This window comes from Peribacillus sp. NPDC056705 (genome assembly GCF_043656335.1).
The window spans coordinates 254,401-312,071 of the sequence record NZ_JBHTYI010000001.1 but is presented as its reverse complement, the minus strand read 5'-3'; the positions used below and the strand labels follow the sequence as shown (position 1 = coordinate 312,071).

Here is a 57,671-nt window from a genome sequence, read left to right as displayed (position 1 = left end):
CGTCGTTAAAACGGAATTACGATTATATATTCTTGAAAATCAAGCCTTTGGCTGCAATTTTTCTTGAAGCTCCTCAACAAAATGCTGAGCGGATTGAGCCGCAATGCTTCCATCGCCTGTAGCTGTGACGATTTGGCGCAATGTTTTTTCACGAACGTCACCAGCAGCAAAAATACCAGGGACGCGTGTTTCCATCCGATCATTCGTTTCAATATAGCCTGTGGAGTTCAAGATGCCCAAGTCCTCAAATGGTTTAGTTAGCGGAAGCATTCCGATATAAATGAATACACCGTCTGCGTCCATCACTGTCTCTTCTCCGTTTTCAGTGGAAACTAGAGTGACACCGCCGACTTTGCCGCCTTTTTCATTGATTTCCTTCAAAGTATGATTCCAGATGAAGTCAATTTTTTCATTGGCAAATGCACGATCTTGAAGAATCTTTTGAGCACGAAGTTCGTCACGTCTGTGTACGATCGTCACTTTTGAGGCGAAACGGGTTAAGTACACACCCTCTTCAACAGCAGAGTCTCCACCGCCGATAACGAACAGTTCTTTTTGCTTGAAGAAAGCACCATCACAAACTGCACAATACGATACACCGCGGCCGCCCAATTCTTTTTCGCCTGGAACGCCGATTTTCTTGTATTCGGCACCAGATGAAATGATGATTGAACGTGCTTTGAATTCCTTGGAACCGGATTTGATCGTTTTATACTCTTCACCGTCAATGATTTCCTTAACATCCCCATAGGCATACTCCGCACCGAATTTCTTTGCATGGTCAAACATTTTCGTTGAAAGTTCAGGTCCGAGTATCGTGTCGAATCCAGGATAATTTTCCACTTCTTCAGTATTTGCCATTTGCCCGCCAGGTACTCCGCGTTCCAACATCAATGTTGAGAGGTTCGCACGTGATGTATAGACAGCAGCCGTCATCCCTGCAGGACCAGCTCCAATAATAACAACGTCATAAATTTTTTCAGACATGTCTTCACTCCTCCATATTCCATTACAAATGGAACCTTCACTACGAGTTAGTGTTCCCTACCTATTATCCTATATAACAAATAATTTTTCGTCCAAATATTTGCTCATCCCAGTAAGTTTTCCACCAACTTCACGTACTTCGATAAGGTGGACACCGATATGAAATGTTTGTCTGCTATTGCCTGTTTGCTCACCTTCTCATTTTTAAGCTGATTCCACACGTACTCCACAGCAGATGCCCAGCCTGCGGGATTATTTAACTTCTGCTCGGATTTCACCGCTTCGATGAAGACGGAAAACCACATTAAATAGAGCCCGGCTTCATTTAATTGTATCGGTTGGAAATGCCGATATAATAACTCGGCTGTACGATCGGCAAAATCAATCGGTGTTAATTGGCGATCTTTAGCAGGAACTTGAACAAGTTCGGCATAATCACGTTCCAAATCAGTGAAATTCTGATTTAGGTTAAGGACCTGGTTTTTCAATAGCTTCTGTTTATGAACCGAATGTTTCAGAAGGAAAATGGCAAACAGCCTTTCCTCGATGAATTCACTTTCCAGCCTTTTTGTAATAGAAGGAAAGTGATGTTCAAAACCATCTGAAGTTGCATTCATATCTCCCCAAGGCTCCATGCCTTCCTTTTCCGGGTTCATTTCCACGACCTTTTTCCATGCCTTTTTGGCAGACTGTTCATGACCTAAGTGGTAAGCGGAAATGGTAAGCCAATAGTAAAAGGTTCCATCTCCCTCAAATCCTTGCTTTTGGAGTCCTTTCAGCCATTTATATGCAGAAGCATAGTTTCCGATCAAAGCGAAGGTCGCTCCAAGCTTGAAACGATGTTCGGATAGCATCGGCCGAATCTTATCCAGCATCTGTATGAGCTCTTCAACCTTTGCTTCATCCTGTTGATAATGATGAAAAACGACAAGGTTACAAAGCGCATGCAGGTTTCCCGGACTTTTTTCCAATACCTCATCAAGTGTTTCAAACGCTTCATTTACTTGACCAAGATAGAAATAGGCAAGTGCCAGGTTATTATAAGCGGACCAGTAATCCTTGTACTCTGCAATCGTTTCTTTCAGGACTTCGATTGCCTTCGGGAAATTGCCTGATTCCAGGTACTCACGGGCTTGTTCCTGTTTGGTAATGAGCCCATCATGCTTAAAGGGGTTTTCTTCTGATTCATCCGACTCAAAAGTTATCAGTTCAAGCAGATCCTCTGCGTCATCGCTGAACTCCCCGTCTTCTTCTTTATCAAGATAAGCACTGGCGTGACGATAAGCCTCCTTGAACATGCCTAAGTGGGCATAATTATTCGCCAGGAAGTAATGACATTCCGACATATAGGGATCCATCACATCCAAGATGTTCTCCAATAGGTTGTTTGAATAATTATATTCACCGATTTCCGAGCAGGTGATTGCCAATTGACAGGCTATCATCGGTTCAGCAGGTTCAAGTTCCAGCGCACGTTCCAGGTATTTTTTTGATTTAGGTAATTCTCGTCTATGATAAGCTTTTAAACCCTTGGTGAAATAATACTCACCTGTTGGGTGAAAAGTTAGAATTTGTGCCTGTTGGCCAAATTTAGAGTCTTTACTCATGTAATCCTCCATCTACAAGTTGATTAACCATAGTATTATAACATATTGGAGAAAATTTGCCGAACAATTCAAGAAAATGGAAAAAGTTAATTACCATGCTTTCTTTAAGAAAAAATCGGAATTATATCCCCAGCCAAATGGGGATTCTCTTTCATCATAATAATCCCGAACAAAGCAACACCTTCCAATCTCAGGTATGGTTTTCACTAAATTTTGTAGCAGAAGTTGATTGGAGAGGAAGGTGCGAGACTCCTGCGGGAAAGACGCGTCTAGGTGAGACCCCGCAGGCACAGGCCGAGGAGGCTTCCGGACCGCCCGCGGAAAGCGAGTTTCTTGAGTGGAAATCAACGTCCAAATGTACAAGCCATAAAAAAACTGAAGACAAACTTGATTTTCATCGAGTTTGTCTTCAGTCTGAGCCCTTCAATTGACGGAGGGCGATCACCATTCATTCGGTTTCTTTCGGTTCGTCCTTATCGGCATGTCTAGCCTTCAATACATCAAGCACTGCTTGGAAAGGCAACTCCTGCTCCCGAAGAAGAACGAATAAGTGATAGAGGAGATCCGCACTTTCCATCGAAAGTTCCTCTGCATCCCGGTTCTTAGCTGCAATGATCACTTCTGCCGCTTCTTCACCGACTTTTTTCAGGATCTTATCAACGCCCTTATCGAATAAGTAGGTAGTATATGAACCTTCAGGCATTTCCGATTTTCTTTTTTCAATCAATCTTTCCAATTCCGTCAAGAAAGTCACATTCGCCTTCACGTCTTGTCCAGCTTCACTGTTTTGGTAAACCGTTTCACTAAAACAGCTTGTTGCCCCTGTATGGCATGCAGGACCTGCAGGAACGACCCGAACGACCAATGCATCTTGATCGCAGTCATACTTCATCTCGATGATTTTCTGGGTATTGCCGCTGGTCGCCCCTTTATGCCATAATTCATTGCGCGAACGGCTGAAGAAGACCGTTTCACCATTTTCAATCGACAATTGCAGCGATTCTTGGTTCATGTAAGCAAGTGTCAGCACTTCGCCGGTTCCTGCATCTTGAATAATTGCCGGGACCAGGCCTTTTTCGTCGTATTTAATAGTTTCAAGATTCATCGTACAACCACTCCTTGTTGTTTGAGAAACGCTTTGACTTCTTTGACGGATGTTTCTTTATAATGAAAAATCGATGCGGCTAATGCTGCGTCGGCTTTACCTTCTTGGAAGGCTTCCTGGAAGTGCTCGGCGTTACCAGCCCCGCCTGAGGAGATGACCGGCACTGAAACGGCTTCAGATACCGCCTTTGTCAAAGCGATATTAAACCCTTTTTTCTCGCCGTCACAATCCATGCTTGTCAATAAAATTTCACCTGCACCGCGGATTACGGCCTCTTTTGCCCACTTGACCACTTCCCATTCAGTCGGTTTCCGACCGCCGTGGGTATATACGCGCCATGACCCAAGCTCTTCATCATATCGGGCGTCTATGGCGATAACGATACATTGGGAACCAAAATAATCAGCACCTTCATTTATTAAATCAGGGCGCAGGATGGCTGCTGTATTTAAGGATACCTTATCGGCACCTGCTCGTAAGATTTTCTTCATATCCGCCAATGAATTAATGCCGCCGCCCACCGTGAACGGGATTGCCAAGCTGCCCGCTACCGCTTGAACGACGTCGACGATCGTTTCCCTGCCTTCATGTGATGCGGAAATATCCAGGAAGACAAGCTCATCGGCACCTTCCTGGTCGTAAAAGGATGCAAGTTCGACCGGATCTCCAGCATCCCTAAGGGACACAAATTGTATACCTTTGACTACGCGCCCATCCTTTACATCGAGACATGGAATAATTCGTTTAGTGAGCATTTAACCACGCACCTTTTCTAGTGCTTCTTCTACAGTAAAGCGATTGGTATAAAGTGCCTTGCCAATGATTGCCCCTGCAATGCCTTGGGCTTCATACTCTCTGAGGGTGACAAGGTCTTCGAGTGAACTAATGCCTCCCGAAGCGATCACGTTTTTACCAGTTGCCTCCGCCATGGCCAATATGCCTTTCACATTCGGACCTGAAAGCATGCCGTCCGTCGCAATATCGGTCACGATAAAGGTCTCTGCACCAGCATCGGCCAGTAATTTGCCAAGATCTATCGCAAGGGTTCCAGAAGTTTGAAGCCAACCATGAGTGGCAACCTTGCCATCTTTCGCATCGATCCCGATTGCGATGTGGCCACCATATTTCCTAATCATATCTTTAGTGAAATCAGGGTCTGAAACGGCCGTGCTGCCTAAAATGACCCGTTCCACTCCATTATCCAGATAATGGGCTATATCCCGTTCCGTACGGATACCGCCGCCGATTTGAATGCGGGCCCCTAACTCACTTGCAGCCTTTATTACGTATGAATCATTGATGCGCACTCCCTCTTTGGCTCCGTCAAGGTCGACCATATGTATCCAATCGGCTCCTTGATCCGCAAAGCTTTTAGCCATATCGAAGGGGGAATCGCCATAAACGGTTTCCTGATTGTAATCTCCCTGGATTAAGCGGACGCACTTGCCTCCGCGCATATCAATCGCCGGGTAAATAGTAAAGTTGCTCATGCTTCTTCCTTCCCTTCTACTAGTGACAGATAGTTTTTCAAGAGTGACATGCCCATCTTCCCGCTTTTTTCCGGATGGAACTGCATGCCGAAAACATTCCCTTTACCGACGATTGCCGGCACTTCCACATCATACATCGCCGAAGCGGTAACGAATGATTCATCCGTATCGACGTAGTAAGAATGGACGAAATAAACATGTTCCTCTTCCAGTCCCTCATTCACTGGTGACGCCTGTTTAAATTCAAGACGATTCCAGCCCATGTGCGGCACTTTATAAACCTGGTCATCCGCATCCACACCTTTGAAACGAACGACTTTACCTGGGATGAGGGATAATCCTTTTGCAGGTCCATTTTCCTCACTTTCATCAAAGAGAAGCTGCATACCAAGGCAGATGCCTAAAAGATAACCTCCATCAGCTACATATTCCTTCAGGAATTCATCAAGCTTTTGTTTTTCCAAGAGACTCATGGCATCCCTGAAAGAGCCCACGCCGGGAAGAATGATCCCATTCGACTTTGAAAGTTCTTTTGGGTCATCGGAAATGAAAGAATCGGCACCAAGGCGCTCCAACCCTTTACTTACGGAAAATAAATTCCCCATGCCATAATCGACGATCCCGATCATTTACAACATTCCTTTCGTCGAAGGGATGCCCTTGACACGCGGATCGATGGTCGTAGCTTCATCCAACGCTCGTCCAAGCGCTTTGAATATCGCTTCGATCATATGGTGTGTGTTGTGTCCGTAATGAACGACTACATGCAGGTTCATCCTTGCTTCAAGAGCGAATTTCCAAAGAAACTCGTGCACAAGTTCAGTATCGAAAGTACCGACCTTTTGCGAAGGAAACTCAGCCCGGAACTCCAGATGCGGACGATTGCTTAAGTCGATGACAACCTGGGCGAGAGCTTCATCCATAGGTACGAAGGCATTTCCGTAACGCTTTATCCCGCGCTTGTCTCCAAGGGCCTCCAATAACGTCTGCCCTAAGCAAATGCCAATATCCTCAGTTGTATGATGATCATCCACGTCTGTATCTCCGTTTGCATCTACAGTCAAATCAAACTTCCCGTGTTTGGTGAACAAATCCAGCATATGCGTCATGAACGGAACGCCCGTCTTAATGGAGGAATTACCTTCCCCATCCACACCAAACTTCAAGCTTATTTCCGTTTCATTCGTCTTTCGCTCCACACTAGCAAAACGTTCCATTACAACTCCTCCTCAATTCCCAAGATGTAAAAGCAAGTCAATTGTCTTTATATCAGTAATTTCACTTATTTTAATAATTCAGGACTTTTTCCCGGATTCATTCACACCACGTGATTCAATGGCACGGGCGTGAGCCTCGAGTCCTTCCATCCGGGCAAATGCAGCGATTTTTTCTGCATTTTTGCGGAAGGCCGTTTCACTATACATGATGATGCTCGATTTCTTTTGAAAATCATCCACATTCAGCGGGCTGGAAAAACGGGCGGTTCCATTGGTAGGCAACACATGATTGGGGCCTGCAAAGTAATCCCCGACGGGCTCCGAACTAAAGCGGCCAATGAAGATTGCACCGGCATGGCGGATTTTAGCCATGATTTCAAGTGCATCTTTGGCCACAATTTCCAAATGTTCCGGTGCAAGTTCATTAATCGCTTCAACCGCTTCTGCCATATTCCCGCATACGACGATCCGTCCGTAATCCCTTATGGATGCTGCAGCAATATCATGGCGTGGAAGTAACACCACCTGCTTGGTCACTTCAGCTGCCACTTCTTCAGCAAGAGACGTTGACGTCGTCACCAAAACACTGCATGCTCGGGCATCATGCTCCGCCTGTGATAGCAAATCTGCCGCAACTTCTGCAGCAATGGCCGATTCGTCCGCCAATATCGCTATTTCACTTGGACCTGCTATCATATCAATGGCAACATCCCCGAATACTTCGCGCTTCGCTAACGCCACATAAATATTTCCCGGACCCACTATTTTATCCACTTTCTTAATTGTTTCCGTCCCATAAGCGAGAGCAGCTATGGCCTGGGCCCCGCCAACTTTATAGATTTCCTTGACCCCGGCAATTTTGGCAGCTGCCAAAACCGCTGGCGATAATTTCCCGTCTTTTCCTGGAGGGGAAACCATGACGATCCGTTCCACCCCCGCAGCCTTCGCAGGCAACACATTCATCAATACCGACGAAGGATATGCCGCTGTGCCTCCAGGTACATAAACACCTACAGCATCAAGCGGTGTCAATTTTTGTCCTAGCATCGTTCCTGTATCATCAGTCGTAAACCATGAATTCCGAATTTGTTTCTCGTGAAACATTCGAATGTTATTTGCAGCTTCTTGAATAATATCAAGCTGCTCAGCAGTCAAGGTCGCCGTCGCTTCTTCCAATTCCTGTTGCGATACAAGTAATTCCCCTGGACTGACACCATCGAAACGTTCGGTATAGGTATGTAAAGCGTCGTTTCCGCTTTTCCTGACATCATAAATAATATCCTGAACCGCTTTTCTTTGATCGGCAGTACCTGCCTCAACCGAGCGTTTCAGTGAAATCCCTTCAGCAAACCGTTCTATTTTCATACCTTCACCTCATTAGCGATTCTTTACTATTCAATAATTTCTGCTAGCCGTTCCACGATTTCGGTAATCCTTGCTTCTTTAATTCGATAGCTGACAGGGTTTGCTACCAGCCTCGAAGTCACATTGGCAATTTTCGCATATTCCACAAGACCGTTTTCCTTCAATGTCCGTCCCGTTGAAACGATATCCACGATTCGTTCAGCTAAACCGATTAACGGTGCTAACTCAATAGACCCATTCAACTTTATAATCTCGACTTGCTCCCCCTGCTCGCGAAAATAACTGGAAGCAACGTTCGGGTATTTACTCGCTATTTTGGGGGCGATGTCACTTATTTTCGTACCAGGCAATCCAGCTACTGCCAAGTAGCAGGCACTGATTTTCAAATCAAGTAACTCATAGACATCACGTTCTTCTTCCAACATGACATCCTTCCCTGCAATTCCAATGTCAGCGACGCCGTGTTCCACATATGTTACGACGTCCATCGGTTTTGCTAAAATGAACCGCAGATTCTCCTCTTCCACTTCAAGGATCAATTTCCGGGAATCATCAAACTCGGGAGGGAGACGAAAACCGGCTCTTCTTAACAGCTCTGCCGCTTCTTCAAATATTCTCCCTTTCGGCATGGCAATCGTTAAAAAGCTATTATTCATCTTTTCCATTCCCCCCATTCCCTACGAATAAATGAACTTCAGAAAATGTCCGTGTAAAAGCATCGACATTTTGGACGACCGTAATATCTTGAATCGTTACCAATTTCCCTTCGAAGCGTTTTTTTCTTGCAAATTGTATTGCTTCCAATCTCCGTTCGGGACTGAATAAAATGCATTCTGGCGCGACAGGCTGGATCGGCTCCCCAAGAGCTTCTGCAAGGCGATCCACCCGGATTGCAAAACCTGTGGCCGAAGCATTCCAACCGAATTTCGCAAGCAGATTATCATACCGGCCGCCATTGCCGATCGGCGAACCCACTTGTCCGGCATACACTTCAAATAAAGTTCCCGTGTAATAACTCATATGACTGACCAATGTTAAGTCGAAGCTAACATATTGTTCAACTTCAAATTCTTTCAGCTGCGCAGACAATTCCTTCAGTTCAGCCAAGGAATCTTGCCCTTTATTATTTTCAACCAACCCTAGCGCCTTGATCAGGGTTCCTTCACTGCCCCTTAATGAGGTAAATTCGATAAGCCGTTGTTTATCAATGGATGAAAGCGGCAGTGATTTAACATGCTCGCGATAACCGACATAATTTTTTTCATACAAAAACTTCCTTAAGATAGAGGCTCTTTCCTCCGTACCTAGAATGCTTAAGAAAAACTCTTGCAAAAATCCGATATGTCCAATGGAAATCTTAAATTCCTGAAGCCCTGCAGCCTTTAAAGCATCCGCAAGCAGGGCAATCATTTCAGCATCGGCACTTATAGACTTATTTCCGATACATTCAATGCCAATCTGTTCGAATTCTGCCGGCCTGCCTCCTTCACGCTGCTGTGCGCGATATACATTCGCGGAATAGGCCAGCCGAAGCGGGATTTGCTGTTTTAACAGTTTGGATGCTGCCACCCGTGCAATGGGAGCTGTCATCTCGGGACGGAGTACGAGTGTATGCCCCTGGGAATCAAGAAGTTTAAACAACTGTTGATCCAAGATTGCCGAAGCATCGCCAATTGTTTCATAATATTCCAAAGCAGGCGTTTCAATAAATTGATAGCCCCACTTCTTGATTTCATCACTCATTTTATTTCTTGCCGACACTTTCGTTTCATACAGTACCGGCAATGTATCTCTCATTCCTAACGGTTTTTCAAACATAAATGGCTTTGTCACGACTGCACATCCTTTTGAAATTTTGATTACTATCTATATCAAATCGGTCCGCCTATAGGCAAAAACCGATGTGCCCATTCCTAATTTTGCTTATCCCTTTATCTTTCCAAGGTTTCACACTTAAATCCAAATTTCGAATAACATATAAAAATAGTATCAAATTAACTGACGTAATAATATAAATAATCACAATAATCTATTAATACACTTTAGTTCGCTAATATGGTAGCAGGTTGAAGTTATTAATAGTTTACCCCTGCCCCCACCTTACGTCAAGGAAAATATGCCTAATCTCATTACTTCAAATACCTTTGCAGTCTTGGTTATTCTTCATGATCGGTTTAGGTCCAAACGGAAGGAGTTGTACCTTTTCGCCCAAATATTTCTTCCTATTTTTAACCTTTCTCTGTTATTAATGTATACCTTTTGGTTTAGCTGTTTTATAATGTTTAGGAGTTTGGTAATATTAGAAATTTTTAGGGGGATTTGGTAATGAAGAAATATTTTTCGTTTATTGTGGCAGTTATCGTTCTTTTTTCACTGGGTTTAAGCGGAACGAAGAGTTTTGCGGCAACTAAGATCAACCAGGATGAACTTAATGCATACCTTACCGAAGTTAGAATGACGCAAGAAGAATTGGAAGAGTATTTATCCTATTACGACTTATCATTGAATGAACTGAAATCAGTAGAAGAGTTGCGTGATACATTAGGACCGACCGTCACTCCTAAGACCATACAGAATCTACTTAAAAAATATGAAATGACAGAAGCAGAACTTACGGAATTATTAATAGAATACGGCGAACTGGAAGAGGGGGATTCGATCATCGATACCTTCCATTTCATTTACGACATTGAGGATATCATCGATTTAGAAATGGATTACGATGAGGAAGAGATGGAATATGATGATGAAGAGATCATCGATTTAATGGATGGTCTCTTTACTGAGATCGGCCTTACAGACGAAGAGCTCGACAGATTCATGAACCACCTTTTGCCTATCGTCGAAGACCCTTCTTTTGAAGCTCGTTTAATGGCGATCTCCGATAGGATGGATCAACTCGAGTATTTTGAAACAATTGATGAATTATCTGCTGAACAAGTGGCAGAATTGCTTTCCATATATAATGATCTTCAAAGCTTGCTGCAAATTCAATCCAAATTCGCCTTAATTCAGGATGGTGTCACGAAAAACCTATCCCTTGAGGCTTTATTCCAACTTAGGGAATTGACGAATGCTAGTTTACTAGTTTCCATTTATGATTTAAACGGCAATTTTTTGTTCGATTTTACATTGACAGGTGAAATGATCGGTTCCGATTTAGTGAAAGAAACCGGTAATGACATTAAACAATCCACTGAGGTCATTTCTAAAGTGGTTGAGGTAAAAAAGGAAAAGAAAAAATCCACAAAACCCAATCATAAAACGGAAAAAGGCGGAGTGCTTCCTAAAACGGCTGGTAATTACTTATTCGGCGCTTTAATCGGTTTAGCGTTGATGGGTATAGCTTTCGGATTAATCAGAAAAGCGAGACTCACTAATTAAGATGAGCAACAATAGGCAATCCAGGCATAAGAAAAAAACGTTACTTATCACTGGTGTTTGCATTTTAACCTTAGGTTTTTATTTTACAACGACAAATGCCTATACGCTGATAAAAGGCTATGCCCTATATAAATGGAATAAATCTGATACAACGGAAGCGACGGCTAAGCTACCCGAACCGAAGTCGAAATCTGATATTCCCGATGGGCTTGAACTATATGAGCAACGACCGGAGACAGGTGATTTGATGGGTGAGCTTTATATTCCAAAAATCAAGGCAACACTTCCAATTTATCACGGAACGGACGAAGATGAACTCGAAAAGGGCGTCGGCCATTATGCGGCGTCCGTCCTCCCCGGCGAAAAGGATAATTCCGTTTTATCCGGACACCGGGATACAATTTTCAGGGATCTAGGTGATGTCGGCGAGGGTGACTTGCTGATTGCCAAGACAGAAGCCGGTACGTTTACATATAAAGTGAGGAAGGTTCGTATCGTCGATGCAGATGACCGTACCGTGATCGTTCCCAAGCCCAAGGCCACACTTACAGTAACAACCTGCTATCCTTTTTCATATATTGGTAGTGCACCGGAACGATACGTATTGGTTGCCGATTTATTGAAATCGGAGATAGGTAAATGAGATTCGGGGCTGAAGTTGTTCTGCCCCCTCTTCATAAATCTTTAATAGATGATAGGAGGACAGGCTCAACATGGATGAACAGGCACGGCAAAGGTTTTTTCAAATTTTAAAAGAAACGTATGAAGCAACGGTGAACCAGGAAAATGTATCAATCAACGAAGTGATAGAGCATCTAAAGAGTGAACTGACTCCGTTATACCCATAATGCCATTAAAAAGGACTTGCCACATATATGGGCAAGTCCTTTTTCTCATAAGGAAGTTTGCTGCTCTCTCTCAAGCATTTCCTCTTTGGTATATATGATTTTCATTGGATTTCCCCCGACGAAAGCTCCCTCCGGAACATCCTTATGTACAAGCGTCCCCGCAGAGACAATCGCCCCATTACCAATTGAAAGTCCTGGAAGAATGGTCGAATTGGCTCCAATCAATACTTCATCACCAATGACAACATCTCCTAAACGATATTCATGAATCAAATATTCATGAGCAAGAATCGTCGTATTATAGCCAATGACAGTATTCATCCCAACCGATATTTTTTCCGGAAACATCACATCCGGCATGACCATCAAGGCAAACGAAGTATGCTTTCCTACTTTCATATGTAAAAAAGTCCTGTATAGCCAATTCTTCATGCCCAGAAAAGGCGTATAACGCGCTAGCTGTATCACCACAAAATTCTTTACGACTTTCCAGAATGGAACGGTCTTATATACATGCCATAGTGAATTTGCCCCTTCAACTGGATAGCGGGACGTGCGTCTCATTTTCTAGCCTCCGTGAGTTTTTCAACCTCAACGATATTCAATAAATCCGCCATCTGCTCAAGCATATAATCTGGGTGATAACTTTCCAAGAATTCACGGCCTTTAATGGACCATGAGACCCCCGCCGTTTTTGTACCTGCATTTTTACCGCCCATAATGTCATGATAATTGTCGCCAATCATGATCGCTTCTTCAGGAACCGAACCTAGTTGATTTAAAGCTTTTACCAAAGGCTCTGGGTCGGGCTTTGCCTTTTCCACTTCATCCAGTGTGACCACCACTTCAAAGAATTGATCCAGTTTGCTTAAACGCAGGCCCTTTTCGACGACATCACGCTTCTTTGTCGTAACAACTGCCAATTTATAACCGCTCTGCTTCAACGTTTGAACGGTTTCGAACACCCCGTCAAATTGTGTGACAAGCAAATCATGGTCCCTCCAATTATGCTCCCGATAGTAAGCGATCATTTCATCCACTCGTTTTGGATCAATGGAAGAGAAAGTATCGACCAAAGTCGGCCCGATAAATGGAATGATATCTTCCCGATTGAACTTACCAGGACAAAAGTGGTTTAAAGTTTCCGTAAAAGAGGCGATGATCAATTCATTTGTATTGATCAACGTCCCATCAAGATCGAATAATAATGTAGTTATCTTACTGTTCATATTACAGCTTCCTTTCTCTGTACCCTGTCAGTCCGATTCCATATAAACGCAACGGCCATCGTTAAAACAATGGCCGTGAGCAGCCGAATAAGCAACAACGGCAAGACCGGAATCCCCAGCGGAATAAAAATCAGTGTGTCTTCTACAACAGCATGGCAGGCAACTAAAAAGATGAACGCAATCGTCATATCCTTCTTCGAAACATTATCTTCTTTAGCAGCTTGAATCATTACGCCCGCCCCATATGCCAAGCCGAGAGTCAGGCCTGTAACGAAAGGCATGGAAGCATTCGGCTTCATCCCCAGGACCTTCATGAAGGGAGCAAGGGCTTTCGAGAAGGCTTCCAGCCATTTTAAATCTTTCATGATTTGAACCGCCACCATGAGCGGAATAACGATGACCGCCAGCTGACCGATGCCTGAAAGGGCCTGGAAAACCCCATGTAAGAGGATTGCACCTGCTCCGTTAATCTCTGCAGCCTCCCCGATAGCCACTCCTTGGGCCATTTCAGATCCGCCCTGCCAGACAAGATTGATGACGATCGCTGATAATAGGGCAAGCCCGATCCGTACTGTTAAGATGATCCACAGCTTGACACCGGTTTTCATCGCCACACCTGACTCGATCAATAAATTATGTGAAAAAGATAGCATCATAGCAATAATAAAAACTTCTTTCACAGTCAGATCAAGTGTTAATATGCCAGCGATCGCCGCGTATAAATTCAGGAAATTCCCTAACACAAGCGGAATTGCCGCGTCCCCTGGAAGACCGATGAGATTCATCAAAGGCGCTATCAAGTTAATGATGAATGGCAATACAGGCGTATATTGAAGCACAGTGACGATCAAAGTGACTGGAAATATCACTTTCCCCAAAGACCAAGTTGTATTCAAGCCTGAAAGAAGTCCCTTTTTAACCGAATTTACTATCACTATGCCCTCTCCCTTTACACATATTCCCTATGCATCTAAATATCTTTTGTTTGCATGCCCGCTGACCCTTCTATAGACCACTAAAGCAATGGCTACAACCACCAACACAATCGAGATCACTTGTGCGATACGCAGTGACTCCGTCAGCATCAAACTATCCGTCCGCAATCCTTCAATGTAAAAACGGCCGATGGAATACCATAATACATATGTTAAAAAGAGTTCTCCCCTGCGCAAGTTCACTTTCCGTAAACTTAAGAGGATAATGACACCGGCGATATTCCAAATCGATTCATACAAAAAGGTCGGATGATAGTACGTCCCGTTTATGTACATTTGATTTATGATGAATTCAGGCAAATGCATATTTTCCAGGAATGACCTGGTTATTTCTCCCCCATGCGCTTCCTGATTCATGAAATTTCCCCAACGGCCAATCGCCTGCCCCAACAATAAGCTCGGTGCAGCAATATCCGCCAGCTTCCAAAATGACACTTTCCTGACCTTGGCAAAAACGATGGCAGTCAGCACCGATCCAATCAACGCACCATGTATGGCAATTCCGCCATTCCATATTTTTATGATATCCCCCGGGTTTTGTGAATAGTACTCCCATTGAAATATCACATAATAAATACGGGCACAAATGATCGCGATCGGGACAGCAAACAAAATCATATCCGTAAATATTTCCTTATCAAGACCTCTCCGCTCAGATTCCCTCAAAGCGATAATAAGACCCAATAACACACCGAAACCGATGATCAGTCCATACCAATGTACCTGGATGGGGCCTAGATCTATCGCGATTGGATTCAGCGGCTGTATTCCTTGTTCCATTTTGTCCCCTCTTTTCCTATAACCTATTAAAATTCATCATGTTCCGGATCTGCAATGGCATGGTTCAAGCGATCTGAAAACTGTTCCGCAGCATTTACTCCCATTCGTTTCAGGCGGTAATTCATGGCTGCCACTTCAATGATAACAGCTAAATTTCGCCCTGGACGGACAGGTACGGTTATTTTCGTCACTTCCGTATCGATGATTTTCATTTTTTCTTCATCAAGACCAACCCGGTCATACTGCTTGTTTTTTTCCCATAGTTCCAGATTGATGACGATTGAGATCTTTTTGTTGCTCCGGACTGCACCAGCTCCAAAAAGTGTCATTACATTAATGATTCCCAACCCTCTTATTTCAAGAAGATGTTCGATTAAATCCGGGGCATTCCCCACTAGCGTATCTTGGTCTTCCTGCCTGATTTCGACGCAGTCATCGGCTACGAGACGATGACCCCGTTTCACCAATTCCAGGGCTGTCTCACTTTTACCGACTCCGCTTTTCCCGGTGATCAACACCCCTAACCCATAGATATCCACCAATACACCATGAACAGCAGTAGTTGGTGCCAACCTGCTTTCAAGGAAATTGGTCAGACGGCTGTATAACCTTGTTGTCTTCATATTAGATCTCATCACAGGAACGGATTCCCGCTCTGAAGCTTCGATCAATTCTATCGGCACTTCCTGACCACGCGTAATGATGATGCCTGGAGTAAAGTCCCTGCACAACTCTTCCATCCGCTGTATTCGCTCCGGTTCATTCAACCGATTAAAAAAGGACATTTCCGTCATACCTAAAAGCTGTACTCGATCCGCGGGATAATAATCAAAAAAACCGGCTATTTCAAGTCCGGGACGAGATAAATCACTCGTGACTATTGGTCGGTTAATTCCTTCTTCCCCACTGATAAGTTCTAGACCGAACGCTTCTACTATATCCTTTGTACGGACTTTTGCCATATATCTTTCCTCCTTTTGGAGCGTTGCTATTTTTCGAGATACTTTTTCTATTTTAGCATTTTTCTGTTAATAACCAAACAAAGCATTATCGATTTATTGTTTTTTTATTCACAGACCCGGATGATGACAGCGGTATGGTCCCCGTAAACTGGAAAGAGATGAGATGAAACTGCAGAATACTAAGAAAGCCCGCCTGTTTAAATTGGCGGGCTCACTTTGCAGACAAAAGGGTTTTAGAAAACGTATCTTTCATCAAATAATGTTCCCGAACCTCCTCCAAGCAACACCCCTTAGATATGATTTCTATCAAAATTTAATAATAAAGTTGATTGAAGCAGGTGTGCGAGACTCCTGCGGGAAAAGCGTATCCAGAAGAGCTCCCCGCAGGCGGAAAGCGAGTGCCGGGAGAAGAAATCAACATCCAAATTGTACAAGCCATAAAAAAATGTAGCCAAGCCCGCTTTTCACCGAGTTTGGCTACATTCTGGGCCCGCCAGTTATATCTGCGGGCTTTCTTTTTCTTCAAGAGACCGTTATCGCTGCTGTCTTGGTTTCTGCAAAAACATGAAGCACAGGAACTTCTTCCTTAACGGTTTTAAACTTAAGGACCTTCTGAACCACATCACTTTTCTCTTCGATGATGGTCATCCCTTCCAAAGTTACATTAAAGCTTCCTAAATTTGATTTCAACTCTCCTTCGATCGCCTTCCCTTGCGGCAGGGTCAACTGGACTTTTCCAGTGATTGACTTAGCATGGATCGAATCGCAATCCATCCCTGAATTCGTACAGATGATTTCCCCATTGAAAGTTTGAACATCCAATTTCTTGAAGTATCCATCGGCATTAATCGCTCCATTCAAGGTCTCGGCTTCCAGGTCATTAAAGTTGGTATCCGAAATGGTGATCATCCCGTTAGCTGTTTCAAGCTCACACGAATCACCGGTACCCTGCATGATATGAATGGCACCATTCGCCGTCTTCGCTTTAAGGTTCTCTGATTTCAATGATTCAGTCGTGATTGCGCCATTGAACATCCTTACATGGATATCCTCATATTCCTTCCTTGGGATGTACATGATCGTATCAACCTTTATGGACTTTTCACGAACCTTGAACCTCAATTTTCCATTTTCAATCGTGAAATCGACTTCTTCCAAAAAGTTCTTCCTGGCTTCTTCTATATCTTCCACACGGTATACTTTAGCTTCGCATTCAACCCGGACATCATCATGGTCCCATGCGGCGATTTTTATTTTCCCATTTGCTATATCCACATCAACTTCATTCAGGAAATCATGATCATGCTGGAAAATATGATTGACCTCCACAGATTTCCCAAAGTTGAAATCAAGGTCCGTTTCTTTGATTTTCTTAAAAGCACTTTCAACGAAATCAATGATCTTTTCTTTCGATGACTGGATATTCTTCTTAAACGTGTCCTGAGTGCTTCCCTCGCTTTTCTTATCCACGACTACCGTCGATAATTCATTTTGCAATTTCTGCTCTTTAGCTTCACTTTCCTGACTGGCTTTATCTAATTCTTCCAATAAGCCCATGGCTTCTTCCGCCGATAACTTTCCATCCTGAATCATTTCCAATATTTTTTTTCTTTCCTCCTGCATGAACATTCCTCGCTTTCTTCTTTCATTTTATTCATACATACGCCCAGATATCTAAAAAGTTTCATAAATACCATTTTTCCCATCATTCGACAAAGGGAAATGACAATTTCCGAAAAGGATGATGTATGATTTCCCCGGAAATATCTTGTTTTCCTATTCTTTAATCAAATGATTGATTAAATGCACACCGTCATTTTTCTACAAAAAAACAAGCCGGATGGCTTGTTCTTTTATGCATGTTCATGCTGAGTTTCTTTTTCTTCAATCCAATTTTCCATGCGAATTTGATCACGGGTAAGTACAGGTTTTAAGTATTTACCCGTATATGATTCGGAAACCTCACATATTTTTTCAGGAGTTCCATAAGTGACGATCGTACCGCCCTTATCTCCGCCTTCCGGACCCAGGTCAATAATATGGTCCGCCGTCTTGATGACATCCAGATTATGCTCGATCACCAAAACTGTATCCCCATTGTCAACCAGCCGCTGCAGAACCTTTAGCAGCCTTGCTATATCGTGGACATGAAGTCCGGTAGTTGGTTCATCCAAGATATAAAAGGAGCGCCCAGTGGAACGGCGATGCAATTCAGAAGCAAGTTTCACCCTTTGCGCTTCACCGCCTGATAAAGTGGTAGCAGGCTGCCCAAGCTTGATATAACCCAAACCGACATCATAAATCGTTTGTAGCTTCCGTTTGATTTTCGGGATATTTTCAAAGAAACTAACGCCTTCCTCAACTGTCATATCGAGAATGTCGGAAATGTTTTTCCCTTTATATTTCACTTCAAGAGTTTCCCGGTTATAACGTTTCCCATGACAGATTTCACATGGGACATAGACATCCGGAAGGAAATGCATTTCTATCTTGATAATGCCATCGCCTCGGCACGCTTCACAGCGGCCGCCCTTCACATTGAAACTGAACCTTCCTTTTTTATAACCGCGGATCTTCGCTTCATTAGTTGAGGCAAATACGTCACGAACATCATCGAATACACCCGTATAGGTAGCCGGATTCGATCGTGGGGTTCTGCCGATCGGTGATTGATCGATATCAATGACTTTATCCAAATGCTCAATTCCCTTGATCTCACGGAAATCGCCTGGTCTGGCTTTTGCCCGATTCAGCTTTTGAGCCAACGATTTATGGAGGATCTCATTCACTAATGTACTTTTCCCTGATCCAGAGACTCCTGTAACGGCTGTAAAGACCCCTAGCGGGAATTTCACATTAACGTTTTTCAAATTATTTTCCTTGGCACCTTTTATCTCAATGACACGGCCATCATTTTTCCGGCGTTCCAATGGCAATGGAATGAATTTCTTCCCTGCTAAATATTGGCCCGTTAAGGATTTAGGGTTATTCATGACCTCTTCCGGAGTACCAGCGGCCACTATTTCCCCTCCATGCGCTCCTGCTCCAGGACCAACATCGATCAAATAGTCCGCAGCAATCATCGTATCTTCATCATGCTCGACAACAATCAGGGTGTTCCCGATTTCGCGCATATTCTTCAATGTTTCGATCAATCGATCGTTATCCCTCTGATGCAGCCCTATTGAAGGTTCATCCAAAATATAGAGTACCCCCGTCAATCGTGAACCGATCTGCGTAGCCAATCGTATACGCTGCGCTTCGCCGCCTGATAATGTCCCCGCTGCCCTGCTCAACGTCAAATATTCCAAACCTACATTAGCCAGGAAACCGAGCCGCTCGCGAATTTCACGTAAAATCAATCTCGCAATTGCCGCTTCCTTTTCAGTCAAATCAAGTTTATCGAAAAATACTAACGCATCTTCCACTGATAAAGCTGTCGTTTCACTTATATGTACCCCTTGAATGAGCACGGAAAGACTCTCTTTTTTTAAACGATGTCCCTTACAGGTCGGGCAGTGATGTTCCGACATATATTTTTGCATTTGCTCACGAATATAGTCTGAACTCGTCTCCTTGAAGCGCCTTTCGATGTTTCTTAAAACTCCTTCAAAAGAAATATATCCTTCTTGCACTCTTCCAAAATCATTTTTATAACGGAAATATATCTTATCTTTACCTGAACCAAGCAAGACCTTATCCATCTTCTCTTCCGGTAAATCTTTAACGGGCACATCCATATCTATCCCATAATGGTTGGCTACCGCTTCAAGGAGCTGCGGATAATATTGAGAGCTCGTCGGCTCCCATGGCGCAATCGCATGTTGACGGAGGCTTAATTCGTTATTCGGGATGACCAGATCACGGTCCACCTCAAGCCTCGCCCCCAAGCCATCACAATCCGGGCATGCCCCAAACGGGCTATTGAAGGAGAACATTCTCGGTTCTAACTCTTCAATCGAAAATCCGCAGTATGGACAAGCATGATGTTCACTGAACAGCAGCTCTTCCTCACCCATGACGTCAATGATGACTTTGCCCTCGCCAAGCTGCAAAGCACTTTCCAATGAATCCGCGAGCCGCGCCATGATACCCTCTTTAATGACGATCCGGTCTATGATGACCTCAATTGAATGCTTTTTATTTTTTTCGAGAGTTATCTCCTCACTGAGATCATGCATTTCCCCGTTCACCCGAATGCGGACATATCCTTGTTTCTTGACTTCCTCCAAAACTTTTGCATGTGTCCCTTTTCTGCCTGAGACAAGCGGTGCCAACACTTGAAGCTTGGTCCGCTCAGGGTAATCAAGAATGCGGTCCACCATTTGCTCAATCGTTTGTGAGGTGATTTCAATATTATGGATCGGACAGGTCGGCCTGCCGACCCGTGCAAATAACAGCCTTAAATAATCATAGATCTCCGTAACAGTCCCTACGGTTGAACGAGGATTTCGACTGGTCGTTTTCTGGTCTATGGAAATGGCTGGTGACAAGCCTTCGATCGCATCGACATCCGGTTTATCCACTTGGCCTAAGAATTGACGGGCATAAGCGGACAGTGATTCTACATAACGTCTTTGCCCTTCTGCATAAATCGTATCAAAAGCCAAGGAAGACTTTCCAGATCCGGATAATCCGGTCAGCACAACAAGTTTGTCTCTCGGTATCGTGATATCAATATTCTTTAAATTGTTGGCCCTGGCGCCTTTTATCACAATTTTATCCATTGCCATGTTTCGTCACCCTTCCGCTTTCAACTCTAGTAATAAATCACGCAGCTCGGCAGCTCGCTCGAAATCCAGTGCCTTTGCCGCTTCCTTCATTTCCTTTTCCATGCTCTCCATCACTTTTAAACGCTCTTTTTTAGGGAGCTTCGCGAGGCTTGGTGCAAGGTCTTCTTTATATTCTTCGCCTTCTTCGGCTACATGGGTCGCCCTTATGGAGTCACGGATATCCTTTTGAATGGTTTGAGGCATTATTCCATGCTCTTTATTATAGCTTTCCTGGATTTCACGGCGCCGCCTCGTTTCATTGATGGCAAGTTCCATCGAATTCGTGATGCGATCTGCATACATGATGACATGGCCGTTGGCATTACGGGCTGCACGGCCCATCGTTTGAATAAGCGAACGTTCCGAGCGAAGGAACCCTTCCTTATCGGCATCCAGTATGGTCACCAATGACACTTCCGGTATATCCAGGCCTTCCCTTAAAAGGTTGATTCCAACGAGTACATCATATTTGCCCATTCGAAGTTCCCGGATGATTTCTATCCTTTCCAAGGTCTTCACTTCCGAATGAAGATATTGGACCTTGATGCCGATTTCCTTTAAATAATCAGTTAAATCCTCAGACATCTTTTTCGTCAAGGTCGTAATGAGCACACGCTCGTTCTTTTTGACGCGCTCCTGTATTTCACCGATCAAGTCATCTATCTGCCCTTCAATCGGCCGCACTTCCACCGTCGGATCCAGCAATCCGGTAGGACGGATGATCTGCTGAACCATTTCTGGCGTATGTTCGAGTTCATATGGTCCCGGAGTTGCCGAAACGAATATGGATTGATGTACCTTTTTTTCAAATTCCTCAAATCTTAGCGGGCGGTTATCTTTTGCCGACGGCAGACGGAAGCCATGATCGACGAGCACTTGCTTCCGAGCCTGATCTCCATTGAACATTCCGCGGATTTGCGAAAGGGTTACGTGTGATTCATCCACGACCAATAGGAAGTCCTCTGGAAAGTAATCCATTAAAGTGTATGGTGTCGCACCTGGGGGACGAAGGGTTAAATGGCGGGAATAGTTCTCGATCCCTGAACAAAAGCCCATTTCCCGCATCATTTCCAAATCATAACGGGTCCGCTGCTCCAAGCGCTGTGCTTCAAGGAGTTTTTCATCTTCCCTTAATTCCTTCAATCGCTCTTCCAGTTCCGTTTCGATATTTTGAATGGCTATCCGCATTTTCTCTTCGCGGGTTACGAAGTGGGAAGCCGGGAAAATCGCGATATGTTCCCGTTCACCAGTGATTTCACCAGTCAGGGCATCGACTTCACGGATACGGTCAATCTCATCCCCGAAAAACTCGACCCGTACGCAATGCTCATCACGTGAAGCTGGGAAAATTTCGACTACGTCACCGCGAACGCGGAAGGTCCCCCGTTGGAAAGCAATATCATTCCTCTCATATTGAATATCCACGAGTCTGTGCAGCAAGGCATTCCGGTCTATTTCCATGCCTGTCCGGAGGGAAACGACCATCTCCCGGTACTCTTCAGGGGAACCGAGCCCATATATGCACGAAACACTGGCAATGATGATGACATCTTTCCTTTCGAACAAAGAAGAGGTTGCCGAGTGTCGCAGTTTATCGATTTCATCATTGATGCTTGCATCTTTTTCGATGAATGTATCCGTGGATGGAACATAAGCCTCTGGCTGGTAGTAATCATAATAGCTAACGAAGTATTCTACGGCATTATTAGGGAAGAACTCTTTGAACTCACTGTAAAGCTGCCCCGCCAACGTTTTATTGTGGGCAATGACAAGAGTCGGTTTGTTGATTCTTTGAATCACATTGGAAACGGTGAACGTTTTCCCTGTCCCCGTCGCCCCCAATAACGTCTGCATTTCCTTGCCTTCCTTAATCCCTTCGACTAGCATGTCAATCGCTGCCGGTTGATCTCCTTGAGGAGAGTATTTTGAGACTAACTCAAACTTATCCTTCACCAAGCATAGCCTCCTATTGAAATATTTTTATATGAAAACGGGACATGCCTGTATCCCTTCTATTTATTCCGATTTAATAAAGCATATATACACATTCTACCACAATAGCCTTAAAACAAACCAGAAATAAGCGAACATCTATTCTATTTTTTTGTTCTAAGGACTTCATGATGTGTTGAAGCGAATGGCATCTTTGAGTACAAAAAAAGCACCTTTGGTGTCAGGCGCTCTTGGATGTACGTTTCATCATTCTTTTTGATAACCAAAATCCCACTGTCAGGGATAAGGCATCCACGATGATCAATAAGTTTGTATGCGTATAACCTTTATATGCGGAAGCTGTAATCAAGGCAACAGTTAAAACAAGACCCACGACATTGTTATAGGTGACTCTTGAAAATAGCATGACAAGTAGACAAGGAAGGAAAAGGGCAGAAAGAAGTTTAATCATTTTTTCATCTCCTTTATAAGAGAAAAATAGAGTAGTTTCAGTTTAAATGATTATTAAGTTTTTTGCCAATCAATTTCCTTCTTGATTTTCAAGCATCATCAGAAGAGCATTCCATACATCCTCCAATTATGCCCATAAAAAAAAGAGGCAAACCCCTTTAAAGGGAAGTTTGCTTCTTTTCAGCCCAATCAATATGGATCCGCTTCATGTCCTTTTTTAACGGCGTCCTCAGGGTTATCTGTCCCGCCCAGAGGTTTTGAAGAGTTTGTATGTTCAGAAGCCGCGGCCAGTCCCTCTTTCAATCTGCGGCCATACTCTTCATCGGCCTCTTCGGCAAGAGCTATCATTTTTTCCTGAATGCGCTTGTCGGCAGGAGCCAATGCCGCCACTAAATTAGAAATTAAATCGTCTTTTTCCCAATCCTCGAATTCACGGAATGTTTCACCAGCCTGTTTCGTATTGTTTTGGCGATCGATTGTCTCACGAACAAGTTTCCCTTCCACCATCGGTGTATACTCCTTGCCCGTCTGCTTAGCTTCCTTCAAGCCGCCGACAGTTGATGGTTCGTAGTTGATATGGGGGCTTTGGCTGCCTCTGCCAACTTCATATTGCATCTGTCCGCCAGTCTGATTCGTGGCTGTCGGTTTCTTCGGAGCATTAATCGGCAATTGCAGATAATTCGCACCAACACGGTGACGCTGTGTATCGGAATAAGAGAATGTACGTCCCTGTAACATCTTGTCATCAGAAAAGTCCAGTCCATCCACCAGGACACCGGTGCCGAATGCAGCTTGTTCGACTTCAGTGAAATAGTCTTCAGGGTTTTTATTCAATACCATCGTACCGACATGCAGCCATGGGAACTCATCTTTCGGCCAGATTTTCGTATCATCCAGCGGATCAAAATCCAATTCAGGATGATCATCATCACTCATGATCTGTACGTTGAGATCCCATTCCGGATAGTCTCCGCGTTCAATCGCTTCATATAGATCCTGTGTGGCATGATTGAAATTCGTAGCTTGAATTTCATTTGCCTCTTGCTGTGTCAGGTTCTTGATCCCTTGTTTCGGTTCCCAGTGATACTTGACAAGCACCGCTTTCCCTTCCTCATTCACCCATTTATAAGTATTGACCCCTGACCCTTGCATCATGCGGTAGTTAGCCGGAATGCCCCATGGGGAAAATACAAAGGTGATCATATGGAATGTTTCAGGTGAGCTCGAGCAAAAATCGAAGATCCTCCTGCCGTCCTGAATGTTCGTGACCGGATCGGGTTTGAAGGCATGAATCAAATCCGGGAATTTCATGGCATCACGGATAAAGAAAATTTTCAGGTTATTTCCTACAAGATCCCAGTTTCCATCCTCCGTATAAAATTTAACCGCAAATCCCCTGGGATCACGTAACGTTTCCGGGGACGTCCCTCCATGAATAACAGATGAAAATCTCACGAATACCGGGGTTTTTTTACCCTCTTCCTGAAAAACCTTCGCTCTCGTATATTTTGAAATCGGCTCGTCCCCCGCTTTACCGGTCGGAACGAAATAACCATGTGCACCTGCACCACGGGCGTGCACCACCCGTTCAGGGATACGCTCCCTATCGAAATGGCTGATCTTTTCCAGGAAATCATAGTTCTCAAGTGTACTAGGTCCTCTGTTTCCTACAGTTCTAAGACTCTGGTTATTCGTTACCGGGTGACCTTGCCTGTTCGTTAATGTTTCTTGCGATTCATCATTTGGTTTTTTGGATTTATCGGACAAAAATATCCCTCCCCTGTTAATAAAAGCCATAATACTATTATACTTTCCCCTATTCCCTATATTTCACTCTTCAATCTTCAAATTTAATTGAAAATATTTGAAACTCCCCTATATACGGCTGACCATATGTTTATGCCATTAACAACCGGTGTAAATCATATAATGATATGAAAGCTTTGAAGCATTCAGTAAAAAACATGGAGGAAGCATACCCATTTTTGTTTATGACAACAGCGCTCCATTATAATGAACTAAGGATAAAAAATTTCAAAAAACGGGGTGCCTTCATTGGACGAATCAATATTAGGAAGACTTGGCAGGATGATGTCTGGAAAGACCGGTCGTTGGATTGTCATTGCTGTATGGATAATTGCAGCAATCGTATTAACCTTCACATTGCCTGCCGTTAATGATCGAACAGCAAATAATGCTGCAGACTTGCCCGAAGACTCACCTTCTGTCGTGGCTGATGAACTTATTAAAGAAGAGTTTCCAACATCCTCTGGATTACCTGCCCTCCTTACATGGCATCGGGAAAGTGGACTGACGGAGGCCGACTTGGCTGAAATCCAGTACCTTTCCAAAGAACTGACAGATAACCCATTGACACAGCAATCCTTTTTACCGCCGCTTCATGAAATTCCGTTGCCTGCTCTTCAAGGATCGGTTTCAGAAGATGGAACGACTTTTGTACAGCCGCTTTTCTTTAAAGAAAAGACCGAGACCGAAATTCTCGAAAAAAATCTTGAAAGCATTAATGAAGCTGTATCGGAACGCATTGGATCGGACCCATTCAAGGTCCCGACAGATTCAGGTAAATTATCCCTTCGAGTGACAGGCCCTGTAGGGATATCCGTCGATGCAACGGGTTTATTTTCAGGTGCTGATTTCAAATTGCTGTTAGCGACAGTAATACTTGTACTTGTCGTGTTATTACTCATTTACCGCTCTCCTCTTTTAGCCATCATTCCTCTAATCGGAGTGGGCTTCGCCTATATTGTCACGAGCCCGATTCTAGGATTCATGGCAGATCATGGTTGGATTACAGTCGATTCACAGGCGATTTCAATCATGACCGTATTATTATTCGGGGCCGGAACGGATTATTGTCTATTTTTAATTTCTCACTACAGAAGTGAATTAAGGAATCATGAAAGCAAACGGAAAGCCATGATCGCTGCATTTAAAGATTCATCAGGCGCCATCGCGATGAGCGGCCTTACGATCGTCATCTCCCTGATAACATTGCTTGTAGCCAAATACGGAGCCTACCACCGTTTCGCTGTACCATTCAGCTTGTCCATTTTTATCATGATGCTGGCAGCTTTAACACTTGTGCCGGCATTACTTTCTGTATTCGGAAGGGCTTCCTTCTTCCCGATCGTTCCGCGTACACCCGAAATGGAAGGCCGCATCGGTAAATGGATCGGTCATATCGTCACGACCAGGCCATGGACTGTCATTCTTACATGCCTGATCATCTTCAGTGTTTTAGCTGGCTATTCTTCACAAATAAAATATTCATATGATATTCTCTCTTCCTTCCCTGAAGATATGAACTCCCGTGAAGGCTATTCTGTCATTTCCGACTCGTATTCACCGGGCGAACTTGCACCAGCCACAGTGGTTATCGATACCGATGGTGAAGATGTCGATTTAGCGCAGGCATTAGAAGGGATGAATATTGTTGAAAGTGTTGCCGATCCAGTCACAAGTAAATCCAATAAAGATCTGCAATCCTATGAGGTCACATTCAACTTGAACCCATATGCTTTCGAGGCCATTGATTCCATTCCGGAAATCCGCAAAATGGCGGAGAGAGAATTGAAGGCCGCCAATATATCTTCAGTTGATGAAAAGGTTTGGATTGGCGGGCAAACTGCGACGCAATTCGATAAAAGGGACACCGTAAAATCCGATGAATTCATGATCATCCCGATCATCATCGTCCTGATTTCCTTGCTCCTCTTAGCCTACTTGCGATCTGTGACAGCCATGGTGTATTTAATGGGAACAGTCATTCTCTCATTCTTTGCAGCAATGGGCTTAGGCTGGATAATCCTGCACCATTTCATGGGTGTCGATGCCATAGAGGGTACCATTCCACTTTATTCTTTCGTATTCCTGGTTGCACTTGGCGAGGATTATAACATTTTCATGGTTTCAAGCATTTGGCGTAAGAAAGAAACGATGCCAATCAAGCAGGCCATCAGAAAAGGCGTTGCCGAAACTAGTGGTGTCATCACTTCCGCCGGAATAATCTTGGCAGCCACTTTTTCCGTTCTAGCCACACTTCCGATTCAAGTATTGGTTCAATTCGGTCTCATTACTGCACTTGGTGTGTTAATGGACACATTCATTGTGCGCCCGTTCCTTGTTCCTGCAATCACCGCCCTACTTGGCCGACTTGCTTTTTGGCCGAGTAAAGTGACCACTCAAGAAGAGAAAGAACATGCCAATCACTAAAGGTGCCAGCTTTACTCTCCTTGGATAAGCAAAAACCCTGTGCCCGATAAATGCACAGGGTTTTTCATGTTTTCAAAATTAAGGAAAACTTTCAGTTGACACTATTGATTTCACCTCTTATAATTACATTAAGTTAAGATATCTCAAATTAAAGATATATAAATTCAAGATTAATAATCAGGAGGAATAAACATGACAAATACAAAATGGACCATCGATCCGACTCACAGTGCTATTGAATTTTCCGTAAAACATATGATGATCGCTAAAGTAAAAGGTAGTTTTAATAAGTTTGAAGCAAGCATCCTAGCAAACCCATTGGATCTAACAACTGCAGAAATTGATTTTACCGTTGATGTGGCCAGTATCGACACACGCAATGCAGACCGGGATAATCACCTGCGTTCCGCTGACTTCTTTGATGTAGAAAACAATCCTACTTTAACATTCAAATCAACAAAAATCGTGAAAACGAATGAAGATGAATATGATGTAACTGGAAATGTGACTCTTAATGGAATCACACAAGAAGAAACTTTCAGCATCACCTTCGAAGGCCAAGGGAAAGATCCATGGGGGAATGAAAAAGCAGGATTCAGCGGAAAAGGGAAAGTCAAACGCAGTGATTATGGTCTAACCTATAACGCGGCGTTAGAAACAGGCGGAGTACTGATCGGCGATCAAATCACGCTTACCATCGAAATCGAAGCAGCTAAAGAAGCTTAATGAAAAGAAAGCGGGCTTGCCTACAGTTCTTTTAAGTGTAGACGTTGATTTCCACTTCAGGCACTCGCTTTCCGCGGGCGGTTCGGGAGCCTCGGCGCCCTTGCGCCAAACCCCTTTTGTCTACAAACAGAAGCAGCAGCCATCACTAGGATGACTGCTGCTTTCTACATTTACCGGATTTACGAATTCCTCGTTTTATATAGTAAATAAATGAAGTATGGTGCCCCGATGCTCGCTGTGAAGACACCAGCCGGTATTTCCAAAGGTGAGAATAAGGTCCTTCCAATTAAATCCGCCACCATAACCAGGATGCCACCAAGCAAAGCTGAAGTGGGCAGTAACACTCCAAAACTCGAACCAACCAGCCTTCTGGCCATGTGGGGTGCCATTAATCCCACAAACCCTATTCCGCCGGCAAATGCCGTGGAACCACCAATCAAGGCCGTACTGATCATCAATAATGCAAACCGCTGTTTTTGGACATGGCCCCCAAGCCCCGTTGCAAGGTCATCGCCTAGCTCCTGTAAATTAATATTCCTGGCATACAGGAAGGCGATTAACAGGAATAGTATCGTCCATGGTGCCAGTACAGCGATATTATTCCAGGTGGAGTTAGACACTGACCCCGTGATCCAAAGGTTGGCCTGGCTCGCTTGATAGACTGGGCCAAGAATCATCATCATCGTAGTGAGTGCCTTCATTAAAGCCATCACCCCAATCCCGATCAACACAAGCCTTATCGGGGGAACTCCATTTTTCCAGGCTAATGAATAAACAAGAAGGGCCACGACCGTCGCCCCAATGAATGCGGCTAACGGCAGCCAATTGATGCTCACCGTTAAAGAATGATTCTTATCGCTAAAAATGGCCAGGAATCCAACGACCGCTACTGTCGCTCCTCCTGTTATCCCCAAGATATCCGGCGAAGCAAGTGGATTTCGAATCATCCCTTGAAGGATCCCTCCAGCTACAGCAAGGCCCATCCCTACCAGCAGGGCAACAATTATTCTAGGCAGCCGGAAAGATTGGATAATAAGCCGATCGCTCTCCGTCCCCCCTCCGATAAAGACCTGGAGGACACTTAACGGATTTATATTCATTTCACCCACTCCAGTACTGATCACAAAGACTAGTGAAGTGACTAAAAATAATATGAAAATCACGATCATAGCTTTTTTATCCATCAAGAATGATATTTTTTCATTAAATAAACGAAAGCTCTTATATGACTTCATCGGCCGCTGAACCCCTTTCTAGCAATATAAATAAAGAATGGGGTCCCGATTATGGCTGTCATGACTCCAACCGGAACTTCTCGGGGCATCAGGATATACCTGGATATGACATCGGCCGCAATCAAAAGCACCGCCCCGAAAAGTCCAGAGAAGGGAATCACCCACCGATGATCAATGCCTACTATAGAACGGGTAAGATGCGGAACGACGATTCCTATAAAGCCAATCGGACCCGCAACCGCCACCGATCCGCCAGCAAGCAGGATGATTGCCAGCCCCAGCACCAGTTTAAGGAAAACTATATTCAGTCCAAGACCTTTCGCAACATCTTCACCCATTGATAACACATTCATTTTACCGGACATGATCAAGGCAAGGCCCCATCCTACGACAAGATAAGGCAGGACGGCATTTAAATTGTCTAGACTTCTACCGGAAACGGATCCGGCAAGCCAGAATAGGACTTGATCCAAAAGAGCCTCATTAGAAACAAGAAGACCTTGTGTAAGTGAAGCTACCATGGCCGTCATGGCTGCACCAGCCAATGTCAGCTTCATCGGTGTCAAGCCGCCGCGCCCCATGCTTCCAATCATATATATGCTCATCGCGGCTATGGCCGCCCCTATGAATGAGAGCCATGTGAATACCTGAAGATTGCTTATCCCAAACAAAGTGACCCCAGTGACAACTGCCAATCCCGCCCCGGCGTTGACCCCGAAGATATCTGGAGAGGCCAGGGGGTTTTTAGTTAGCGTTTGCATCAAAACCCCCGAGATGGCTAAACTTGCACCAATTGCAGAAGCAATCAGGGCACGCGGAAGTCTTACTGATTGAATGACAATGTGTTCATTCGTCCCATTGAAATGGGTAAAAGCATCGATGGCCATTTTCCATGTTGTATCTGTATAACCGTATACAATGCTTGAGCACAGTAAAAACAGCAGCAAAAGAATGGTAATGAACAGCCCCATCCATTTCTGCCATGTATATTTTAATAACATATCCAGTTACCTTTCCAATCACGTTTGTATAGTAATATTTTACTGGTGGCACTGGGAATATGTCAATGAATTTGAGAATCATTTTCATTTATATATTGACAGAAAAGTATATTCATTTTATGATGATGCTGTTAAGTGCGAATGATTATCATTTGCTGAAAAATTGGGAGGGGTACATAGATGTTTAGATTCAAGTCATTATTAACGATTTTTACAATATTTGCAGTCTTTCTTCTAGCAGCTTGCGGGAATTCGGATGATAAAGCCGATGGAAATAAGGCTGAAGACAAGAAAGAAGATACAAGCTACACAATTAAGCATGCCATGGGCACTGCCGAGTTGAAAGAAACGCCTAAAAGAGTGGTCGTTTTAACAAATGAAGGTACTGAGGCATTGCTTGCTTTAGGAATTAAACCTGTTGGTGCCGTTCAATCATGGCTTGGTGACCCTTGGTACGACCATATTAAAGATGATATGGATGGGGTCGAAGTTGTTGGTGTTGAACATGAAGTTAACTTAGAAAAAATCGCATCACTAAAGCCTGACTTGATTATCGGAAGCAAGATTCGCCAAGAAGCTGTTTATGATAAATTAAGTGCAATCGCCCCTACCGTTTTCTCGGAAACGCTTAGAGGAGATTGGAAAGAAAACTTTAAACTATATGCAAAAGCCGTTAACCTTGAAGATAAAGGGAACGACGTTATTGCTGAATTCGATAAACACACAGAAGATCTTAAAGCTAAATTGGGTGATAAAGTAAATCAAGAAGTTTCCGTTGTTCGTTTCATGGCTGGAACTACCCGTATTTATTACACGGATTCATTCTCCGGAGTGATTTTCGATCAATTAGGATTTAAACGTGCAGAGCAACAGAAGGAACTGTTCACTGCAGATAATAAATTAGGTAACCTTGCCATCGAGGTAGGTAAAGAAGTCATCCCTAAAATGGATGGAGATCTTCTCTTCTACTTCACTTACGCTCCTGAAGGCGACAAACAAGCCCTAAGCACAGCAAAAGAATGGACGAATGATCCACTTTGGAAAAATCTTGATGCAGTTAAAAATGGAAAAGCTTATGAGGTTAGCGACGCTACTTGGAATACATCTGGCGGCGTAATTGCAGCTAATAAAATGCTGGACGATATAGAAAAGATCATGCTTGAAAAGTAATATTTTAAAAAAGGCCTTTCCCGATATAATTCGAGAAAGGCCTTTTTATTTTATAATAATGTATCATTAACCCACTTGTCCGCTTTCCTTTAATTGATCATCTACGAACAAGATGCCCAATTCGTAATGCTCCCCGTCAAAAAGGGCCCTTTGCACAAAGCGGATCTGTTCATTGTTATCGATGACCTCGAGCTTGCAATGTGCCCGGTTTATTTGGAGCGCCCTGTATAACTCTTCTTCTTCCCTGACGACGACCCCATTTATTTTCGAAATGACCTCGCCTTTTTGCAGCCCCATTTTATCTGCCGGAGATTGAGGGATAACGCCTAAAATCTGGACACCCAGCTTACTTTTCGAAAAATAAAAAGGAAGCTTTTGATCCATTGCCTTTTGGGTATAGTGCAGGAATTCACGACCAAGGATGGCTAAAACAGCCGTTATGATTGCCAATGGTGGGTACCAGTAACCAACTGCCGCCAATAGCGTAATCAAAATTCCCAATGCCCCTACCTTTTTGCCTTGCGCCCTAATGGCCAGTTCCGGAAGCGTCCCATGAACTTTTTGCTTAAAGCCGATTAAAATGGGCAGTACGATCGGCGATAGTGACATGTCCCCGATTGAAAAAACCGGATACCATTCGAAAGGCACTGGAAGTTGTCCTCCAGGAATCATGACGAACATGGGAATTAGCCAGATTCGCTGTGAAACATACACACCTATCGGCTGCCCCCTCTTGGATACCTCCAACTGAGGAGAGACCTTTTCACTTCCATTGCCAGCAATCAAAAACCCTTCAGCAATCAGTAATAATCCTATCAAAATAACCAGTGTCGGATATACGGACCGATCCAGCTGATTAAAGGCATCCTGAAATAAAGGCAGCTGGATGTCACTATCATATAAAAAGAAAAGGATAAAGAAGGTGAGCCCCACTGTATAAACGGGGGAAACAAACCTCTTTTTCATGGATAGCATGGATAAAACCGTAACCACTGCCATGATGAACAGAGCCGCCAAAGGAATCGCTAGTCCAGTAGCCAGCGTGAGGAAGGAAAGGATCAATCCCCATATCCATCCTTGAGGTAACATGGAACGCAGCTCCATGGAAGTACTGTAAATCTTCGTATTGAAATCATGGCGTTCCCGTTTAACGCGAAGATAGCCGATGAATAAACAATAGGCAATCGAAACATAAAGCAAAGGATGAAGGAAGAGTTTTCCTAATCCCATTAAGCATGCAATCAGCCAATCCGTTGTCAATTTCTTTGCACCATCCTCAACAGTAATCAAAATTTTGTCAAACTTCGTTCTGGTCAGTTACCTCCTATTCTATCAAATATGTAACCTTCATGCCTATTAAGATGCAGAAAAAGTAGTTTATCTTAAGTTTCTCCTAAACTGCCCTCATGATTGCAGGCGGGGTTCGATCAAATGCGAAAGAGGCACCATTCCAAGGGGAACGGTGCCATCAATTTATTTCACTAAATAATTCAAAGCCGTGCGTAACTGAATATCATTATCTTCATCCCGGATCTTATCCAGAATGGCGGATTCCAGATGTGCTGCGGTTTTAGCGTCCAGCTTACCAGTCACTTCCAGGCCAAATTGTTTTTGGAATGCCTTTACTGCAATCTCTGTACTCCAATCATAATATCCATCCTCACGACCCGGTTCAAATCCGAGTCCTTTCAGAATGTTTTGCGCATACTGGATTTGTTCATCATTCATATCCCGCTGCAACACCTTCTCAATAGCCAGCTGATGTGCATCAAAATACTCCGGTTGTTTCACTTCGATTGCCGGTTCGATCCCTTTTTTATGGATCCATTTCCCTGATGGCGTAAGCCACTTATATAACGTAAGTTTAATCTTACTGCCATCTCCCATTGGTACAGCTTGCTGTACAGTGCCTTTCCCGAAGGTCTTCTCACCGACCAATGGATAGCCCCCCGCCTCTTGCATCGCGCCAGCCAGGATTTCCGAGGCTGAGGCGCTGCCTTTATCCGTCAAGACAGCGACGGGATAAGCTTTCGCTTTCTTAAGGCTTGTAAAAAACGATTGTGTTTCTCCCGTTCTTTCCGCAATTTGCAAATAGGGTTTGTCTTTTGTGATAAACTCGCCAAGAATCGTTTCCACACTGGAAAGAAGGCCGCCCGGATTGCCGCGTACATCTATGACCAAGCCCTTGATTCCCTTCTTTTCCAGCCTCTTTAACTGCTTTTTGAAATCAGTCGCAGTATTTTCCGAGAATGAGGTCAACTCGATATAACCAATTTGTTCTCCCGCGACTTCCTTAATTGATGAAAATACGGTATCCAATGGGATTTCGGCACGCACCATATTGAATTCTAGAGGATTGTCCACCCCGGCCCGCTTTATTTCCATTTTGACGGGTGATCCTTTTTCGCCACGGATTTTCAGGCGTGTCTCATACAGATCCAAACCTTCTACACTCTCGCCATTCACCTTAAGGATTTGATCTTTCGGCTTTAATCCCGCTTTTTCAGCAGGTGAATCTTTGTACGGAGAAACAATGATGACCTTACCATCTTCCATTCCGATTTCAGTCCCAATCCCTTCAAAAGAGGAGTCCAGGGTTTCATTGAATTGTTTGGCGGTCTCCTTGTCCATATATACGGAATAAGGATCTTTCAACGCTGACAGCATGCCTTGAATGGCACCCGCGACCAGTTTGGAACCGTCCACCTGTTCTACATACTGACTTACGATCAAACCGTAAGCTTGTTCAACTTTTGCCCATTCCTTATCCTTCGATATTGCTTGGCTTTCATCCTTTACTTCATTCTTGGCCGAGAAGCTTGTCCAATATATGCCCCCCACTGCTCCAATGGCTAGTGACATGATGATTGCTAGAGGAAGTACCCATTTTTTGACCATATTTATCCCCATTTCTGACCTGATATGTATTTCACTATATGAGGGGAATGGAAAGAATATGCTTAAAGAAAATGGTGACACCACACAAAAAAAACAGACAAGGAATTTACCTGGTCTGTTTTTTCGTTGATATATTGGGTATTAATTAGGTATATAGTTTAATGGATTAACAGCATTTGACTTGCTATAATTCCATGGGCCTTTATGTAGCTCAAAGTGTAAATGCTGACCGAAGGAATGTCCTGTGTTACCCATGATGCCAACTTGTTGGCCTTTGGCAACTACAGCACCTTCGCCTACTTGTCTAGAACTTAAGTGTGCATACACAGTAGTCCATTGCTGACCGCCGATTGAATGGGTAACGAAGACGACGTTACCGTATGTACTTGAGAAGTAAGAACGGCTTACGACTCCGTCGGCTGCCGCTACTACTGGAACCGTTCCGCCAGCAGCTATATCGATGCCGGCATGCTGTTTATTCCAACGTTCGCCCATTGTTGAAGATACATATCCTGCACTTGGTCTAGTGAATGTACCAGATGATACAGCTGGCGCTTGACTTACATTAGACGAAGATTGTGAAGATGATGATGATGAGCTGTTGCTTTTTGCACTATATCCTGAAGAAGTGGATTGTTTTTTAGTTTCGGATGCTTGTGATGCTTGAGAAGCCGCTTGTGCTGCTGCTTGTGCTGCCGCTTGCGCAGCTTCTTGCTCTGCACGTTTTTTCGCTTCGGCTGCCGCTTTTTTACGGGCTGCTTCCAATTCTGCAAGACGTTGATGCTCTAAGCTGATGGCAGATTTGATCGCTTTTTCTTGAGCGGCAAGATTCGCTTTCTCTTCCTCTAGACCCATCTTCTCATCTTCATGCTTTTTAGTTTGTTGCTTTAATTTCTTAACCAAAGCATCCTTTTCTTGCTTCTGCTGTTTTTGCTGCTTTTGAATTTCCAATAGTTCAGCTTTTGCCACTTCTAAACTGGCTAGCTTCGTTTCTACGGCTTTTTGCTTTTCTTCCAGATCCTTTTTATCCATTTCATGCTGCTTTAAAATATCGCGGTCGGCTTCTGCGATTGTCGCTACAGCTCCGACACGGTCAACTAAATCCCCAAAACTGGATGATCCGAATAATACTTCAAGGTAGTTCACGTCCCCGCCTGTCTCCTGGAAGGAAAGGGCCCTTTCCTTCAATACTTCATTACGCTTGGCGATCCGCTCTTTTAATACTTTAATCTCTTCTTTCAATGCCTCGATTTCTTTTTTCGTTTGAGTAATTTCAGCATTTTTTGCATCGATCTTTTTTGCGGACTCGGCAATTTTCGCTTCAATGGCAGCGATTTGATCTTCTGCTGTCATTTGCTTATCCTGCAGGTTATCGATTTTCTTTTCCGTTTCGGAAATATTCGATTCAACACCCGAACGTTTATCCTGGATGGATTCTTTCTGTTTTTCTAAATTCGAAATCGACTCAGCATAAACCGAAGGTGCCGCTAGAATGCTTCCCAACCCGATCATGATGGAGGCATTCATGGCAATGATATTTTTTTTCAACGTTTCATTTCCCCTTTCAACCCGTTACATCCATGCCTTGTAACGTCTCTCTATTTATGTCTGGCTTCTTTTGGCTTTCGAGTAAAACTACGCTTTTATACTTTCAAGAACTTCCTGACGGACATCAAGCTGCCCCATATCCCGATAACGGCACCAATTACGATGAGGATGGCCGAGACTTGATAAATAAATGGATTTGCAGGCAGGAAATCTATGAATTTGAACGTGATCTGCGGTGCAGCATATTTATATAGATTGTAGTAGAGTGCAGAGACCAGACCTATCGGAATGATGGAACCGAGCACTCCCAGCCAGAGACCTTCCAAGAAGAATGGCCAACGGATGAACGTATTCGTCGCCCCTACCAACCTCATGATCTCAATTTCTTTTCTTCTGGCTACAATGGTAATTTTAATCGTATTCGAAATCAGGAACATTGCAGTAAATAGTAAACCTACAATAAGAACGATTCCTATGTTTCTAGCAATATTAACAAAGCTGAATAGTTTCTCGACATAGCCTTGTCCATATTTAACGCTTTGGATATACTCCAAACCTTCGATCTTTTTTGCCACCTTGATGACATCTTGCGGGGATTTGGTTTTTATAACATAAACGTCCCTTAATGGGTTATCTTGTTCAAATGGTTTAAAAGCATCACCATTATCCCCTAAATCATCTATTAAATTAGTAAGCTCTTCATCTTTTGGAGAGAAAATCACTGATTCAATGCCGTTCATCTCCGTAATTTGCTTACCGATAGCTTTTATATCGTCATCATTCGCCGCATTATCAATATGTGCCCGAACTTCGACATCTTTCTCCACATTTCCCGCGATATGATTTAAATTCATCATGAGCACTAAAAAGACGCCAACCAATGTTAGAGTGACCGTTACTGCACTGACTGAAGCAAACGTCATCCATCCATTACGGCCAATATTTTTAAAACTTTCACGGAAGTGACGGAGCAATGTTCTAAATTTCATATCCGTAATCACCTCGATGTTCATCGCGTACTATTTTTCCACTTTCAATGGCAATGACACGTCGTTTAATATTGTTGACGATGTCCCTATTATGAGTGGCCATGACAAGCGTAGTTCCGCGTTTATTAATTTCTTCAAATATGTTCATGATTTCCCATGATGTTTCGGGATCAAGATTACCTGTAGGTTCGTCGGCTATGACTACCTTAGGATCATTGACGATCGAACGGGCTATTGCAACCCTTTGCTGCTCCCCACCGGATAACTCGGAAGGCAGCATCCTCGCTTTATGTTTAATGCCAACCAGATCGAGGACTTCCATAACTCTCTTTTTGATTTCTTCTGGTTCCTTTTCAATAACTTCCATGGCAAAAGCAACATTTTCATATGCAGTGAATGTTTGAAGGAGTTTAAAATCTTGGAATACCATACCGATATTACGGCGGAATAGAGGAACTTTCGAATTGCGGATACTTGGCAGGCTAATGCCATTGACCAAAATATTACCGCTTGTAGGCTTTTCTTCCCTATACATCATTTTGATGAAGGTCGATTTTCCGGCACCGCTCGGACCCACTACATAAACGAACTCGCCTGGCTTTATTTTCACATTGATTCCATTAATGGCAATTACGCCATTTGGATATGTCTTTTTCACATCTATCATTTCTATCATTCTAAAACCACCTAATTTGCTTGGATTATCACTATGTACCAACAGCTTTTTCGACAATTTTCACTGAAATCTGACAGGAATCTCTCTTACTTGAGCACAGAAACATTATAACATCATATTTTGTCAAATTAAGCATAAAAAATATTACAGTTTCATTTCAGTTAGTCATATATCAACATCTATGTAATAATTCCAGGATTTGATTGCTTGATAAAGGATTAATTGTGAGTTGTTTCGAGGTTTTAAAGGAGGATAAATGAAACGCCCTGCTAAAGCAGGACGTTTCGTCGATCATTATTTATGTCCGGCAAGCCATTCAGCGACCATGCTCGCTTCCTTGCCCTGGATTATACCTTTTGGCATCCCACCTTGGCCATTCGCAATGACTTTTTCGATGTCTTCTTTCGAAAGCCTAGAACCGACCTTCGTTAAATTCGGTCCCACGCCGCCTTCAAGGTTCACGGCATGACAACTTGAACATTTGTTTTCATAAATTTTAGCGGCATCACCTGCACCCGCCGTAGTCGTTTCATTATTTTCATTTGCAGGCTCTTTATCTGTAGCATCATCGTTCCCGCCGCATGCAGCCAAGGCCAAACTAGTACCCAAAACTAAGGCCAACCATTTCAGTTTCATTGAATTTACCCCCTCTGATTTATACCAGCACAAGAACATTATACCAATTTCAATCCAGTTTAAAACCCTCCCCGAGTACCTCCGATGCGTCCATGACAATTACAAACGCTTTAGGGTCAATGAGTTTCACCAATTGTTTCAATTTGGTGAATTCCGACTGGTCTACTACGCACATCAAAATTGGACGAGTATCATCCGTATAGCCACCATACCCGGATATGCCTGTTACACCCCGGTCCAGCTCATGTATGATAGCATCCCTTACTTCCGTTTCTTTATTCGTGATAATTAATGACATCTTCGAATGGTTCAATCCAATTTGGACGAGGTCGATCGTCTTGCTTGTCACATATAAACCTATTAATGCATACAGCCCTTTTTCAATATCAAAAACGATGGCAGCGCTTAAAACGATGATTCCATCAATGACAGCCACACAGGTCCCCAATGACAGATGGGTATATTTATGGAAAATCTGTGCCGCCAAATCGGTCCCCCCTGTGGAACCCTTTCCGCGAAAGACGATCCCCAGCCCAAGCCCGACCATCATCCCCCCGCAAACCGAACCAAGCAATGCATCTTTCGTCCATGCATCCCAATCCTTTGTCAGAAATACCACTAAAGGCAGAAACAAGGTTCCAATCAGGCTTTTGGCTCCGAAATGTCTTCCAAGGATAATAAGCCCCGAAATGAACAAAGGAATATTAAACCCCCAAAGTACATAAGCCGGCTCCCAACCGAGAGTTGAATCGAGAATCGTGCTAATCCCGCTGACCCCGCCGGATGCAACCTGGTTAGGCAGTAAGAATACATTAAAACCAATGGCAATTATGGCCGAACCGACAATCACCAATCCATACTCCATTAACTTTTGAATTAAAGGGTGCTTCTGCCCCCTATACCTTTTCTTCATTCTGCATAAGTCTCCTCGAACCATCATTATTATCTAGTATTGGCCGAACGAGGCAGGGCATCCCTTTTCCATCCTGTAAATGTCAGCCAGATGATTCGTTATAAAGGAAATCATAAAAAAAGCCGGACCGGGGAAACCGGTCCGACTGGTTGATCTTATAATTTTGAACGCAAGTACGCATCAATGAACATATCAATATCCCCATCCATGACTGCTCCCAAGTTTCCAGTCTCCGCACTGGTACGGTGATCTTTAACCATGGAATACGGGTGGAAAACATATGAACGAATTTGGCTGCCCCAGCCAATTTCCTTTTGCTCACCACGGATTTCATCCAATTCCGCCTGTTGCTGTTCAATTTCACGTTGATACAATTTGGCTTTCAGCATATTCATGGCCTGGGCCTTGTTTTTGATTTGAGATCTCTCGTTTTGGCACGTTACCACGGTGTTCGTAGGTATATGGGTGATCCGGACTGCGGAGTCCGTTGTATTGATATGCTGACCACCTGCACCACTTGCCCGATACGTATCGATTTTCAAATCTTCCGTGCGTACTTCTATATTGATCGTCTCATCGAATTCCGGCATGACTTCACATGAAACGAATGAAGTATGGCGTCTCCCTGAGGAATCGAAAGGGGAAATCCGGACAAGACGGTGGACCCCTTTTTCCGCTTTTAAATAACCATAGGCATTATGGCCTTTGAAAATTAAAGTGACACTCTTGATTCCAGCTTCATCACCTGGAAGGTAATCAAGGGTTTCCACTTTAAAGCCTCTTTTTTCACCCCATCTTGTATACATGCGAAGCAGCATGGAACCCCAATCTTGGGACTCCGTTCCGCCCGCACCAGGATGCAGTTCAAGAATGGCATTTTTCGAGTCATATTCTTCACTTAGTAAAAGTTGAAGTTCAAAATCATTCATCTTTTGTGAAAGAATCGTAATTTCTTCTTCCAGCTCAGCCAAAAGTTCTTGATCATTCTCCTCTTTCACTAATTCATATGTCAAATCCAGATTTTCATATGATTCATTCAGTTCGGACAATTGATTGACCTGTTCTTTCAAAGCATTCGTTTCATTAATGACAATTTGTGCTTTTTGCTGATCATTCCAAAAATCGGGATGTGTCATCTCATTTTCAAGCTGTGCGATTCGTGCCTCTTTTTCATCTAAGTCAAAGAGACCCCCTAAAGTCCGTTAATCGTTGCGCTGTCCGTTCAAGTTCATTTCTTATTTCTGCTAATTCCATTTCTCTTCACCTCATTAAGTATGTTAAAAAAAATCCCAGAAGAGGGATTCGCTTCATTACAAATAAACCTCTTCAAACTATATGCAAGTATATTGCTTTATGCAAACTAAACATGAAAAGAGGCGGCAAGCCTTACACTTAACCGTCCCATATTCATTATACACCTAACTTTAGCCTAAATTGCCATGGCAATTCTTATATTTTTTACCGCTGCCGCATGGGCATAACGCGTTTCGGCCAACGTCTTCCTTTTTACGGGCAGGGGCTTTTTTCACTTTACCCCCATCTTCTTCCTTCGGATTGACCGCTTGTCCTTTTATGACTTCCTTACGCTCCAAATTGTTGCGGATTTCAGCCTTCATGATGTATTTGGCAACTTCATCCTCCATTGAAGCAATCATGGCTTCGAACATTGCGAAACCTTCAGATTGATATTCACGTAACGGATCGATCTGGCCATAGGCACGAAGGTGGATCCCTTGGCGCAATTGCTCCATTGCATCAATATGGTCCATCCACTTACTATCGACTGCACGAAGAACGATTACTTTTTCGAACTCACGCATTTGTTCTTCAGATAGCTCTTCTTCTTTTTGGTCATAGCCTTCTTTCACTTTTGCTAAAATGAACTCAACCAATTCCGATTCATTTTTCCCATCCAAATCAGCTACAGTGATTGAACCTTCATTAAATAGGTTACCATTCAGGTAATCCACAAGGCCTTGTAAATTCCAGCCTTCCTCATCACCCATTGGTGCAAACGCGACAACATTCCGCTCGATGGATCCCGTAATCATCGTTTCGACGATTTCACGTAAGTTTTCACTTTCCATGACATCGAAACGCTGTTTATAAATAATTTCCCGTTGTTGACGGAGAACATCATCATACTGCAGTAATTGCTTCCGTGAATCGAAGTTATTGCCTTCGACCCGTTTCTGTGCGGATTCAACGGCCCTTGTCACCATTTTACTTTGAATTGGCTGGGAATCATCCATTCCAAGGCGTGCCATCATGTTTTTCATATTATCCGAACCGAAGCGGCGCATCAATTCATCTTCCATTGATAAATAGAATTGAGTGACCCCTGGGTCTCCTTGACGGCCTGACCGACCACGCAGCTGGTTATCTATACGCCTGCTTTCATGACGTTCCGTACCGATGACAGCAAGGCCTCCAAGCTCCTTGACACCTTCACCAAGCTTGATATCCGTACCGCGTCCCGCCATGTTCGTAGCGATCGTAACTGAGCCTTGATTACCTGCATTCGCAATGATTTCCGCTTCACGCTCATGGTTCTTGGCATTCAAAACATCGTGAGGGATTCCTTTTTTGGATAAATAGGCAGATATGACTTCAGATGTTTCGATGGCAACCGTACCGACAAGCACAGGCTGACCCTTTTTATAACGCTCGCCGATGTCTTCCACAACAGCCTTGAACTTCCCATCAGTTGTCGCGTATATAAGATCCGCCCTGTCATCCCTGATGATATTCCTGTTTGTCGGGATCGCAATGACATTCATATTATAAATATTGCGGAATTCCTCTTCTTCCGTTTTAGCTGTCCCGGTCATACCTGAAAGTTTTTCATACATCCTGAAATAGTTCTGGAATGTAATTGTCGCAAGAGTCATGCTTTCATTTTGAATTTCAAGTCCTTCTTTCGCTTCAATCGCCTGATGGAGACCTTCACTGTAACGGCGGCCTTTCATCAAACGGCCAGTGAATTGGTCAACGATGACTATCTCGCCTTCCTGGACCACATAATCCACATCCAAATGCATGGAAACATGCGCCTTTAACGCCTGATTGATATGATGGTTCAAAGTAACATGATTAATATCGAACAAATTATCGATATTAAACGCTTTTTCAGCTCGATTCATCCCATCTTCCGTCAGCTGAACACCTTTTGTCTTTTCATCATATGTGTAGTCCGTTTCTTTTTTTAAGGTTCTTACAAACGCATTGGCCTGGATATAAAGTTGAGCCGATTTCTGTGCGGAACCGGAAATGATCAATGGCGTTCTCGCCTCATCGATCAAAATCGAATCGACCTCATCAATGACAGCAAAGTGCAGCGGGCGCTGTACCATTTGTTCTTTATATAACACCATGTTGTCACGAAGGTAATCAAAACCTAACTCATTATTCGTACTGTACGTAATATCCGCATTGTACGCTCCCTGCTTTTCTTCTTTAGAATGACTGTTCAAATTCAATCCGACGGTCAAACCAAGGAAATCATACAATACACCCATCTCGGTGGCATCACGGTGTGCCAGGTATTCATTGACAGTAACGACATGTACACCTTTACCGGTAAGCGCGTTTAAATAAACAGGCATGGTGGATGTTAAGGTTTTACCTTCCCCAGTTTTCATCTCGGAGATATTTCCATCATGAAGGGATGCCCCACCCATGATTTGAACACGGTAAGGATATAAGCCCAGAGCACGCTTTGCACCTTCACGCGCAACCGCAAACGCCTCGACAAGCAAATCATCAACGGTCTCCCCATTTTGATAACGCTCTTTAAACTCATCCGTTTTGGCACGCAACTGTTCATCCGATAGTGCAGCCGTCTCATCAGCCAGTGCTTCCACCTGATCGGCGATTTTTTCTAATCGTTTGATTTCTCGCTTATTCGGATCAAAAACTTTATTTAATATATTAAGCATTCAATAACGCTCCTCTATTATGGTAATGATCGTTCAATGACTAAATTCATATAAGTAAGAAGAAACACAACTTCTATTATTACTAATGCACGCTTAATTTTACCACTTCTATTCTAGAGGTACAACTTCATGTCACTTCCCTGGTATAGACCTGAATTCAATTCTTGCGAAAAACAATGGATAAATGAGGAGTAAAACTGTTAAAATAGGAGGAAGTATAAAAAATATGTTGCAAACTCCCCACTATTCCATATGCAAATGAGAATTATCCATAACCTTCCATCACTAGATGCTATGTCCTCTATAGCGATAGCATGTCAAGGTAATCCAGCCTTACAGGCGTCATGTTTTGAATGATAAGGTGGGCTACTGAAACTTAATAGCGGAAGATAAATAGAACATGTTTCGAGGTGGTATTGATGATTGGTGAACGTGTAAAAAAACTGCGAGAAGAAAAGAAAATGTCAATGACTGAACTTGCCGATAAAGCGGGTGTGGCAAAGTCTTATTTAAGTTCGCTCGAGCGGAACTTACAAACGAATCCTTCTATTCAATTTCTTGAAAAAATCTCCGCCGTACTTAACATTCCTGTCGATGCCCTGCTTTATGATGCTCCAAATAAGGAAACCTTGGACAATGACTGGATGAAAATCGTTGAGGAAGCCATGAATTCAGGTGTTTCAAAACAACAATTCAGGGAATTCATCGAGTTTAATAAATGGAGAAAAGATAAAGAAGAGTAGAGTGGTAGTGCACTAGTTTACCTACATAATCCAATAGAATATAGTTTGGATAAGCTAGACTCACCATAATCTCAAGGAGACATCCCCCCTATAAACAGCTAATGAATCGAACCACAAGTTTATAGGGATGTTCTCAATCTTGTTCGGAACCTATTTTCCATCGTTCTCCTCAAAAGTTACCTCAACGCTTTCCCTTTTCAAAAAAGCACTGATTTCCTCTTTTTTGAAACCCAAACTCCTTGCTTCTGAAATCAACTTCACCCATTCTTGATCCATTGCCACATTAGCCACCTCTTCTACCTCCTAAAATACTCTTGTATTTCAGGCAGACCAGCCATCATAGTCACAAGGACCTTAGACCTGTGCCTTTGCGCCCTAATCTTTCAATCAGTTTGCCTTTGTCATGGTATTTATTACCAAATACAGTGCTTATAATCATATTATAACGGAAACACACTCCATATATTGCTATTTTATGTCGGTAATCCACAGAAATGCAAAAACTTTCATCCGACAAAATATTACAATATTAAGAAAATTCACAGTTCAGGCAATTTAACATAGGCCAATTCAATTTCTTTTGTTTGAATAATAGTGAATACTGCTCTTCTTACTATTCCATTGGGGTGTATTGATTCTTTCAATTATAAGTGCATCAAGGGCTTTTTGCGCAGTTAAATCCTCACCGCAGGTCGGACAAAGCCACTTTCCATATTCCGCACTGCTAAAAGAAGCCCTATGGCATGTATGGCAATTCTTTCGATACAAGTTTTCCAACCCCTCTGCATCTTATCCAAATTGTTTTTTATAAATAACCAATTGTTCTCTTTAAAGAACTAACAACTTGAGTATAGTGCAAAAGTTTGGGGTGTTTAAATAGGTAAAATTAATCATTTTTCTTAATAAAGAACATTATCCGTTCTTTTAAATGAAATTTTGGATTTTTTAGAGAACAAGTCTTTTTATAGTAAATCAAACACCCAACGCATTCTATCAAAAAAGCACAACCCAGAGGCTGGGTTGTGCTTTTGATCTAAGATTAATAGTTAACTAGGTTCAATCAATCCATAGCGTCCATCTTTTCGGCGGTACACTACGTTTGTTGTATTAGTATCCGCATTCGTGTAAACGAAGAAACTGTGACCAAGCATATTCATTTGTAAAATCGCCTCTTCACTGTCCATTGGCTTTAAATCAAAGCGCTTATTGCGGACCACTTCAATATCATTATCGTCTTCGAATTCATCCACCACTTCGTCAACATCCGTATTGAAGGCGAATGCATCGGGTGTCGTAGATAGATTGTTGCGGAACTTACGATTGACCTTCGTTTTATGTTTACGAATTTGGCGTTCAAGCTTATCATTGATCAAGTCAATGGCAGCATACATATCCGCATTTTCCTCTTCAGCGCGAAGAACCAAATTCTGCATGGGAATCGTCACTTCGACTTTAGATGTATTATTGTTCACTTTTAAATTCACTAACACATTCGCATCTGGTGTATTGTTAAAATATCGTTCTAACTTGCCAATTTTCTTTTCGACGTATTCTCGAATTGCTGGAGTTACCTCAATGTTTTCACCGCGTACGTTGTAATTCATAAAGTGAGTCCTCCTTAAATTAAGACTATACAGTTAGATTCTACAATACCCCTCCGGTTTCCTTTAGAAACACACATCATGAAACATGTCGAAATCATGAAACAATTGTCGGAAGGTTTGGAAAGGGCTGATGTCTGCCCTAGCTTCATTATATCAAATGCTATGCTATAAAGAAAAAATTAAGCCTATTTTATTTACAGAAAATTTAAAAATACTTAACATAAAAACCGTTTGGCATCCAAACGGCAGGGTAATCAATTTCTTTTATCATAAAACATGCCATCCACTGATAGACCTTCATACGGATTCGTGTATTTATTGGATGATCGTTTCTTCTTATTTATTTCCTGGATATCCCGCTGTATCTCCTGCTTTTGGAGCTTCAGCAAGTGATCGACCTGCTGGTTGAGCAACAGTACCGCACGGCCCAATTGTTGCTCTTCACCAGTAAACGGCGGGTTGATTTGTGAAAGAAGCCCCTCCCGCCGATCAATCAGCTTTGTAACCCTTTCTATTTTATCATCACGTTCTGTGATCGTGCGATCTTCCAGAACGGCAAGCAATTCAGCAGTCAAATCATGAAAGGTTCTAATCACCATTACACTTGACCGCTTTGGGTAAATTGTTTTTTCCGATTGATCTGAATTACTTCCTTCCAAGTATTCCGGAACTCAGTAACAAGCCCCTCCACTTCTTCCAAGGCAGCAACATCATTGTTCATATTCGCTTCGATCAGACGCCGGTTCATGAAATCATACAGACTCAGCATATCTTTGGATACATCCGCGTCCATATTCAGCGTCACCATCAATTCGCGGATAATATTTTGCGCCTTGATGATGTTCGTATTCTTCACTTCGATATTTCCTGCTTCAACGGCTTTCTTCCCAAGCATGATGAACTTCAAACAGCCATTATAAAGCATTAATGTAAGCTCTCCCGGGGATGCTGTATTGACTGAATTTTGCTGGTACGATTGATATGGATTATTTATCGCCATACTTAACTACTTCCTTTCTGACATACCTTAACTAAAATAAGAAGCTAATGATGCACTTTGGCTGTTTGCCTTTTGAATCGCTTTTTCCATCGCCGTGAACTGGTTATAATAGCGCGATTCCAGTTTCGTTAACTTCGCTTCGAATGTGGAAATCTTCTTATCCAGCCCATCAACCAATTTTCCGAGTGTAAAATTGTTATTAACATAGCCGGCCTTTCCGGCTTTTTCAGTAATCACCTTCATCGATGATTCTATATCATCCCTTAACCGGCGCGCGAGTCCTTTGTCGCTCTTTTCCGGACCATTGGCCATGAACATATCATAAATCGCATTGGGATCCTCACTGATGGCTGCCCGGAGCTTGTCCTCATCGATCGTTAATTTACCACCCTCCAAATAATTTTTGGTGGTGGTGATACCCAAACTGCTAAGACTGTTTTTTCCCGTGATTCCATCCACCGAGGTGTATAGAGATGACCTCATTGTGGTCAGGAGACTTTTTAATGTCGAGTCGCTTTTTAACGTTCCGCTCTTCGCTTTTTCTTCCCACAGCTTCACTTCATCCTCTGTCATTGCCTTCTTTTGTTCAGAGGTAAGCGGCGTAAAGGAGCGATATTTCGCTTCACCCGTTTTATCTTGAACCTTTTTAATGACTTCATTGTATTTATTCACAAACTGTGTGATCGTATCCAGGATGGCATCCACATCAGCTGTTGATGAGAATGTAACTGTATCTGTCGTTTTTTGCTTTACCGTTATTTCCGCTCCATTAATCTGAAACGTATTCGAAGGCCGGGAAATTTCCAGTCCATTATAAACAATGGACGCATTTTCCCCTTTTGTGCCGCCAGTTCCTTCATTGTTACTGGCCATTTTTAACATATCGAAAAAATCTCCGGTGCCCCCTAATTCAATTTCAGCTCGATCCTTAACATCACCTGTATTTTTAGCAGTGATGGAAAACTGCTGGGACGCTTCATCAAAAAATAGGGTCACTCCAGAGTTAGCGTTAATTTTATTTATCACACTCTCTAACGTATCGTCCGCACTAAGGGTAAGCGTGTACGGTTTTTCCACTGTCACTCCATCTTTTACTTCCGTATCAAAACCGCCATCTTTATTGATGGCGAGTATCGTAATATCTTGTGGTGTCGTGTAACCCAATTCCGATAGTTTCTTTTTGGGGTCGGTAACAGCTGATTTTTCCGTACTTATCATGGTTGCTGCTTTGGCAAGTCCATTCACTTGTACATTCCCGGAAAAATCACTGGTCGAATTCACATTTCTCACTGATACAGCTTCTGGATTCGAAACCGACACCTTCTTTTTTATAAAGGAGGATTGCTTCCCGATTCCATCACGAATGAGCGTATCCAATTCTGATAAAGCTGTATTGATCGAACGGTAATCATCCCGCTGCCATTCGGAATACTGCTTTTTCTGTGTTAATTTATCCAATGGCACCTGTTCTGCCTGCATCATGCTCTTAACTAGTTCATCAATGTCCATCCCGCTTGCTAAACCACTGATTCGTACCATATTAAATCACCCGCTTATATTTTTTCATCCACCATTATGCCGACAAACTCCGTCATTGCCGCATAGAAATCCAATAACTTCTTCGGAGGAATTTCCCTGATCGTCTCATCCGTCACGTCATCGACTACCTTGACATAGTATTCATTCAGCTTCTCGTGATATTCAAAACGAACGGCCGTATGTGCCGGTTTCAGGAAGATGTTCAAATTATCCACCATTTCCTGCATCTTTTCTTTTGAAGGCCCATCAGTAGATTCCACACTTTGCTCCGAATAGGCAAGCGTATTCATTTCCCGCTGATAATATGAACTGATTCCTTCCGAGATTGCTGTTCTAAGTTGTGAGGAAAGAATATTCGTGGACAAACTCTCCAGCATCTAAATAGCCCCCAATATGATGTCTTTACTTTTTATATCGGTAATTAAGATTTTATATTTAGTCACTCTTAGATTTTGGTTGCACCTGCAGACATTCATTAAAGATCCTTTGCTAAAAAGAGATTCTACTAAAAAAACTCCAGAAAAATATCTAGAGTCTCAGTTATTTTAGGCTTTTAAATATTGACCGTTGATTTCCTCTCCAGGCACTCGCTTTCCGCGGGCGGTCTGGGAGCCTCGCACCTTACGTTCCAATCAACTTTGTTTTAACAGTTAGATGGGACTCCTTTTACCTACATTCTTTTTTAAAAAATTAAAAGATTAAAACTGAGGTGATAATTACTTCTCTACGTTCGAAAAAATTATGACTGATGATTTTAATTATAGGACTTCCCTTTTTATTCAAATGAACCTGCTAACATACTAGTAATGGAATATCCCATCCAGCATGTGATTGATAGCTGTGTTCACCAGTCATTTCACCATACCCAGTAATCACATCTTCATCTATGTATTTTGTAGTACCATCATAGTCAATGAAGTCATTAGGATTGTAGCCATAAGATTCCTTGGTGACAGATAAATGAATGGTCCCTTACTTTTTAAAGGTCAGTAATCCCTTTTTTCTGCATCGTAATGTTCCTTTCACACCTCAATCAGTACAAATAAAAGAGCCTAACACAAAGTGTCAGGCCCTTTATTGTTAGGCTAACTACCCAATTAACGAAGTAATTGAAGAACGCCCTGTGGTTGCTGATTCGCTTGAGCTAGCATTGCTTGTGATGCTTGCGCCAAGATAGAGTTTTTAGTTTGCTCCATCATAGTTTTAGCCATATCTGTATCACGAACCCGTGATTCTGCAGCAGTCAGGTTTTCAGAAGAAGTACCTAAGTTGTTGATTGTATGCTCTAAACGGTTTTGGTTAGCACCTAGTTTAGAACGTTCTGCTGATACTGTGTCAATTGCAGATTGGATTTTTGTGATAGCTGCTGATGCATTTTTAGCATTAGAAACATCCAGGCCCTTTTCAACACCTTTAGAATCTGTACCATTGCTTACATTTGAAGTTGCAGTGAACCCATCGCCAGTACCAGTCAATCCAAGATTGCTTGCACGCATGTCACCAATTTCAAGTGTCAGGCTTTGATTTTCGTTTGCACCGATTTGGAATTGAAGACCTGCTCCAGCATCTGTACCAGCAACTGAAACCTTAGTAGTAGTATCAGCTGTAAGGCCTAAAGATTTTGTAGATGCGCTTGCTCCAAGTTCAAGAGTAGAAGCCGCTCCAGTTGCATTGTTTTCAATTGTGAATCCTTTACCATCATCAGTTTTTGTAACAGTAAATTGAACTCCATCATGATTAGCTCCATCATATACTGCATCAATGTCATCTTGTAAGGCTGACACTAAAGCATCAATATCAAAAGCTGTAGACGTACCATCTAATCCTTTAGTGCTAGTAAGAGTTACATCTTGTCCATTAAGGTTAATTTTATCTAGTCCATCCAAATTTGTATCAAATAAACCCGATAAATCTCCACTTTGAATTGTAGCTCCTGATACTGCAGTTGCTGAATCCTTAGCACCGTTCAATAATTTCTGAGTATTGAACTCAGTAGTATTACCGATACGGTTGATTTCAGATGTTAAAGAATCCATTTCTTTTTGGATTTCTCCACGGTCGTTTGTTGTATTAGTGTCAGTAGATGCTTGTGTAGCAAGTTCACGCATACGTTGAAGGATGTCAGTCGTTTCGTTTAATGCACCTTCAGCAGTTTGGATTAGAGAAATCGCATCTTGTGAGTTACGGGAAGCTTGATCCAATCCGCGGATTTGTCCACGCATTTTTTCAGAGATTGCTAGACCAGCTGCATCATCACCTGCACGGTTGATTCGCATGCCTGATGCTAGTTTCTCCATCGATTTGGATTGTGCATTGGTTGCACTTGATAATTGACGGTGCGTGTTTAGAGCTGAGATATTGTGATTGATAATCATTTATGTTTCCTCCTTGAGTCTTAAGTCCCCACGTCCATGTGGTTGTTTACGATGGACAGTGAATAAGTCGGCCGCCTATTTCACTACCCATCGTTGTATAGTTAATATCGACCTGCTTGGAAACATATTTAGCGGATTTTAAGATTTTTTCTTGAAATGCTCATTTATATTTTCCAGAAAATTGGTTTCTGTTTTTGAGGCTGTTCTATTTTCTTGCTGGATGGACAGATAGACTTCCTTCCTATGGATATCGATGTTTTTAGGGGCATTGATTCCCAGTTTAATCTGTTCCCCCTCAACGGACAGGATCGTAATTTCGATATCATCGCCAATCATGATCGCTTCATTTGGTTTTCTGGTCAATACGAGCATCATTTCCCCCCCTGTTCTGCTTGAGGTTCAAACAGTCTGTGCTTTGTACGGTATTCACTAGCATTCATGATAAATTGCTTACCGACTTTTTTGGGGCCGTTTATGATGATGGGAGCCTGTAGATTGGCCGTCGTTTCATTGAAAGGGTCCTGGATCGTTAAGATGACGAAAGTGATGACTTCCAGTTCCGTTTCAATTTGTAAAGAAGATAACACCTCATCCGTGAGCTTCACTTCGTAATCATGAAACACTTCAAAAGGGTCCGTTACAATGAAAGCAAGCCCTTTTGTTTCTATCGATTGCAGGACGAAAAAGGGCGTGTCATCCAAAGCTAGCAAGCAAAACTGTTTTTCTTCTAAAAACCCTGGTATCCCGTTTTCAAATATATAAATCTCTTTCTCTGCCAATTCAAGTTCGCCATGAAATTTTGTTTGTATGATCATCTATGTTTTCACTGCCCTATCTCATCTGGAAATAAATTGATGAAATCTATATCCAGCGCATTTTTTTGTAGAATTTCGACATCCACACTTCCTGGTGTGTATGTATGGTTCGCCCCATTGATTTGAGCATCAATGATCGGTTTTTGCACGGTTGCTTCAATCTCCACCCGGGCCGGCTCGTAGTCCAGCTTCACGCTGAAATGAGAGGGAATCCATCCGAGGTTGAATTGCTTATCAGGCCCTTTGCTGTTTTGCCTGGCCTGTTCAGCGATTGGATTACCGCCTTTTTCAATATGCCTCAGCTCCGTTCCCTGCTGGGCACGTCTTGCTATACCCGCCAGCCAATCCTGATATCCCTGCTTTGCAAATTCATCGACTCTTCTTGAGAGGCTTTTCAAATCCATGTCTTCCCTTGCTTGTGACTGATCGATCGTCAGCTTGCCTAGTGTCGTTTGAATCTCCAGTATGGCTTGCGGCTGTTCAATGGATTGGACCGCCGCCTTCTGTTCGATTTGCTGTACAGGCTGCTCTAGATTCAATCCAATCTTCATGGGGGTGGATTGCAATCTGATTTGTGGAATCTGCATCATCAACACTCCTTATAGAAAAAAGCTATCCATTTAAGAATAGCTTAGCGAAGAAAATCCAATAAACTCGGTTGCATGATTTTTGCTCCGATACTTAATGCAGCACTATGGACACTTTCCTGGGTCGTCAAATCCATGATCGCCTTTTCGATATCGACATCCTCATTTTTCGAAAGGATTTCAGTGGCAAAAACCTCTTGCTGCTTGAGACGGTCCGTCATCAGCTCAATCCGATTCTGCCTTGCGCCAACCTGTGCCTGCATGCCTAAGAAAGTATTTATCGTTGCGTCAAGCCCCTTAAGCGTCCCGCTCACGTCCCCGCCATTTTCGAGTGCATCGATCGTCTGGTCGATGCTTCCGCCGGCAGCGAGTGCATCACCAAAAATCTTTGAGCCGTCCGTATTGATTTTAAGGGAAATCCCGGAAAACACTTCAAGGTTTATATCCCCTGTGCCATACACCGTATTTCCATTCGCATCTTTAACGGACGATGGCCTCACATTCGTATCCTGACCGTTGAAAATATATTTCCCGCCAATCTGTGTGTCGCCAAGAGTTATGAGATGTTCTTTTAATTGTTTAATTTCTTCAGTAATCGTTTTAAGCTGTTCCCCTTCATACGTGCCATTGCTTCCTTGAACGGTTAATTCACGAATCCGCTGCATGGCGGAAACCGCTTCCGTAATGGCATCATCCGTGCTGTCGATCCAATTGGTCGCCTCGGCAATGTTACTTTGATACTGCCCTATTTGATTGAGGTTTGTCCGGTACCCCATTCCCATCATGGCCGCAACAGGGTTATCGGATGGTTTGGAGAATTTCTTTTGAGAGGAAACCTGCTCTTGCAGCTTGGACATCTTTTCGTAACTGCTGCTTAAATTGCTCAACATATTATTGGTTAGCATCGATTGCGTTACCCGCATGTTCGTCCCCTCCTATTTATCGGCCTACCGTACCCATTCCGTTTATGATTTTATCGAGCATTTCATCCATCATCGTCATCATTCTTGCAGATGCGTTGTATGCCTGCTGGAATTTGATCATGTCCGTCATTTCTTCATCAAGGGATACGGAACTGACGGACTCCCTATTTTGATTGACCGATGCAGCAAGCGCGACAGAATTGGAAAGGTTCTTTTGGGCGCTTTGGGAATCCACGCCAAGCTTTCCGATGATACCGGAATAATAGGTATCGAAGCTTCCCGTCAATTCGTCAGAGTTTTGGTCTTTGGTCGAGTACTCACTGAACGCCTTCTTTTTAAGGTCAGCCAGGAGTTTGGCATTTTCATTATCACCGGATGCCCCTCCGCTTTTTCCGCCTGCGGCTATTTTTGTGGGATCCTTAACGATTTCACCATTCACCTTAATGCTTTGGGCGGCACTCTTACCAGGTTCAAGTTCAAAGAAGTTCAATGTTGAAGTGCTGTCATCACCTAAGGCATACCCTTGTTTATGGATGGCATTGAACTCATTCACAAAAGCCCTCGTCATATTATCGAGCTTTTTCAGCATATCAGGATAAGCGCCGCCGATCGTGCCATCAGCCTTCTTATAGCCGAAGCTTTTGATCAAACCGGATAGTTCTCCCGAGAATTTGTAATCCGTCAATGTTTTCGAACCAAACTTCAATCCGTCTACCATACCTGTCTTTTTATCATGGCTAACTTCAACTTTCGAAGTTCCCACCATCCCGGTTTGGTTAACACTGACAAGATTGATGGGCGGTACGAAAGATGAACCGTCTTCTTGCATCAATTCGATGTTGTATAGCCCTGTAGCCACATCGCTGGCCCTGCCGTAATCTGTCGGAATGACGTTATTCACTTTAATGCTGACAAGCTGCGAGAGATTGTCCACGAGTACATCACGTTTATCATAAAGGTCATTGGGGATATAACCATGCGGCTCCACTTTACTGATCTGTTGGTTAAGCTGATCAATACTACTGATGAGCGTATTGATTTCGTTCGCTTTGACGTTTATCTGATTGCCGATATCCGTTTGAACACTCGTTAGCGAGTTGTAGTAGTAGTTCAGGGTATCCGCAACCATGACCCCGGTCGAGGCAACGACTTCACGGGCCCCGGAGTTTTCCGTATTGGCCGTCAGCCCCTGCAGCGAATTCCAGAACTTCTCCATCGTGGCGGCTAATCCGCTGTCGGTCGGTTCGTTCATGACCCCTTCCATTTTCATCAGGGATTCACTCATGGCCCCGTAATAACCGATTTTATTACTTTGTGTCCTGTATTGTGCATCAAGGAAACTGTCGCGGATCCGCTGAACCGTTTCAGCTGCCACCCCTGTCCCTATTTGGCCGGCAACACGCGGGCTGTTCAAACCGACAGTAGGAAAGCCCGACGTCTGGACCAAGTTGACCCGCTGCCTTGAATATCCTAATGTATTGGCATTGGCCACATTATTTCCTGTTGTATACAAGGCTCCTTGAGAGGTGGATAATCCGCGCTTGGCGGTCTCAAGACCCATAAAGGTTGAAATCATTTGCTCGCACCTCCATCTTTTTCTGCTTCTTATGCTTTGGAATCAAACATTCCCATGCCGATTTTCGCCGTTTTCCTAACCGAATCCCCGTAATTCAGATTCTGGTTCCGCGGCCTCAGAATATCCAAAGAGACATTGATGAATTGAAGGGACTGATAGATCAATTGCTGATTTAAACCGTTCCTCTCCTTCAGCTTTGCCACTTCACCAATCAATTCCGCTTTAAGCATTTCAAGGACTTCCGTTTCTTCAGGTCCTGTCAGCTCCGTCACGGTATGGATGGAGGCAGGCTGTCCCACCGTTCCATTGGCTGCAAGGAATTCCCCGACTGCCCTTTCCCTTTCCATATCCGTTTGACTGATGGCTTTAATATGCTTTTGTTCCGAAATCAGCAGGGCAGTAATCGCCTCGGTATCATTTGCTTTCAAAATGGCCGTTTTCTTTATCGCCAATTGATTGAAGCTTTTATGAAGCTTGATCAATTTTTCAAGTGATCCGATGATGTTCCGTGCAGACATTTTCCTGCCTCCTCCGCTCATAAATGAAGGACGGAAAATAGCTCCGTCCACTTCATTCAAGCTTTTTCATTGAAAATTCATTTCCGGTAAAAATCAATGAGACCCTTAGCCGTTGCCTGTGCATTCAATTTATAATTTCCGTTTTCAACTTGGATTTTCAATTCTTCCACTTTTGCTTGCCTTGCAGCAAGAATCGGGGATGATTGCTGCATTTCTTTTGCCGCTGAAGAAATTTCAACTTTATCCAAGGATTTGGCCTTGGATTCTTGGATATTCCCCATTTTATTGGCTTGTAGTTTATAAGGGTTAACACCTGTCATACCGACGTTATTGATTTTCATATTCCAGATCCTCTCCTTCGGTCGATTTATAAATCCCATTATGTTGATTCCTAACACATGAAAATCGCTCTGGACTGTGTTGTTCTCCCTATCTTTATTATCGACAAGGATTGGATTTCTTTAATTGTTTCCTGTAATCTTTCCTTCGACACCCATTGTCGAACATTGTTCTCAATATCGAATATTTTAACAAATACCTCATCATGATTCCATGATTTATCCTTTTTGATCATCCTTCATGTAGTACGTGTTTTTTTTATCATTTCCTTGAATTTCAGTCAGGCGCTTTTCCTCATTTTCAAATGCCTGCAAATCCGATCGCAGTGAATCGCCGCATTTGCTGCATAACCTTCCGCTCTTGATGTTAGCGCCGCACCTTTCACATGGAATTCCCAGATTGGGAAACTGCGAAACCCTCAGCTTTCCAATTCTCACAAATTTGATTATTAACGTTTCTTCAACGCCGGTGTCCTTAACCACCTGCATCATGGACGCCGTTCTATTTAATTTCTTGCGAATATATGCATACACTTTATCATATTGGGCTTCTTCTTCTTTATAACAGGCATCGCATACATCCCGGAATTTCGTCATAACGAATAACGAATTACAGCTTGGACAGTTGAATACTTCCATCGAGGCCCCTCCTTCACCATCACAGCGATTATTCTTTAGTGTATATATCGAATAATCCCGGCGATACTTTAGGAAAGTTCATTAAAATAAGCTGTTTCACCTAGCAAGGGTGATGGATGATACTTCTTTGGCCCCAGCCGTGATCATCGCTTTCGCTGCATGCCTAAGCGTTGTGCCTGTCGTGTAAATGTCATCGATGATCAATATAGATTTATGCTCCAGCAAATTAGGTTCCATGACCTGAAAAACCTGCGGTAATGAGATTCTCTCTTGCCGAGATTTCTTTGATTGTTTTTCCGTATGGATTCTCGTCAAGGTCTCAACGGTTTGAAGTCCAATGAGATCTGCCAAAGCCTGCCCTTGGTTGAATCCCCGCTCCTTAAGCCGTTCATGACTAAGCGGGATGGCCGTTACCAGGTCAAATTCCATGTCCTTTAACCTTTCTTTCAAAAAGGGGGCGAAAACCTCAGCTAATGCATAATCCCCCCGGTACTTATATTTAGCAATAATATCTTTTAAGCATTCATTGTAATGAAATATCGATATGTTCTTCGACAAATAGCCTCCCCATTCCACATCCCTTTCCCATCTTGAACAATCCAGACAGAGGTCACCGGTCCTATATTCCCTGTCCAACTCCCTTGAGCACATTGCACATGTCTCTCCGGTGATCCTATTAAGTTTCCCCTCACATCCTTCGCAGATTGCCCTTGCCTCGGCCCGCTTAAGCAAGCTCTTCCATGTGAAAGCCTGCTTCATTCCCTCATCACAAACAAGACATCTATTCATCAAGCAGCCCCCTTTTCATGGCATCTTTATTCATCATTTGTATATGGTGAACCGCCTCGACCATCGCTTTACTTTTACCGTAATGAAAAAAGGTGATCGTCCCGGCAGGGTTAGCAAAGCTTCTCCCTACCCTGCCGGCAATCTGAACGAGGGCACTTTCAGAAAACACTTCATGTTCAGCACCGATCACGGCTACTTCCAACCGATCAATTGTCACGCCGCGTTCCAGGATGGTCGTTGTCAGTAATCCTGGAATCATTCCATTCCTTAGTTCCATTACCCTTTCCTTTCGATCAGGGTGCCGGGAGTGGACAATCGATAATTTTGGGGACAGTCTCTGGAACAGCGGAATGGCCTGCTCCATCACTTGAATGCTTGGGAAAAACAAGAGGAAGGGGATATGCTGCTTAAGGCGTTCACTTACCCATCCGGTGATTCCGGGGGGAATCTTTTGTTGAAGGAATAGTTTTTGCCAATTGCCGCTCCACTTCATTCCAGGGACAGGAATTGGCTGACGATGATAACGGGCCGGGATTATGACGGCTTTCAATTTACCGCTTCGGTATAGCCGCTGCATTCGTTTCGAGGGTGTGGCGGTCAAGTAGATGGTTGCCGCAGAATCCTTTTTCGATTTATTAACCGCATAATGCAGCGAATCGTCAATGGAGTAGGGAAACGCATCGACTTCATCAACGATGATGACATCGAAAGCCTCAATAAAACGGAAAAGCTGATGTGTCGTGGCAACGGTCAGCGGCGAAAAGCCATGTCTATCTGCACTGCCGGCATAGAGGGTCGTGACGTCAATGGCAGGAAAGGCTTTTTTTAACCTTGGGGAGAGTTCGAGAACGACATCGGTCCTTGGTGTTGCCAAACAAATCCGTTTCCCGGCATACAACGCTGCCTCAATCGCTGGAAATAAGACCTCCGTCTTCCCTGCTCCGCATACGGCCCATACCAGGAATTCATCTTTTCCGTTCACGGCTTCAACAACACAGTCGGAGGCATTCTGTTGACCTGCCGATAAAGTGCCTGCCCACCTCATCACATTGTCAGGAATCGTAAACTGAACGCAGGGTCCGGTCCACCTATAAAGCTTTGCACATTCACTGACCCGT

At 43.3% G+C, this 57,671-nt stretch carries 55 protein-coding genes and 1 riboswitch; of the genes, 7 read left to right on the top strand and 48 right to left on the bottom strand.

Going from position 1 to position 57,671, the window contains the following annotated elements; all coding sequences use genetic code 11:
- Positions 1 to 39: 39 nt before the first annotated feature.
- From trxB to ACFRAK_RS01405, 10 genes are all read right to left on the bottom strand, one after another.
- A complete protein-coding gene (gene trxB / locus ACFRAK_RS01450; RefSeq protein WP_260286290.1) occupies positions 40 to 987 on the bottom strand; it encodes a thioredoxin-disulfide reductase in 948 nt (315 codons plus the stop codon).
- Positions 988 to 1,091: 104 nt separating this feature from the next.
- On the bottom strand, positions 1,092 to 2,594 hold the full coding sequence (locus ACFRAK_RS01445; protein WP_387601069.1) for a tetratricopeptide repeat protein: 1,503 nt from the start codon (positions 2,592 to 2,594) through the stop codon (positions 1,092 to 1,094).
- 448 nt (positions 2,595 to 3,042) lie between these two features.
- Complete coding sequence (gene hisIE / locus ACFRAK_RS01440; protein WP_387601072.1) at positions 3,043 to 3,699, bottom strand: bifunctional phosphoribosyl-AMP cyclohydrolase/phosphoribosyl-ATP diphosphatase HisIE; 657 nt, start codon at positions 3,697 to 3,699, stop codon at positions 3,043 to 3,045.
- Positions 3,696 to 4,454, bottom strand: a complete 759-nt coding sequence (gene hisF, locus ACFRAK_RS01435) for an imidazole glycerol phosphate synthase subunit HisF (RefSeq protein ID WP_387704302.1) — start codon at positions 4,452 to 4,454, stop codon at positions 3,696 to 3,698. Before hisF ends, hisIE begins: the two co-directional genes overlap by 4 nt.
- Positions 4,455 to 5,189: a 1-(5-phosphoribosyl)-5-[(5-phosphoribosylamino)methylideneamino]imidazole-4-carboxamide isomerase gene (hisA, locus tag ACFRAK_RS01430; RefSeq protein ID WP_260286296.1), complete on the bottom strand. Its 735-nt coding sequence runs from the start codon at positions 5,187 to 5,189 to the stop codon at positions 4,455 to 4,457.
- Positions 5,186 to 5,818 (bottom strand): imidazole glycerol phosphate synthase subunit HisH, encoded by a 633-nt coding sequence (hisH, locus tag ACFRAK_RS01425; protein WP_387601077.1) that lies wholly within the window; start codon positions 5,816 to 5,818, stop codon positions 5,186 to 5,188. The genes hisA and hisH overlap by 4 nt, the downstream gene beginning before the upstream one ends.
- Entirely contained in the window at positions 5,819 to 6,406 is a 588-nt protein-coding gene (gene hisB / locus ACFRAK_RS01420; RefSeq protein ID WP_063233950.1) for an imidazoleglycerol-phosphate dehydratase HisB, read from the bottom strand.
- A 78-nt stretch (positions 6,407 to 6,484) separates the two neighbouring features.
- Positions 6,485 to 7,771, bottom strand: coding sequence for a histidinol dehydrogenase (gene hisD / locus ACFRAK_RS01415; protein WP_387704306.1), 1,287 nt, complete (start codon positions 7,769 to 7,771; stop codon positions 6,485 to 6,487).
- Positions 7,772 to 7,797: 26 nt separating this feature from the next.
- Complete coding sequence (gene hisG / locus ACFRAK_RS01410; RefSeq protein WP_034311625.1) at positions 7,798 to 8,427, bottom strand: ATP phosphoribosyltransferase; 630 nt, start codon at positions 8,425 to 8,427, stop codon at positions 7,798 to 7,800.
- A complete protein-coding gene (locus tag ACFRAK_RS01405; RefSeq protein ID WP_387601084.1) occupies positions 8,420 to 9,604 on the bottom strand; it encodes an ATP phosphoribosyltransferase regulatory subunit in 1,185 nt (394 codons plus the stop codon). Before ACFRAK_RS01405 ends, hisG begins: the two co-directional genes overlap by 8 nt.
- A 492-nt stretch (positions 9,605 to 10,096) precedes the next feature.
- Here ACFRAK_RS01405 and ACFRAK_RS01400 point away from each other — a divergent pair, with 492 nt between their 5' ends.
- From ACFRAK_RS01400 to ACFRAK_RS01390, 3 genes are all read left to right on the top strand, one after another.
- On the top strand, positions 10,097 to 11,155 hold the full coding sequence (locus tag ACFRAK_RS01400) for a processed acidic surface protein (protein WP_387601087.1): 1,059 nt from the start codon (positions 10,097 to 10,099) through the stop codon (positions 11,153 to 11,155).
- A gap of 1 nt (position 11,156) precedes the next feature.
- Complete coding sequence (locus ACFRAK_RS01395) at positions 11,157 to 11,798, top strand: class D sortase (RefSeq protein ID WP_387601090.1); 642 nt, start codon at positions 11,157 to 11,159, stop codon at positions 11,796 to 11,798.
- 70 nt (positions 11,799 to 11,868) lie between these two features.
- Complete coding sequence (locus ACFRAK_RS01390; RefSeq protein WP_387601093.1) at positions 11,869 to 12,003, top strand: YwzD family small protein; 135 nt, start codon at positions 11,869 to 11,871, stop codon at positions 12,001 to 12,003.
- 45 nt (positions 12,004 to 12,048) lie between these two features.
- On the opposite strand, the gene ACFRAK_RS01385 is transcribed toward ACFRAK_RS01390, so the two are convergent.
- The 10 genes from ACFRAK_RS01385 to ACFRAK_RS01340 form a co-directional block, all read right to left on the bottom strand.
- Entirely contained in the window at positions 12,049 to 12,567 is a 519-nt protein-coding gene (locus ACFRAK_RS01385) for an acyltransferase (RefSeq protein WP_192207107.1), read from the bottom strand.
- On the bottom strand, positions 12,564 to 13,232 hold the full coding sequence (gene ppaX, locus ACFRAK_RS01380; RefSeq protein ID WP_394571196.1) for a pyrophosphatase PpaX: 669 nt from the start codon (positions 13,230 to 13,232) through the stop codon (positions 12,564 to 12,566). Before ppaX ends, ACFRAK_RS01385 begins: the two co-directional genes overlap by 4 nt.
- Positions 13,229 to 14,167, bottom strand: a complete 939-nt coding sequence (locus tag ACFRAK_RS01375; RefSeq protein WP_387601099.1) for a nucleoside recognition domain-containing protein — start codon at positions 14,165 to 14,167, stop codon at positions 13,229 to 13,231. Before ACFRAK_RS01375 ends, ppaX begins: the two co-directional genes overlap by 4 nt.
- 27 nt (positions 14,168 to 14,194) lie before the next feature.
- Positions 14,195 to 15,007 (bottom strand): prolipoprotein diacylglyceryl transferase, encoded by an 813-nt coding sequence (gene lgt, locus ACFRAK_RS01370; protein ID WP_387601102.1) that lies wholly within the window; start codon positions 15,005 to 15,007, stop codon positions 14,195 to 14,197.
- A 26-nt stretch (positions 15,008 to 15,033) separates the two neighbouring features.
- Positions 15,034 to 15,969 carry an HPr(Ser) kinase/phosphatase gene (hprK, locus tag ACFRAK_RS01365; protein ID WP_076368260.1) on the bottom strand — a complete coding sequence of 312 codons (936 nt, stop codon included), beginning with the start codon at positions 15,967 to 15,969 and terminating at the stop codon, positions 15,034 to 15,036.
- 522 nt (positions 15,970 to 16,491) lie between these two features.
- Positions 16,492 to 17,592: a DUF4097 family beta strand repeat-containing protein gene (locus tag ACFRAK_RS01360; RefSeq protein WP_387601106.1), complete on the bottom strand. Its 1,101-nt coding sequence runs from the start codon at positions 17,590 to 17,592 to the stop codon at positions 16,492 to 16,494.
- Positions 17,593 to 17,822: 230 nt separating this feature from the next.
- Positions 17,823 to 20,702: an excinuclease ABC subunit UvrA gene (gene uvrA / locus ACFRAK_RS01355; protein ID WP_387601109.1), complete on the bottom strand. Its 2,880-nt coding sequence runs from the start codon at positions 20,700 to 20,702 to the stop codon at positions 17,823 to 17,825.
- A 6-nt stretch (positions 20,703 to 20,708) separates the two neighbouring features.
- Positions 20,709 to 22,694 carry an excinuclease ABC subunit UvrB gene (gene uvrB / locus ACFRAK_RS01350; RefSeq protein ID WP_387601112.1) on the bottom strand — a complete coding sequence of 662 codons (1,986 nt, stop codon included), beginning with the start codon at positions 22,692 to 22,694 and terminating at the stop codon, positions 20,709 to 20,711.
- 220 nt (positions 22,695 to 22,914) lie between these two features.
- A complete protein-coding gene (locus ACFRAK_RS01345) occupies positions 22,915 to 23,145 on the bottom strand; it encodes a CsbA family protein (protein WP_192207123.1) in 231 nt (76 codons plus the stop codon).
- Positions 23,146 to 23,333: 188 nt separating this feature from the next.
- Positions 23,334 to 24,941, bottom strand: coding sequence for a catalase (locus ACFRAK_RS01340; protein ID WP_387601116.1), 1,608 nt, complete (start codon positions 24,939 to 24,941; stop codon positions 23,334 to 23,336).
- Between the two features lie 258 nt (positions 24,942 to 25,199).
- Between ACFRAK_RS01340 and ACFRAK_RS01335 the strand changes: the two genes are divergently transcribed.
- Together ACFRAK_RS01335 and ACFRAK_RS01330 are read left to right on the top strand one after the other, a co-directional pair.
- Complete coding sequence (locus ACFRAK_RS01335; protein ID WP_394571195.1) at positions 25,200 to 27,377, top strand: MMPL family transporter; 2,178 nt, start codon at positions 25,200 to 25,202, stop codon at positions 27,375 to 27,377.
- Between the two features lie 192 nt (positions 27,378 to 27,569).
- Positions 27,570 to 28,103 (top strand): YceI family protein, encoded by a 534-nt coding sequence (locus tag ACFRAK_RS01330; protein WP_260286313.1) that lies wholly within the window; start codon positions 27,570 to 27,572, stop codon positions 28,101 to 28,103.
- A gap of 179 nt (positions 28,104 to 28,282) precedes the next feature.
- Here the strand turns inward: ACFRAK_RS01330 and ACFRAK_RS01325 are convergent, their stop codons facing one another.
- Together ACFRAK_RS01325 and ACFRAK_RS01320 are read right to left on the bottom strand one after the other, a co-directional pair.
- The gene (locus tag ACFRAK_RS01325; protein ID WP_387601125.1) at positions 28,283 to 29,338 is read right to left on the bottom strand and encodes a FecCD family ABC transporter permease; all 1,056 of its coding nucleotides are present in this window, start codon (positions 29,336 to 29,338) and stop codon (positions 28,283 to 28,285) included.
- Positions 29,335 to 30,339, bottom strand: coding sequence for a FecCD family ABC transporter permease (locus ACFRAK_RS01320; protein WP_387601128.1), 1,005 nt, complete (start codon positions 30,337 to 30,339; stop codon positions 29,335 to 29,337). Before ACFRAK_RS01320 ends, ACFRAK_RS01325 begins: the two co-directional genes overlap by 4 nt.
- A 180-nt stretch (positions 30,340 to 30,519) precedes the next feature.
- Between ACFRAK_RS01320 and ACFRAK_RS01315 the strand changes: the two genes are divergently transcribed.
- On the top strand, positions 30,520 to 31,509 hold the full coding sequence (locus ACFRAK_RS01315; protein WP_387601130.1) for an ABC transporter substrate-binding protein: 990 nt from the start codon (positions 30,520 to 30,522) through the stop codon (positions 31,507 to 31,509).
- Between the two features lie 66 nt (positions 31,510 to 31,575).
- Here the strand turns inward: ACFRAK_RS01315 and ACFRAK_RS01310 are convergent, their stop codons facing one another.
- From ACFRAK_RS01310 to secA, 9 genes are all read right to left on the bottom strand, one after another.
- A complete protein-coding gene (locus ACFRAK_RS01310) occupies positions 31,576 to 32,799 on the bottom strand; it encodes a PDZ domain-containing protein (protein WP_387601133.1) in 1,224 nt (407 codons plus the stop codon).
- A 183-nt stretch (positions 32,800 to 32,982) separates the two neighbouring features.
- Positions 32,983 to 34,407 carry a S41 family peptidase gene (locus tag ACFRAK_RS01305; RefSeq protein WP_387601136.1) on the bottom strand — a complete coding sequence of 475 codons (1,425 nt, stop codon included), beginning with the start codon at positions 34,405 to 34,407 and terminating at the stop codon, positions 32,983 to 32,985.
- Positions 34,408 to 34,548: 141 nt separating this feature from the next.
- Entirely contained in the window at positions 34,549 to 35,955 is a 1,407-nt protein-coding gene (locus ACFRAK_RS01300) for a murein hydrolase activator EnvC family protein (protein WP_387601139.1), read from the bottom strand.
- Between the two features lie 95 nt (positions 35,956 to 36,050).
- Positions 36,051 to 36,944, bottom strand: coding sequence for a permease-like cell division protein FtsX (gene ftsX / locus ACFRAK_RS01295; protein ID WP_260286319.1), 894 nt, complete (start codon positions 36,942 to 36,944; stop codon positions 36,051 to 36,053).
- Positions 36,934 to 37,620: a cell division ATP-binding protein FtsE gene (gene ftsE / locus ACFRAK_RS01290; RefSeq protein WP_089361962.1), complete on the bottom strand. Its 687-nt coding sequence runs from the start codon at positions 37,618 to 37,620 to the stop codon at positions 36,934 to 36,936. The genes ftsX and ftsE overlap by 11 nt, the downstream gene beginning before the upstream one ends.
- 294 nt (positions 37,621 to 37,914) lie before the next feature.
- Positions 37,915 to 38,256, bottom strand: a complete 342-nt coding sequence (cccB, locus tag ACFRAK_RS01285) for a cytochrome c551 (RefSeq protein WP_387601144.1) — start codon at positions 38,254 to 38,256, stop codon at positions 37,915 to 37,917.
- A 49-nt stretch (positions 38,257 to 38,305) separates the two neighbouring features.
- Positions 38,306 to 39,169 (bottom strand): YitT family protein, encoded by an 864-nt coding sequence (locus ACFRAK_RS01280; RefSeq protein WP_394571194.1) that lies wholly within the window; start codon positions 39,167 to 39,169, stop codon positions 38,306 to 38,308.
- Positions 39,170 to 39,324: 155 nt separating this feature from the next.
- Positions 39,325 to 40,423, bottom strand: a protein-coding gene (gene prfB, locus ACFRAK_RS01275) for a peptide chain release factor 2 (RefSeq protein ID WP_228467568.1) whose coding sequence is annotated in 2 segments (ribosomal slippage) — positions 39,325 to 40,359 and positions 40,361 to 40,423 — 1,098 coding nt in all. Because the reading frame shifts where the segments join, the coding sequence is not laid out codon by codon here.
- Positions 40,424 to 40,593: 170 nt separating this feature from the next.
- Positions 40,594 to 43,107 (bottom strand): preprotein translocase subunit SecA, encoded by a 2,514-nt coding sequence (gene secA, locus ACFRAK_RS01270; RefSeq protein ID WP_387601151.1) that lies wholly within the window; start codon positions 43,105 to 43,107, stop codon positions 40,594 to 40,596.
- Between the two features lie 419 nt (positions 43,108 to 43,526).
- Here secA and ACFRAK_RS01265 point away from each other — a divergent pair, with 419 nt between their 5' ends.
- A complete protein-coding gene (locus ACFRAK_RS01265; protein WP_061141195.1) occupies positions 43,527 to 43,850 on the top strand; it encodes a helix-turn-helix domain-containing protein in 324 nt (107 codons plus the stop codon).
- Between the two features lie 150 nt (positions 43,851 to 44,000).
- Here the strand turns inward: ACFRAK_RS01265 and ACFRAK_RS01260 are convergent, their stop codons facing one another.
- The 17 genes from ACFRAK_RS01260 to ACFRAK_RS01180 form a co-directional block, all read right to left on the bottom strand.
- Positions 44,001 to 44,141, bottom strand: coding sequence for an anti-repressor SinI family protein (locus ACFRAK_RS01260; RefSeq protein WP_260286323.1), 141 nt, complete (start codon positions 44,139 to 44,141; stop codon positions 44,001 to 44,003).
- A gap of 30 nt (positions 44,142 to 44,171) precedes the next feature.
- Positions 44,172 to 44,257, bottom strand: a riboswitch (cyclic di-GMP riboswitch).
- A gap of 639 nt (positions 44,258 to 44,896) precedes the next feature.
- Positions 44,897 to 45,454, bottom strand: coding sequence for a ribosome hibernation-promoting factor, HPF/YfiA family (hpf, locus tag ACFRAK_RS01255; protein WP_098371577.1), 558 nt, complete (start codon positions 45,452 to 45,454; stop codon positions 44,897 to 44,899).
- A 254-nt stretch (positions 45,455 to 45,708) separates the two neighbouring features.
- Complete coding sequence (gene fliT / locus ACFRAK_RS01250) at positions 45,709 to 46,053, bottom strand: flagellar protein FliT (RefSeq protein WP_387601156.1); 345 nt, start codon at positions 46,051 to 46,053, stop codon at positions 45,709 to 45,711.
- Positions 46,053 to 46,454, bottom strand: coding sequence for a flagellar export chaperone FliS (fliS, locus tag ACFRAK_RS01245; protein ID WP_387601159.1), 402 nt, complete (start codon positions 46,452 to 46,454; stop codon positions 46,053 to 46,055). Before fliS ends, fliT begins: the two co-directional genes overlap by 1 nt.
- A gap of 27 nt (positions 46,455 to 46,481) precedes the next feature.
- On the bottom strand, positions 46,482 to 47,993 hold the full coding sequence (locus tag ACFRAK_RS01240) for a flagellar hook-associated protein 2 (protein ID WP_394571193.1): 1,512 nt from the start codon (positions 47,991 to 47,993) through the stop codon (positions 46,482 to 46,484).
- A 14-nt stretch (positions 47,994 to 48,007) separates the two neighbouring features.
- The gene (gene flaG, locus ACFRAK_RS01235) at positions 48,008 to 48,370 is read right to left on the bottom strand and encodes a flagellar protein FlaG (RefSeq protein WP_387601164.1); all 363 of its coding nucleotides are present in this window, start codon (positions 48,368 to 48,370) and stop codon (positions 48,008 to 48,010) included.
- Positions 48,371 to 49,090: 720 nt separating this feature from the next.
- Complete coding sequence (locus ACFRAK_RS01230; RefSeq protein ID WP_394571192.1) at positions 49,091 to 50,368, bottom strand: flagellin N-terminal helical domain-containing protein; 1,278 nt, start codon at positions 50,366 to 50,368, stop codon at positions 49,091 to 49,093.
- Between the two features lie 138 nt (positions 50,369 to 50,506).
- Positions 50,507 to 50,740 (bottom strand): carbon storage regulator CsrA, encoded by a 234-nt coding sequence (gene csrA / locus ACFRAK_RS01225; RefSeq protein WP_387704332.1) that lies wholly within the window; start codon positions 50,738 to 50,740, stop codon positions 50,507 to 50,509.
- On the bottom strand, positions 50,740 to 51,183 hold the full coding sequence (gene fliW, locus ACFRAK_RS01220; protein ID WP_260286330.1) for a flagellar assembly protein FliW: 444 nt from the start codon (positions 51,181 to 51,183) through the stop codon (positions 50,740 to 50,742). The genes csrA and fliW overlap by 1 nt, the downstream gene beginning before the upstream one ends.
- An 8-nt stretch (positions 51,184 to 51,191) precedes the next feature.
- Positions 51,192 to 51,770, bottom strand: coding sequence for a DUF6470 family protein (locus ACFRAK_RS01215; RefSeq protein ID WP_394571191.1), 579 nt, complete (start codon positions 51,768 to 51,770; stop codon positions 51,192 to 51,194).
- Positions 51,771 to 51,814: 44 nt separating this feature from the next.
- Complete coding sequence (flgL, locus tag ACFRAK_RS01210) at positions 51,815 to 52,693, bottom strand: flagellar hook-associated protein FlgL (RefSeq protein WP_387601173.1); 879 nt, start codon at positions 52,691 to 52,693, stop codon at positions 51,815 to 51,817.
- 16 nt (positions 52,694 to 52,709) lie between these two features.
- Positions 52,710 to 54,269, bottom strand: a complete 1,560-nt coding sequence (gene flgK, locus ACFRAK_RS01205; RefSeq protein WP_387601175.1) for a flagellar hook-associated protein FlgK — start codon at positions 54,267 to 54,269, stop codon at positions 52,710 to 52,712.
- 29 nt (positions 54,270 to 54,298) lie between these two features.
- Positions 54,299 to 54,787, bottom strand: coding sequence for a flagellar protein FlgN (locus tag ACFRAK_RS01200; protein ID WP_387601178.1), 489 nt, complete (start codon positions 54,785 to 54,787; stop codon positions 54,299 to 54,301).
- 77 nt (positions 54,788 to 54,864) lie between these two features.
- Positions 54,865 to 55,128, bottom strand: coding sequence for a flagellar biosynthesis anti-sigma factor FlgM (flgM, locus tag ACFRAK_RS01195; protein ID WP_387601181.1), 264 nt, complete (start codon positions 55,126 to 55,128; stop codon positions 54,865 to 54,867).
- Positions 55,129 to 55,344: 216 nt separating this feature from the next.
- Entirely contained in the window at positions 55,345 to 55,764 is a 420-nt protein-coding gene (locus ACFRAK_RS01190; protein ID WP_387601187.1) for a TIGR03826 family flagellar region protein, read from the bottom strand.
- A 96-nt stretch (positions 55,765 to 55,860) separates the two neighbouring features.
- Positions 55,861 to 56,553 carry a ComFC family protein gene (locus ACFRAK_RS01185; RefSeq protein ID WP_394571190.1) on the bottom strand — a complete coding sequence of 231 codons (693 nt, stop codon included), beginning with the start codon at positions 56,551 to 56,553 and terminating at the stop codon, positions 55,861 to 55,863.
- A partial coding sequence (locus ACFRAK_RS01180) for an ATP-dependent helicase ComFA (protein ID WP_394571189.1) occupies positions 56,546 to 57,671 on the bottom strand: 1,126 nt, incomplete at its 5' end. The genes ACFRAK_RS01185 and ACFRAK_RS01180, both read right to left, overlap by 8 nt.

Excerpts from the sequence above, each read along its gene's own strand:
- trxB (WP_260286290.1), bottom strand. The coding sequence starts at position 987 with ATGTCTGAAAAAATTTATGACGTTGTTATTATTGGAGCTGGTCCTGCA.
- ACFRAK_RS01445 (WP_387601069.1), bottom strand. The coding sequence starts at position 2,594 with ATGAGTAAAGACTCTAAATTTGGCCAACAGGCACAAATTCTAACTTTT.
- hisIE (WP_387601072.1), bottom strand. The coding sequence starts at position 3,699 with ATGAATCTTGAAACTATTAAATACGACGAAAAAGGCCTGGTCCCGGCA.
- hisF (WP_387704302.1), bottom strand. The coding sequence starts at position 4,454 with ATGCTCACTAAACGAATTATTCCATGTCTCGATGTAAAGGATGGGCGC.
- hisA (WP_260286296.1), bottom strand. The coding sequence starts at position 5,189 with ATGAGCAACTTTACTATTTACCCGGCGATTGATATGCGCGGAGGCAAG.
- hisH (WP_387601077.1), bottom strand. The coding sequence starts at position 5,818 with ATGATCGGGATCGTCGATTATGGCATGGGGAATTTATTTTCCGTAAGT.
- hisB (WP_063233950.1), bottom strand. The coding sequence starts at position 6,406 with ATGGAACGTTTTGCTAGTGTGGAGCGAAAGACGAATGAAACGGAAATA.
- hisD (WP_387704306.1), bottom strand. The coding sequence starts at position 7,771 with ATGAAAATAGAACGGTTTGCTGAAGGGATTTCACTGAAACGCTCGGTT.
- hisG (WP_034311625.1), bottom strand. The coding sequence starts at position 8,427 with ATGAATAATAGCTTTTTAACGATTGCCATGCCGAAAGGGAGAATATTT.
- ACFRAK_RS01400 (WP_387601087.1), top strand. The coding sequence starts at position 10,097 with ATGAAGAAATATTTTTCGTTTATTGTGGCAGTTATCGTTCTTTTTTCA.
- ACFRAK_RS01395 (WP_387601090.1), top strand. The coding sequence starts at position 11,157 with ATGAGCAACAATAGGCAATCCAGGCATAAGAAAAAAACGTTACTTATC.
- ACFRAK_RS01390 (WP_387601093.1), top strand. The coding sequence starts at position 11,869 with ATGGATGAACAGGCACGGCAAAGGTTTTTTCAAATTTTAAAAGAAACG.
- ACFRAK_RS01385 (WP_192207107.1), bottom strand. The coding sequence starts at position 12,567 with ATGAGACGCACGTCCCGCTATCCAGTTGAAGGGGCAAATTCACTATGG.
- ppaX (WP_394571196.1), bottom strand. The coding sequence starts at position 13,232 with ATGAACAGTAAGATAACTACATTATTATTCGATCTTGATGGGACGTTG.
- lgt (WP_387601102.1), bottom strand. The coding sequence starts at position 15,007 with ATGGAACAAGGAATACAGCCGCTGAATCCAATCGCGATAGATCTAGGC.
- hprK (WP_076368260.1), bottom strand. The coding sequence starts at position 15,969 with ATGGCAAAAGTCCGTACAAAGGATATAGTAGAAGCGTTCGGTCTAGAA.
- ACFRAK_RS01360 (WP_387601106.1), bottom strand. The coding sequence starts at position 17,592 with ATGCAGGAGGAAAGAAAAAAAATATTGGAAATGATTCAGGATGGAAAG.
- uvrA (WP_387601109.1), bottom strand. The coding sequence starts at position 20,702 with ATGGCAATGGATAAAATTGTGATAAAAGGCGCCAGGGCCAACAATTTA.
- ACFRAK_RS01345 (WP_192207123.1), bottom strand. The coding sequence starts at position 23,145 with ATGATTAAACTTCTTTCTGCCCTTTTCCTTCCTTGTCTACTTGTCATG.
- ACFRAK_RS01340 (WP_387601116.1), bottom strand. The coding sequence starts at position 24,941 with ATGGCTTTTATTAACAGGGGAGGGATATTTTTGTCCGATAAATCCAAA.
- ACFRAK_RS01330 (WP_260286313.1), top strand. The coding sequence starts at position 27,570 with ATGACAAATACAAAATGGACCATCGATCCGACTCACAGTGCTATTGAA.
- ACFRAK_RS01325 (WP_387601125.1), bottom strand. The coding sequence starts at position 29,338 with ATGAAGTCATATAAGAGCTTTCGTTTATTTAATGAAAAAATATCATTC.
- ACFRAK_RS01320 (WP_387601128.1), bottom strand. The coding sequence starts at position 30,339 with ATGTTATTAAAATATACATGGCAGAAATGGATGGGGCTGTTCATTACC.
- ACFRAK_RS01315 (WP_387601130.1), top strand. The coding sequence starts at position 30,520 with ATGTTTAGATTCAAGTCATTATTAACGATTTTTACAATATTTGCAGTC.
- ACFRAK_RS01305 (WP_387601136.1), bottom strand. The coding sequence starts at position 34,407 with ATGGTCAAAAAATGGGTACTTCCTCTAGCAATCATCATGTCACTAGCC.
- ftsX (WP_260286319.1), bottom strand. The coding sequence starts at position 36,944 with ATGAAATTTAGAACATTGCTCCGTCACTTCCGTGAAAGTTTTAAAAAT.
- ftsE (WP_089361962.1), bottom strand. The coding sequence starts at position 37,620 with ATGATAGAAATGATAGATGTGAAAAAGACATATCCAAATGGCGTAATT.
- cccB (WP_387601144.1), bottom strand. The coding sequence starts at position 38,256 with ATGAAACTGAAATGGTTGGCCTTAGTTTTGGGTACTAGTTTGGCCTTG.
- ACFRAK_RS01280 (WP_394571194.1), bottom strand. The coding sequence starts at position 39,169 with ATGAAGAAAAGGTATAGGGGGCAGAAGCACCCTTTAATTCAAAAGTTA.
- secA (WP_387601151.1), bottom strand. The coding sequence starts at position 43,107 with ATGCTTAATATATTAAATAAAGTTTTTGATCCGAATAAGCGAGAAATC.
- ACFRAK_RS01265 (WP_061141195.1), top strand. The coding sequence starts at position 43,527 with ATGATTGGTGAACGTGTAAAAAAACTGCGAGAAGAAAAGAAAATGTCA.
- hpf (WP_098371577.1), bottom strand. The coding sequence starts at position 45,454 with ATGAATTACAACGTACGCGGTGAAAACATTGAGGTAACTCCAGCAATT.
- fliT (WP_387601156.1), bottom strand. The coding sequence starts at position 46,053 with ATGGTGATTAGAACCTTTCATGATTTGACTGCTGAATTGCTTGCCGTT.
- fliS (WP_387601159.1), bottom strand. The coding sequence starts at position 46,454 with ATGGCGATAAATAATCCATATCAATCGTACCAGCAAAATTCAGTCAAT.
- ACFRAK_RS01240 (WP_394571193.1), bottom strand. The coding sequence starts at position 47,993 with ATGGTACGAATCAGTGGTTTAGCAAGCGGGATGGACATTGATGAACTA.
- flaG (WP_387601164.1), bottom strand. The coding sequence starts at position 48,370 with ATGCTGGAGAGTTTGTCCACGAATATTCTTTCCTCACAACTTAGAACA.
- ACFRAK_RS01230 (WP_394571192.1), bottom strand. The coding sequence starts at position 50,368 with ATGATTATCAATCACAATATCTCAGCTCTAAACACGCACCGTCAATTA.
- csrA (WP_387704332.1), bottom strand. The coding sequence starts at position 50,740 with ATGCTCGTATTGACCAGAAAACCAAATGAAGCGATCATGATTGGCGAT.
- fliW (WP_260286330.1), bottom strand. The coding sequence starts at position 51,183 with ATGATCATACAAACAAAATTTCATGGCGAACTTGAATTGGCAGAGAAA.
- ACFRAK_RS01215 (WP_394571191.1), bottom strand. The coding sequence starts at position 51,770 with ATGCAGATTCCACAAATCAGATTGCAATCCACCCCCATGAAGATTGGA.
- flgL (WP_387601173.1), bottom strand. The coding sequence starts at position 52,693 with ATGCGGGTAACGCAATCGATGCTAACCAATAATATGTTGAGCAATTTA.
- flgK (WP_387601175.1), bottom strand. The coding sequence starts at position 54,269 with ATGATTTCAACCTTTATGGGTCTTGAGACCGCCAAGCGCGGATTATCC.
- ACFRAK_RS01200 (WP_387601178.1), bottom strand. The coding sequence starts at position 54,787 with ATGTCTGCACGGAACATCATCGGATCACTTGAAAAATTGATCAAGCTT.
- flgM (WP_387601181.1), bottom strand. The coding sequence starts at position 55,128 with ATGAAAATCAATAACGTCGGTATGACAGGTGTTAACCCTTATAAACTA.
- ACFRAK_RS01190 (WP_387601187.1), bottom strand. The coding sequence starts at position 55,764 with ATGGAAGTATTCAACTGTCCAAGCTGTAATTCGTTATTCGTTATGACG.
- ACFRAK_RS01185 (WP_394571190.1), bottom strand. The coding sequence starts at position 56,553 with ATGAATAGATGTCTTGTTTGTGATGAGGGAATGAAGCAGGCTTTCACA.